This window comes from Bacterioplanoides pacificum, from assembly GCF_042648445.1.
Lineage (GTDB): Bacteria > Pseudomonadota > Gammaproteobacteria > Pseudomonadales > Oceanobacteraceae > Bacterioplanoides > Bacterioplanoides pacificum.
In genome coordinates this window covers 114,289-171,959 of record NZ_JBHRYB010000003.1, presented here as the reverse complement: position 1 = coordinate 171,959, position 57,671 = coordinate 114,289, and the positions used below count along the sequence as shown (strand labels likewise).

At 53.5% G+C, this 57,671-nt stretch carries 55 protein-coding genes and 1 riboswitch (2 of these 56 only partly in view); of the genes, 35 read left to right on the top strand and 20 right to left on the bottom strand.

What is annotated here, in order from left to right:
• Both ACFOMG_RS04145 and ACFOMG_RS04140 read left to right on the top strand, forming a co-directional pair.
• A protein-coding gene (locus tag ACFOMG_RS04145; RefSeq protein WP_376864958.1) for a Fic family protein crosses the window boundary here: on the top strand, positions 1-106 show its 3' portion. 1,274 nt of this gene lie to the left of the window's left edge; 106 of the gene's 1,380 nt are visible here — the last part of the coding sequence; its start codon lies beyond the left edge, outside the window; its stop codon occupies positions 104-106.
• Positions 107-526: 420 nt separating this feature from the next.
• A complete protein-coding gene (locus ACFOMG_RS04140; protein ID WP_376864957.1) occupies positions 527-2,038 on the top strand; it encodes an SPFH domain-containing protein in 1,512 nt (503 codons plus the stop codon).
• Between the two features lie 207 nt (positions 2,039-2,245).
• On the opposite strand, the gene ACFOMG_RS04135 is transcribed toward ACFOMG_RS04140, so the two are convergent.
• Positions 2,246-3,181 (bottom strand): exopolyphosphatase, encoded by a 936-nt coding sequence (locus tag ACFOMG_RS04135; RefSeq protein ID WP_376864956.1) that lies wholly within the window; start codon positions 3,179-3,181, stop codon positions 2,246-2,248.
• A 249-nt stretch (positions 3,182-3,430) separates the two neighbouring features.
• Here ACFOMG_RS04135 and ACFOMG_RS04130 point away from each other — a divergent pair, with 249 nt between their 5' ends.
• On the top strand, positions 3,431-4,036 hold the full coding sequence (locus ACFOMG_RS04130; protein WP_376864955.1) for an outer membrane beta-barrel protein: 606 nt from the start codon (positions 3,431-3,433) through the stop codon (positions 4,034-4,036).
• Between the two features lie 43 nt (positions 4,037-4,079).
• On the opposite strand, the gene ACFOMG_RS04125 is transcribed toward ACFOMG_RS04130, so the two are convergent.
• Positions 4,080-4,934 (bottom strand): crotonase/enoyl-CoA hydratase family protein, encoded by an 855-nt coding sequence (locus ACFOMG_RS04125; protein WP_376864954.1) that lies wholly within the window; start codon positions 4,932-4,934, stop codon positions 4,080-4,082.
• Positions 4,935-5,038: 104 nt separating this feature from the next.
• On the opposite strand from ACFOMG_RS04125, the gene ACFOMG_RS04120 reads away from it, so the two are divergent.
• Positions 5,039-5,974, top strand: coding sequence for a LysR family transcriptional regulator (locus tag ACFOMG_RS04120; protein WP_376864953.1), 936 nt, complete (start codon positions 5,039-5,041; stop codon positions 5,972-5,974).
• 1 nt (position 5,975) lies between these two features.
• On the opposite strand, the gene ACFOMG_RS04115 is transcribed toward ACFOMG_RS04120, so the two are convergent.
• Both ACFOMG_RS04115 and ACFOMG_RS04110 read right to left on the bottom strand, forming a co-directional pair.
• A complete protein-coding gene (locus tag ACFOMG_RS04115; RefSeq protein ID WP_376864952.1) occupies positions 5,976-7,196 on the bottom strand; it encodes a hypothetical protein in 1,221 nt (406 codons plus the stop codon).
• Between the two features lie 117 nt (positions 7,197-7,313).
• Complete coding sequence (locus ACFOMG_RS04110) at positions 7,314-7,463, bottom strand: hypothetical protein (RefSeq protein ID WP_376864951.1); 150 nt, start codon at positions 7,461-7,463, stop codon at positions 7,314-7,316.
• A 179-nt stretch (positions 7,464-7,642) separates the two neighbouring features.
• Between ACFOMG_RS04110 and ACFOMG_RS04105 the strand changes: the two genes are divergently transcribed.
• On the top strand, positions 7,643-7,939 hold the full coding sequence (locus tag ACFOMG_RS04105) for a hypothetical protein (RefSeq protein WP_376864950.1): 297 nt from the start codon (positions 7,643-7,645) through the stop codon (positions 7,937-7,939).
• 72 nt (positions 7,940-8,011) lie between these two features.
• Here ACFOMG_RS04105 and argH read toward each other — a convergent pair whose 3' ends face one another.
• Positions 8,012-9,418: an argininosuccinate lyase gene (gene argH, locus ACFOMG_RS04100; RefSeq protein WP_376864949.1), complete on the bottom strand. Its 1,407-nt coding sequence runs from the start codon at positions 9,416-9,418 to the stop codon at positions 8,012-8,014.
• Positions 9,419-9,614: 196 nt separating this feature from the next.
• Between argH and ACFOMG_RS04095 the strand changes: the two genes are divergently transcribed.
• Together ACFOMG_RS04095 and ACFOMG_RS04090 are read left to right on the top strand one after the other, a co-directional pair.
• The gene (locus tag ACFOMG_RS04095) at positions 9,615-10,697 is read left to right on the top strand and encodes a sensor histidine kinase (RefSeq protein WP_376864948.1); all 1,083 of its coding nucleotides are present in this window, start codon (positions 9,615-9,617) and stop codon (positions 10,695-10,697) included.
• Entirely contained in the window at positions 10,694-11,425 is a 732-nt protein-coding gene (locus tag ACFOMG_RS04090) for a LytR/AlgR family response regulator transcription factor (protein ID WP_376864947.1), read from the top strand. The genes ACFOMG_RS04095 and ACFOMG_RS04090 overlap by 4 nt, the downstream gene beginning before the upstream one ends.
• 116 nt (positions 11,426-11,541) lie before the next feature.
• Here the strand turns inward: ACFOMG_RS04090 and ACFOMG_RS04085 are convergent, their stop codons facing one another.
• Positions 11,542-13,143 (bottom strand): choice-of-anchor I family protein, encoded by a 1,602-nt coding sequence (locus ACFOMG_RS04085; RefSeq protein WP_376864946.1) that lies wholly within the window; start codon positions 13,141-13,143, stop codon positions 11,542-11,544.
• 168 nt (positions 13,144-13,311) lie between these two features.
• The gene (locus ACFOMG_RS04080) at positions 13,312-14,034 is read right to left on the bottom strand and encodes a YebC/PmpR family DNA-binding transcriptional regulator (protein WP_376864945.1); all 723 of its coding nucleotides are present in this window, start codon (positions 14,032-14,034) and stop codon (positions 13,312-13,314) included.
• 214 nt (positions 14,035-14,248) lie between these two features.
• Between ACFOMG_RS04080 and ACFOMG_RS04075 the strand changes: the two genes are divergently transcribed.
• Positions 14,249-15,001 (top strand): hypothetical protein, encoded by a 753-nt coding sequence (locus ACFOMG_RS04075; RefSeq protein WP_376864944.1) that lies wholly within the window; start codon positions 14,249-14,251, stop codon positions 14,999-15,001.
• Between the two features lie 56 nt (positions 15,002-15,057).
• On the opposite strand, the gene ACFOMG_RS04070 is transcribed toward ACFOMG_RS04075, so the two are convergent.
• A complete protein-coding gene (locus tag ACFOMG_RS04070; RefSeq protein WP_376864943.1) occupies positions 15,058-15,618 on the bottom strand; it encodes a gamma carbonic anhydrase family protein in 561 nt (186 codons plus the stop codon).
• 36 nt (positions 15,619-15,654) lie between these two features.
• On the opposite strand from ACFOMG_RS04070, the gene ACFOMG_RS04065 reads away from it, so the two are divergent.
• The 6 genes from ACFOMG_RS04065 (at position 15,655) to ACFOMG_RS04040 (ending at position 22,463) form a co-directional block, all read left to right on the top strand.
• Positions 15,655-16,203, top strand: coding sequence for a hypothetical protein (locus ACFOMG_RS04065; protein ID WP_376864942.1), 549 nt, complete (start codon positions 15,655-15,657; stop codon positions 16,201-16,203).
• Positions 16,204-16,282: 79 nt separating this feature from the next.
• The gene (prlC, locus tag ACFOMG_RS04060) at positions 16,283-18,352 is read left to right on the top strand and encodes an oligopeptidase A (RefSeq protein WP_376864941.1); all 2,070 of its coding nucleotides are present in this window, start codon (positions 16,283-16,285) and stop codon (positions 18,350-18,352) included.
• Positions 18,352-18,642 (top strand): YheV family putative zinc ribbon protein, encoded by a 291-nt coding sequence (locus ACFOMG_RS04055; RefSeq protein ID WP_376864940.1) that lies wholly within the window; start codon positions 18,352-18,354, stop codon positions 18,640-18,642. The genes prlC and ACFOMG_RS04055 overlap by 1 nt, the downstream gene beginning before the upstream one ends.
• Before the next feature lie 375 nt (positions 18,643-19,017).
• Entirely contained in the window at positions 19,018-20,736 is a 1,719-nt protein-coding gene (locus ACFOMG_RS04050; RefSeq protein ID WP_376864939.1) for a hypothetical protein, read from the top strand.
• Positions 20,737-20,772: 36 nt separating this feature from the next.
• A complete protein-coding gene (locus ACFOMG_RS04045) occupies positions 20,773-21,378 on the top strand; it encodes a penicillin-binding protein activator LpoB (protein ID WP_376864938.1) in 606 nt (201 codons plus the stop codon).
• 29 nt (positions 21,379-21,407) lie between these two features.
• Positions 21,408-22,463, top strand: coding sequence for a hypothetical protein (locus ACFOMG_RS04040; RefSeq protein ID WP_376864937.1), 1,056 nt, complete (start codon positions 21,408-21,410; stop codon positions 22,461-22,463).
• Positions 22,464-22,473: 10 nt separating this feature from the next.
• On the opposite strand, the gene ACFOMG_RS04035 is transcribed toward ACFOMG_RS04040, so the two are convergent.
• From ACFOMG_RS04035 to ACFOMG_RS04025, 3 genes are read right to left on the bottom strand one after another with little or no spacing between them, the layout of a single operon-like run.
• The gene (locus ACFOMG_RS04035) at positions 22,474-23,454 is read right to left on the bottom strand and encodes a dipeptidase (RefSeq protein ID WP_376864936.1); all 981 of its coding nucleotides are present in this window, start codon (positions 23,452-23,454) and stop codon (positions 22,474-22,476) included.
• A complete protein-coding gene (locus ACFOMG_RS04030; RefSeq protein WP_376864935.1) occupies positions 23,414-23,989 on the bottom strand; it encodes a YceI family protein in 576 nt (191 codons plus the stop codon). The genes ACFOMG_RS04035 and ACFOMG_RS04030 overlap by 41 nt, the downstream gene beginning before the upstream one ends.
• A gap of 26 nt (positions 23,990-24,015) precedes the next feature.
• Positions 24,016-24,561, bottom strand: a complete 546-nt coding sequence (locus ACFOMG_RS04025) for a cytochrome b (protein ID WP_376864934.1) — start codon at positions 24,559-24,561, stop codon at positions 24,016-24,018.
• A 130-nt stretch (positions 24,562-24,691) separates the two neighbouring features.
• Here ACFOMG_RS04025 and ACFOMG_RS04020 point away from each other — a divergent pair, with 130 nt between their 5' ends.
• Positions 24,692-25,588, top strand: coding sequence for a LysR family transcriptional regulator (locus tag ACFOMG_RS04020; RefSeq protein WP_376864933.1), 897 nt, complete (start codon positions 24,692-24,694; stop codon positions 25,586-25,588).
• Positions 25,589-26,201: 613 nt separating this feature from the next.
• Positions 26,202-26,669 carry an REP-associated tyrosine transposase gene (locus tag ACFOMG_RS04015; protein WP_376864932.1) on the top strand — a complete coding sequence of 156 codons (468 nt, stop codon included), beginning with the start codon at positions 26,202-26,204 and terminating at the stop codon, positions 26,667-26,669.
• Between the two features lie 581 nt (positions 26,670-27,250).
• Here the strand turns inward: ACFOMG_RS04015 and ACFOMG_RS04010 are convergent.
• Positions 27,251-27,880 carry a hypothetical protein gene (locus ACFOMG_RS04010; protein WP_376864931.1) on the bottom strand — a complete coding sequence of 210 codons (630 nt, stop codon included), beginning with the start codon at positions 27,878-27,880 and terminating at the stop codon, positions 27,251-27,253.
• A 253-nt stretch (positions 27,881-28,133) separates the two neighbouring features.
• Positions 28,134-29,498: an MATE family efflux transporter gene (locus ACFOMG_RS04005; protein ID WP_376864930.1), complete on the bottom strand. Its 1,365-nt coding sequence runs from the start codon at positions 29,496-29,498 to the stop codon at positions 28,134-28,136.
• Between the two features lie 43 nt (positions 29,499-29,541).
• Between ACFOMG_RS04005 and ACFOMG_RS04000 the strand changes: the two genes are divergently transcribed.
• Entirely contained in the window at positions 29,542-30,159 is a 618-nt protein-coding gene (locus ACFOMG_RS04000; protein ID WP_376864929.1) for an SCO family protein, read from the top strand.
• 117 nt (positions 30,160-30,276) lie between these two features.
• Here the strand turns inward: ACFOMG_RS04000 and ACFOMG_RS03995 are convergent, their stop codons facing one another.
• Genes ACFOMG_RS03995 through ACFOMG_RS03985 form a run of 3 tightly spaced genes read right to left on the bottom strand, consistent with a single transcriptional unit; the run spans position 30,277 to position 32,405 of the window.
• Complete coding sequence (locus tag ACFOMG_RS03995) at positions 30,277-31,095, bottom strand: metal ABC transporter permease (RefSeq protein WP_376864928.1); 819 nt, start codon at positions 31,093-31,095, stop codon at positions 30,277-30,279.
• Entirely contained in the window at positions 31,088-31,846 is a 759-nt protein-coding gene (znuC, locus tag ACFOMG_RS03990) for a zinc ABC transporter ATP-binding protein ZnuC (RefSeq protein ID WP_376864927.1), read from the bottom strand. The genes ACFOMG_RS03995 and znuC overlap by 8 nt, the downstream gene beginning before the upstream one ends.
• A complete protein-coding gene (locus ACFOMG_RS03985) occupies positions 31,839-32,405 on the bottom strand; it encodes a Fur family transcriptional regulator (RefSeq protein WP_376864926.1) in 567 nt (188 codons plus the stop codon). The genes znuC and ACFOMG_RS03985 overlap by 8 nt, the downstream gene beginning before the upstream one ends.
• A gap of 59 nt (positions 32,406-32,464) precedes the next feature.
• Here ACFOMG_RS03985 and ACFOMG_RS03980 point away from each other — a divergent pair, with 59 nt between their 5' ends.
• From ACFOMG_RS03980 to glmU, 4 genes are all read left to right on the top strand, one after another.
• Positions 32,465-33,319 carry a metal ABC transporter solute-binding protein, Zn/Mn family gene (locus tag ACFOMG_RS03980; protein WP_376864925.1) on the top strand — a complete coding sequence of 285 codons (855 nt, stop codon included), beginning with the start codon at positions 32,465-32,467 and terminating at the stop codon, positions 33,317-33,319.
• A 137-nt stretch (positions 33,320-33,456) separates the two neighbouring features.
• Positions 33,457-34,734, top strand: a complete 1,278-nt coding sequence (gene egtB / locus ACFOMG_RS03975; protein WP_376864924.1) for an ergothioneine biosynthesis protein EgtB — start codon at positions 33,457-33,459, stop codon at positions 34,732-34,734.
• Between the two features lie 27 nt (positions 34,735-34,761).
• Positions 34,762-35,739, top strand: coding sequence for an L-histidine N(alpha)-methyltransferase (egtD, locus tag ACFOMG_RS03970; RefSeq protein WP_376864923.1), 978 nt, complete (start codon positions 34,762-34,764; stop codon positions 35,737-35,739).
• A 321-nt stretch (positions 35,740-36,060) separates the two neighbouring features.
• Positions 36,061-37,425, top strand: coding sequence for a bifunctional UDP-N-acetylglucosamine diphosphorylase/glucosamine-1-phosphate N-acetyltransferase GlmU (glmU, locus tag ACFOMG_RS03965; protein WP_376864922.1), 1,365 nt, complete (start codon positions 36,061-36,063; stop codon positions 37,423-37,425).
• A 92-nt stretch (positions 37,426-37,517) separates the two neighbouring features.
• Here glmU and ACFOMG_RS03960 read toward each other — a convergent pair whose 3' ends face one another.
• The 4 genes from ACFOMG_RS03960 to htpX all read right to left on the bottom strand — a co-directional run bounded on the left by ACFOMG_RS03960 (position 37,518) and on the right by htpX (position 40,154).
• Positions 37,518-37,874, bottom strand: a complete 357-nt coding sequence (locus ACFOMG_RS03960) for an AzlD domain-containing protein (RefSeq protein ID WP_376864921.1) — start codon at positions 37,872-37,874, stop codon at positions 37,518-37,520.
• On the bottom strand, positions 37,867-38,610 hold the full coding sequence (locus tag ACFOMG_RS03955; protein WP_376864920.1) for an AzlC family ABC transporter permease: 744 nt from the start codon (positions 38,608-38,610) through the stop codon (positions 37,867-37,869). Before ACFOMG_RS03955 ends, ACFOMG_RS03960 begins: the two co-directional genes overlap by 8 nt.
• Entirely contained in the window at positions 38,607-39,134 is a 528-nt protein-coding gene (locus ACFOMG_RS03950) for a helix-turn-helix domain-containing protein (protein WP_376864919.1), read from the bottom strand. Before ACFOMG_RS03950 ends, ACFOMG_RS03955 begins: the two co-directional genes overlap by 4 nt.
• Before the next feature lie 123 nt (positions 39,135-39,257).
• Positions 39,258-40,154 (bottom strand): protease HtpX, encoded by an 897-nt coding sequence (gene htpX, locus ACFOMG_RS03945; RefSeq protein WP_376864918.1) that lies wholly within the window; start codon positions 40,152-40,154, stop codon positions 39,258-39,260.
• A 201-nt stretch (positions 40,155-40,355) separates the two neighbouring features.
• Between htpX and ACFOMG_RS03940 the strand changes: the two genes are divergently transcribed.
• The 14 genes from ACFOMG_RS03940 to pnuC form a co-directional block, all read left to right on the top strand.
• Complete coding sequence (locus ACFOMG_RS03940; RefSeq protein WP_376864917.1) at positions 40,356-40,874, top strand: RNA polymerase sigma factor; 519 nt, start codon at positions 40,356-40,358, stop codon at positions 40,872-40,874.
• A gap of 116 nt (positions 40,875-40,990) precedes the next feature.
• On the top strand, positions 40,991-42,001 hold the full coding sequence (locus tag ACFOMG_RS03935) for a FecR family protein (RefSeq protein WP_376864916.1): 1,011 nt from the start codon (positions 40,991-40,993) through the stop codon (positions 41,999-42,001).
• A gap of 103 nt (positions 42,002-42,104) precedes the next feature.
• Positions 42,105-43,895 (top strand): Lcl domain-containing protein, encoded by a 1,791-nt coding sequence (locus ACFOMG_RS03930; protein ID WP_376864915.1) that lies wholly within the window; start codon positions 42,105-42,107, stop codon positions 43,893-43,895.
• Entirely contained in the window at positions 43,888-46,413 is a 2,526-nt protein-coding gene (locus ACFOMG_RS03925) for a TonB-dependent receptor (RefSeq protein WP_376864914.1), read from the top strand. Before ACFOMG_RS03930 ends, ACFOMG_RS03925 begins: the two co-directional genes overlap by 8 nt.
• 1 nt (position 46,414) lies before the next feature.
• On the top strand, positions 46,415-47,782 hold the full coding sequence (locus tag ACFOMG_RS03920) for a hypothetical protein (protein WP_376864913.1): 1,368 nt from the start codon (positions 46,415-46,417) through the stop codon (positions 47,780-47,782).
• Positions 47,775-48,488 (top strand): Lcl domain-containing protein, encoded by a 714-nt coding sequence (locus ACFOMG_RS03915; RefSeq protein WP_376864912.1) that lies wholly within the window; start codon positions 47,775-47,777, stop codon positions 48,486-48,488. Before ACFOMG_RS03920 ends, ACFOMG_RS03915 begins: the two co-directional genes overlap by 8 nt.
• Positions 48,475-49,668: an Lcl C-terminal domain-containing protein gene (locus ACFOMG_RS03910; protein WP_376864911.1), complete on the top strand. Its 1,194-nt coding sequence runs from the start codon at positions 48,475-48,477 to the stop codon at positions 49,666-49,668. Before ACFOMG_RS03915 ends, ACFOMG_RS03910 begins: the two co-directional genes overlap by 14 nt.
• 1 nt (position 49,669) lies before the next feature.
• Positions 49,670-50,197 (top strand): Lcl C-terminal domain-containing protein, encoded by a 528-nt coding sequence (locus ACFOMG_RS03905; RefSeq protein WP_376864910.1) that lies wholly within the window; start codon positions 49,670-49,672, stop codon positions 50,195-50,197.
• 146 nt (positions 50,198-50,343) lie between these two features.
• Entirely contained in the window at positions 50,344-51,108 is a 765-nt protein-coding gene (locus ACFOMG_RS03900) for a heme acquisition protein HasA (RefSeq protein ID WP_376864909.1), read from the top strand.
• Between the two features lie 99 nt (positions 51,109-51,207).
• Complete coding sequence (locus ACFOMG_RS03895) at positions 51,208-53,040, top strand: type I secretion system permease/ATPase (RefSeq protein WP_376864908.1); 1,833 nt, start codon at positions 51,208-51,210, stop codon at positions 53,038-53,040.
• Entirely contained in the window at positions 53,040-54,512 is a 1,473-nt protein-coding gene (locus ACFOMG_RS03890; protein ID WP_376864907.1) for an HlyD family type I secretion periplasmic adaptor subunit, read from the top strand. Before ACFOMG_RS03895 ends, ACFOMG_RS03890 begins: the two co-directional genes overlap by 1 nt.
• Before the next feature lie 50 nt (positions 54,513-54,562).
• Positions 54,563-54,702, top strand: a riboswitch (TPP riboswitch).
• A gap of 93 nt (positions 54,703-54,795) precedes the next feature.
• Entirely contained in the window at positions 54,796-56,985 is a 2,190-nt protein-coding gene (locus ACFOMG_RS03885) for a TonB-dependent receptor (RefSeq protein WP_376864906.1), read from the top strand.
• A 143-nt stretch (positions 56,986-57,128) separates the two neighbouring features.
• The gene (locus tag ACFOMG_RS03880) at positions 57,129-57,395 is read left to right on the top strand and encodes a YkoF family thiamine/hydroxymethylpyrimidine-binding protein (protein ID WP_376864905.1); all 267 of its coding nucleotides are present in this window, start codon (positions 57,129-57,131) and stop codon (positions 57,393-57,395) included.
• Positions 57,388-57,671: the 5' end (the start) of a nicotinamide riboside transporter PnuC gene (pnuC, locus tag ACFOMG_RS03875; RefSeq protein ID WP_376864904.1), read on the top strand. The gene runs 352 nt beyond the window's last position; only the first 284 of its 636 coding nucleotides appear in the window; the start codon lies at positions 57,388-57,390; its stop codon lies off the right edge, out of view. The genes ACFOMG_RS03880 and pnuC overlap by 8 nt, the downstream gene beginning before the upstream one ends.

Below are 57,671 nucleotides of genomic sequence, written 5' to 3'. Positions count from 1 at the left end.
TGATGGGCTGCACCTGCTGCGTAAGGTGAAGGTGGGTAAAAAAGATGCCTTTATTGCGCCGTTGGACTTGGAAGAAAGAGTAAAAAAGGGTTCATCTATCAATTAACTACTAATCCAGATAAATCATAAAACCTCAGAAACTACGGGCGTTACAGCCCGATTTTTACAGAAAATTCTGCCCAACTACTAATTTTTTGAAAATTAGTAGTTGGCCTTTCCGCCAACTATTCTCTCGCAATTTCTCCTCCTTGGTTATACGCCCCGCCTGTTTTTACCGCTCCATTCGTCAGAGAAGATTATGAGTCACGACACCATTGATTCCCGCACTGCCATCCGTCCACAGTCAGGTAGCGGCAGCGCCTAAGCTGGACTAAGATGCATTTGCCGGTTTAATACCGGCAAAATCAGAACCGCATCACCAAAAACCGCATCCCGTTACCGGGCTGCGGTTTTTTTATTGCCTGAATCTTTACACAACTATAGAGTGAGCGCCTCAAAAAACAGCTAAGGAATACAAGGAACGACTATGGCATTTTGGGGCATTCTGATTGGCGTATTGTGTATCGCCAGTATCATTGCACTGGGCTTTGTACGCTCATCACAGAAAATGAAAATTGAGCGCATGCGCAGCGAACTGGAAGGGCAGGGTAAGAAGCCGGAAGAAATTCGTGAACGGCTGGATGAAATTACTTACGATATTCCCAACCAGGTGGTTCCGACACTGATTGGTGCGGCCATTCTGTCGTTTGCCGTTGGCGCCTTTAATCAGATTTTTTTCTATGCCGAACCGGGCTATGTGTATCACGTGCGCACCATTACCGGTGAAGAAAAAGTGGTGTCGGATGTTGGTTACAACACCTATTTATTTGGCCGTTATAACGCCTGGAAGCGCGCCATGACAGTGCAGGCTGTTGCCGGCCGGCGTGAACAGCTGGAAGCTGAAAGTGATGGTTCTGCCGGTGCCAGTGCGACCTTGCCACCGATGAACATTATGTTCCTCGATCAGGTGGACGCGGACGCAGAAGCGACGGTACGTTTTTCTATTCCGGAAGACCCGGAATCTTTCCTCAATCTGGCGCACGAATACCGCTCGCCGGAAAACTTATTACGTACTGCACTGATGCCGGCGTTTAAAGAAACCATTCAGGCAACCGCGTCGTTAATGAGTGCGGAAGAATATTATTCCGGTGGCCGTTCTGAATTTAATTCCGAATTTGAAAATCAGATGTCCGGTGGTATTTATCTGGTACGTCGTGAAGAACAAATGAAGCGCAGTGCCCGTAAAACCAAATCAACAGCTAACGCAGCATTGGGTGAAAATCAGCAGGAATATGGTGACGAAACCAAAATCGAATTTGTGGTGAATAAAGTCATCGGCGAAGACGGCATACCAAAACGTAAATCACAGAAGTTCACTAACTTTGGTATCACGGTACTTGATGCCCGGGTTACCGATATGCGCCCCAACAAAAAGTTTGTTGAACGGATGCAGCTGAAACAAAAAGCGTCAGCCGACCGTGCAATTGCCCGTGAACAACGGATTCAGGAAGAAGAACAACGTTTGTTAGCGATTGCCAAAGGTGAACGTGAAGTGGCCCAACGTCAGGCCAAGGCCAAAGTGGAACAAATCCAGCGCACCACCGAAGCGGAAACCGAAAAACAACTGGCGTTAACCAATGCCCAGAAGTTAAAAGAGCAGGCTGAGATCGCCAAAGACACCGCCCAGATCGAGCTGGAAAAAGCCCGCATCGAAGCCGAAACCCAACGTACTCTGGCGGATGCAGAAGCCTATCAGAAGGAAGTAATCCTGAAAGCGGATAACGCGCTGGCGCAGAAGCTGGACGCAGAAATCGAAATTCAGAAACTGTGGGCAGAAGCCTTTGCCAAACGTCAGGTACCAACTAATGTCTTCGGCGGCACCGGTGCCGGTGGCGCACCGGTTGGTTCCGATGGTGAAACCAAAGCCTTTATGCAAATGTTAACCCTGGATGCAGCAAAGCGCCTGAATTACGATCGCGAAGTGTCTGGTAAGAACTAGCTTTCATCGTCATAACCATATAGGTCTTTACTAAGTGGCCTTCTATCGCAGGGATGCGATAGCAGAGCATACAGGGATGTACTTGCTGCGTGCCGCGTGTGAAGACGTATGTGGTTGTGACCTGAGCTTTATTCGAAACACAATTTCTCCGTTATACTCCCGCTTTTGCCGGTTTTTTTTATGTCTGACGTTTAACCAAGAGTGGCATTAGCCATCGGCATTAATCCGCTGAATCAGCTCGCTTAAAACACTCTCAGCTTTATCGTTATCCACCTGACAGGTGCCGGCATTACGGTGGCCACCGCCGCCATATTCCAGGCACAGTTCGCCAATATGGGTTTGGTGAGTGCGGTTGATAATGGAGCCACCAATAGCAAATACGGTGTTCTGTTGTTTCAGGCCCCACAGCCCATGGATGGAAATATTGGTTTGTGGATACAGGGCATAAATCATAAAGCGGTTGCCGGCGTAAATGGTGTCTTCTTTACGCAGATCGAGGACCACCAAGTTGTTGTGCACCGTGGAGCAACGACGTAACTGATCTTCAAATTTATCCTGGTGATCAAAAAACAGCTCGACCCGTTCTTTGACATCGGGAAGTTCAAGAATCTGCCGGATGCTGTGATCGCGGCAGTAGTCGATCAGTTGCATCATCAGTTGATAGTTGCTGATACGGAATTCACGGAAACGCCCCAGCCCGGTGCGCGAATCCATCAAAAAATTCAGCAGTACCCAGCCTTCCGGATTAAGTATCTCTTCTCTTGAGAACTGTGCCGCATCCGATTTATCCACAGCATCCATCATATCGTCAGAGATGGTCGGGAAGCGTTCTTTACCGCCGTAATAGTCATACACCACGCGGGCGGCTGAGGGCGCTTTTTCATCAATAATGTGGTTGTCGTAGTTCTGATCGCCACGGCGCTTCAACTCTGAAGCATGATGATCGAAACTCAGGTGACAGCCTTCAACATAGGGGAGGTTGGTGGTGATATCGCGCTCGCTGATATCGATCTTGCCGTCCTGCATGTCCTTGGGGTGCACGAACAGTATGTCATCAATCAACTGCAGTTCTTTTAACAGTACGGCACACACCAGACCATCGAAGTCGCTGCGGGTCACCAGTCGGTATTGTTGCTCAGCCACGTGTTTCTCCAGATACCCAGCTCAAATAAGATGCGGCTCAGAAATGCTCCAAGCCGCCAGGATAGTCTCAGCTTAGACGAGAATAGGGGGCTTGCTCATCGAGGTTTTGGTTACATGGGTGTTGGTTGTAAGCGTTCGTTACTGAGGATTGATCAGCCACGGGCCATGACATGCTGGTGAGAATATGCATAATTGCGCCGCCAGTCTGAGGGGCTGGCGATTCGAGAGAAGGAAAAGGATCTAATGGAAATGACTATTAAAAACACTGTATTGGCAGCCACGTTGACCGCGCTTTCGGTATCTGCCGTTGCTGAAGCTCCGGCTGACGTTGCGGTAAAGCCAGCACGTTTTTATGTGGAATATGGCCTGAACAGTGGCAGTGGTGAAACCGAGTTCTCTGGCGACCGCACCGTTAGTTATGATATGGACACCCGTATGTCGGCGCTGACTTTTGGTTATATTGCCCGAACCGGTGTGCGTTTTGAGCTGGCGCTGACATCCATTGATGCCACTCTTGAGGGCGCAGATAACGACGATGAGTTCTCCGGCTTCGATCTGAACGGTAAATTCCCGTTGGGCAAAGACACAGTACGTCCGTATCTGGGAGCGGGTATGGGCTTCTACGATTGGGAGAATACAGCCGCCCTGTTCGCTGATGGTGAAGACCTCAGTGGTGTATCACTGAATCTGATGGCGGGTGTGTTGTTCGAAGTGCATCCTCATATCGAGCTGGAACTGGGGGCTCAGTATAAAGCCATCTCCTGGGAAACGATTCAGGCTTCTGACAGCCGCACAGAGGTTGAAATCAGTTCATCCTTCCTCGGTCTGCAGGCGGCGGCAAAAGTGAAGTTCTGAAGCCGCTTCACAGGGAGAAATGCTCCCTGTGAATCAGGTTCGGTTAGTCTTCAAACAGGTTTTTCAGGGCAAACAGATCATCATATTCAGCGGTTTGTTTTGTGGCCTTGGCCTGGAAGCTTTTCATCAGATCGGTTGGCCGGAACATGCCCGCCTGCCAGGTAGCCATATATTTCAGGCTGTCTTCGACACTGTGATCACGGCTGTAGTTGAGCATTTCTTTACAGCCGGTTACCGCCAGTGGCGAGTTCTGTGCAATCTGCGCGGCGATACTCATTACACCGTCCAGCATCTGTTGCTGATCATCAAACACCTGATTAACAAACCCCAGTTGCAATGCTTCGGCAGCCAGGAACTTACGTCCGGTGTAAGCCAGTTCGCGTACCACACCGGCCGGGATCAGTTTCGGCATACGCTGCAGCGTGCCGACATCCGCGGTCATACCGATTTCGGTCTCTTTGATGGTGAAATAACTGTCAGCGGTGCAATAACGCATATCGGATGCACAGACCAGATCTAATGCACCACCAATACAGCCGCCCTGAATGGCGGTTAATACGGGTAGCCGGACTTTTTCCAGAGAGCTCAGGCTGTCCTGCAGTTGTAATACCACACGCCGCAGGTTTTCGCCCATACGGCCCGGGTCACCGGACATCGGCACGGCTTTACTATCAGAGAATACGCCCAGGTCCATACCGGCAGAAAAGTGCTTGCCAGTGGAGGAAACCACAATCACCCGGGCGTCCGAGTGCATTTCAATATCCCGTATCGCTTGTGGCAGTTCCAGCCAGAAGGCTTTGTTCATGCTGTTCAGTGCTTGTGGGCGGCTGAATTGCAGATGGGCGATATGCTCGGCCACTGAAATGGTGAAGCAGGAGTAATCGGACAGCTCGGCCATGGTTTATCCTCTTATTGTTATATCTGAATTTAATGTTGACGCTGTCAATATACGGTGAATTACTCGATCGGGCAAAGCTGATATGCTATCGATCATGTGAATTTTTGTTTTCGCCACTCATGCAGCAAATTAATTTATCCCGGGTCGACCTCAATCTGTTTGTTGTGTTCGACGCTATTTATCGTGAAGGCAATCTGACCCGTGCAGCAGAACGGCTGCACTTATCACAGCCGGCTGTCAGTCACGCTCTGGCACGGCTGCGCGAGCGCTTTCACGATCCGTTGTTTGAGCGGGCGGGAAAAGGTATGGCCCCGACTCCGTTGGCTAAGGCCATTATTGGACGGGTGCGGCTGGCGTTACAGGAGCTGGAGTCCACCCTCGGAGAAGGCCTGGCATTTGACCCGGCCGAAGCGCAACGTATCTTTACCCTGGCAGCCCGGGATGTGATGGAGTTTACGGCCCTGCCGCCACTGATGGCGCGTTTGCAACAGCTGGCCCCTCAGGTTCAGTTACGCAGCTTGCGAATTCCCCGGCGCGATATGATGCAGCAACTGAGCAGCGGCCAGATCGATTTTGCAGCGGATGTGTTGTTGCCGCTACAGGAAGATATCGAACATCAGCTGCTCGGGCGTGAATCTCTGGCGGTTGCTCTGCGGGCCGATCATCCGCTGGTTGCGGATGAGCTGACGCTAAGCGGTTACGCCAGCGCCAGCCATGTGTTGGTGTCGAGTCGTAATGAAGGTCAGGGAGTGGAAGATTTTGCCTTATCGCGTCAGGGCTACAGCCGTCATATCGCACTGCGTTGCCAGAACTATTACGCCGCTTTGCAGGTGGTGAAAAACAGTGATTTGTTGTTAACCCTGCCGCAAACCTATGCCAGCCAGATGCAGCAAAGCGGTGGCATTTGTATCCGCCCGCTGCCACTGGATCAGGTGCCGGTGGAAATTCATCTGTATTGGCATCAGAAAGCCAACCGTGATCCGGCGCTGTTGTGGTTAAAACAACAAATGTTGCAGTGTTTGCCCGCGGCTATGAGTTAATTTACGGCATACTCAGAGGGATGCTGATATCCAGGCTGCCACTGGCGTTGCTGCTGTTTTCATTGCTGGTATTCTGACCGTTGATGGCAAACGTACTGTTAATGGTGGTTTTGCTGATGGTACCGCTCAGGGCGTTATCCGCTGGTGTGGCGCTGGTGTCGAGAATCAGGTTAGCGCCATAGCTGAACAGCTGGGCCTCATTGACGATGTCGTCATCACTCAGGAAACCGGTTTCAATCCGGGTTTTATCCGTTGCCCTGACAGCCAGTCCGGTGCTGCGGCTGAAGTCGATACTATCGCCCTTGCAGCTGGTACGGGAATCACGTTCTTGTTTAATGGCTACGCAATAGACGGCCTTATTGCTTGCGCTTTCGGACGGGTTACTGGCGTCGTATGACAAGCTACCCAGGCTGTTGGTTGCCGCAGATATTTTAACCGCCAGCGTGTGTTGTTCGCTGTAACTGACCTCACTGCTGTTGCTGCTTTCTGAGCTGCCATCCAGATCAAGCTGGGTAAAACGGGTATTGCTGGTGATCGTCAGAGGCGCCAACTCGGTCATGTTGGACAGTGGCATGTTCAGCTCAGTGCCAATGGCACTATTTTGCCAGGGAACAAAGGTAGGTAATAATTCACCTTCTTCGCGGGCAGCGGTACATTGGGAATATTCCAGGCTGCCATTGTTATCACGAATCACAAACACCATGCGCTGCTGGCTGGTGATGACACGTTTTTCCAGATTACCGGCTGCGGTTTTTGTTTGATTGTGCACCAGTAACCAGGTGCCGGTCAGATCGCTGTTGGCCGCGCTGTTTTCCTGGCCGGCTGTAATGCGGTAAGTATCCTCATTGAGGGAAATCGACAGATATTCCGCCAGGTTTTCCGGTCCTGGCATCACATGATCATCGGCGGCGTATACACAACCATCGGTAATATGGCCGCCGCTGTTATCGCCACCGTCGCCGTTACCACCGCCGTCGCCGTTATCACCGCCGTCGCCGTTATCACCACCGTCGCCGTTATCACCGCCGTCGCCGTTATCACCGCCGTCGCCGTTATCACCGCCGTCGCCGTTATCACCACCGTCGCCGTTATCACCGCCATCACCATCATTGTTGACTGGAATGGAGTTGTCGCCGGACTCGCTGCCGTAACAGCCGGTCAATAATGAGGTGCTGGTAACCGCCAGCGATAAAACAATGGCACACAGACGCAGGGAGAACACGATGCAAAACCTTAGGTTGTTATTATTGGGCTTACGCTAAAACGGCACCAGTGTACTGTAAAGGGGCGATAACTGTCTTTGCTGAACCCTTGCAGTTGCGCTGAGCTGCGGAGACGCTCAGTCGAGATACTGGCCAAACAGATTGCTGCTGCCGATCAGTCCTTGCTGCTGGCAGTAATCGTGCAGCCGGGCAAACTTCGACATCACAAAACGGTGGTCGGTCGGAAACGGGCAGGAGTAATTGGGGTGGTATACCAGTGGCAGCACAGCTAACTCGTTGTGGGGAAATTCAGCCTTACTATTGTGCGGTTAAGCGCCGCATTTGTCTTGTGAGCGGCGATTTAGACTAATGGCCAGTGGTGACTGACAGCTGCGCCATGGTTTGCTAAACACTGAACAAAAATAATACAGCTGCTGCCGGATAGCAGCGCAACGGGAGCAGGTTAATGGCAAAAAAATCCAACAAAGTGAAAAAGGTGAAGACACAGGCGCATTCTTCTGGCTCTGATATGGCTGAGGATAATAAAAACCCGGCTATTTCGCGCTTTGAATCTGTGTTCTATCGCTTTTTTGCCTGGTTCCCGATTCTGGTTTTACCCGCCATGGTGTGGGATATGATGGCGGCTGGTGATTATGTCATGGGTGGTATCATCGGCTTTGTCCACGCCATTCTGGTGTTCCGGTTTGTCACTGTGGTCAACCTGCCCGGCTTGTTTAAACGTAAACAAACCGCCGAAAACTGAGCCTGATTGACATAAAAAGCCCGCTGTGGACAACATGAATCCACAGCGGGCTTTGTGTTTGTGTTGTAAGCGTTAGCGCTGTGCCAGCGCTTCTTTAGCACGAGCCGCTGCTGCGCGTACCTGATCCGGTGCGGTACCACCAATATGGTCACGAGCGGCCACTGAGCCTTCCAGCGTTAATACATCGAATACGTCAGCGCTGATCTGATCGGAGAACTGTTGCAGCTCTTCCAGCGTCATATCGCTCAGGTCTTTACCACTCTCGATGCCGTAAGCCACCGCTTTGCCAACAATCTCGTGGGCGTCGCGGAATGGGATGCCTTTGCGCACCACGTAGTCGGCCAGGTCGGTGGCGGTAGAGAAGCCACGCTTGGCGGCTTCGTACATAAATTCTTTTTTCGGCTGCAGGTGTGGCGCCATATCAGCGAAGGCACGCAGCGAGTCACGCAGGGTATCGACGGTGTCGAACAGCGGCTCTTTGTCTTCCTGATTGTCTTTGTTGTACGCCAGCGGTTGCGACTTCATCAGTGTCAGCAGTGAAATCATATGGCCGTACACCCGGCCGGTTTTACCGCGCACCAGCTCAGGTACGTCGGGATTTTTCTTCTGCGGCATAATGGAGGAGCCGGTGCAGAAGCGGTCTGGCAGGTCGATAAACTGGAACTGAGCGGAAGCCCACAGCACCAGCTCTTCGGAGAAGCGCGACATATGCATCATGATCAGTGATGCAACGCTGGTGAATTCGATGGCGAAGTCACGGTCGGATACTGAATCCAGGCTGTTTTCGGTCGGGCGATCAAAACCCAGCAGCTCTGCGGTGTAGAAACGATCAATCGGGTAAGTGGTACCGGCCAGCGCCGCGGCGCCCAGTGGCAGAATGTTGATGCGCTTACGGCAGTCCATCAGACGGGCGTAATCGCGCTCCAGCATTTCGTTCCAGGCCAGCAGGTGATGACCAAAAGTGACCGGCTGTGCGGTTTGCAGGTGGGTGAAGCCCGGCATAATGGTATCGGCCTGTGCTTCCGCCAGCTCAACCAGGCCTTGTTGCAGGCGGGTCAGTTCCGTGGCGATGACATCGATTTCGTCACGCATATATAAACGAATATCGGTCGCTACCTGGTCATTACGGGAACGGCCGGTGTGTAATTTTTTGCCGGTGATGCCAATCTTAGCGGTGAGCGCGGCTTCGATGTTCATATGAACGTCTTCCAGCTCGACCGACCAGTTGAACTGGCCTGTTTCGATTTCCTGGCGAACTTCTTCCAGTCCGCGCAGGATATCGTCACGTTCCTGCTCGTTCAGTACGCCGACTTTGCACAACATTTTGGCGTGTGCCACTGAACCCTGAATATCCTGAGCGTACATACGCTGATCAAAGTTTACCGAAGCAGTGTAACGCGCTACAAAAGCATCGGTTGGTTCGGAAAAACGACCACCCCAGGAAGCATTGGTTGCGTCGGTTTGGTTTTGATCAGTCATAACACACCTCGTTGGTTTGCGGATAGCGGCTAAAGTTCAGACACGGTGACTCTGTACCGGCAAGGCGGCGGATTATAACCATTCACAGGGCGATCTGTCCCTGTTTCGCCGGCATTTGTAGCAGGATCACTTGCGATAGCCCGGTTTGCACGGGAGACTAGCGCGCTTAACTGCGGCGTAAAGGAACGCCCCCATTATGATGAATACCTTTAACAGGCAACAGCCGGGTCAGCGCCAGCGTGAGCAGCTGCTGGAAGCGTTTTTTCTGCCGGATTTATGCAACTCCCGGGCGGTGATGTTTTTGCTGATCCTCAGTGAAGCGCTGGTACTGGCGCTGACCCTGATCGAAACCGGTTTGCCCGGATTTTCCTGGCAACGTTTTGCGGTTGTGTCTTTGTTTGTACAGTGGGTCGCCTTGTTATCGGTGGCACTGTTGTGTCAGCTGCGGGCACTGATGTCGCGTTTGCATGTGGCGGGTGCTTCGGCGCTGGCATTGTTGATTACCCAGTTAGTGACCCTGCTGGTCAGCCTGTTGGGTGAAAAGTTATGGCCGCTGGATAAGCTGGGTATCGATTGGGCCTGGGTGCTGCGTAATCAGGTGATTGCCGCTATTTTTGCCATGATGGCGCTGCGTTATTTTTACGTCCAGAGTCAGTGGCGGTTAAAGACTCAGGCGGAGCTGAAAGCGCGGCTGGCCGCATTGCAGGCCAATATCCGGCCACACTTTTTCTTTAACACTCTCAATACGGTTGCGTCACTGATTGTGATTGACCCGGACAAAGCCGAACACATGCTGGTGGACCTGGCGCAATTGTTCCGGGTGGTGCTGAAAGCGGACGATAAACTGGTGCCGCTTACACAGGAAATTGAACTGGGTCGCCGTTATCTGGCGATTGAACAGGTACGCTTGGGCGAAAGAATGCAGCTGCAGTGGCAGTTGCCTGATCCTTTACCAGCGCTTCAGGTGCCCCAGCTGATTCTGCAACCGTTACTGGAAAACGCCGTATATCACGGTATTCAGCCCCGGGTCGCGGCCGGTTACATCCGGGTTGAGCTGACCAGAGACGCAAACGACTGGTTGCTGACGGTGGTGAACTCCAAAGACCCGCAGGTCGACAGTGGTCATGGTAATCAGATGGCTCAGGCAAATATCCGTGCGCGGCTGGCAACGTTAACACAACAAGGGTCACAGCAGGCCGGGCTGGAAATAACCGCTGAAGCCGATGAATATCGGGCCTGCCTGCGTTTGCCAAGCAATATCCTGGAGGAGAAAGAATGAGTTATCGCGTGTTACTGGTGGATGATGAACCTCTGGCACGGGAACGACTGAAACGTTTACTGGATGAACACAGCAATTTTGACTGGGTGGCCGAAGCCGGTGATGGTCAGGCTGCGTTGTCCTGGTTGCAGCAGCACCACTGTGACCTGGTGTTGCTGGATATTCAGATGCCGGGCAAAACCGGGCTGGAAGTCGCGCGTGACATACAGGCGCTGGAACAGCCTCCGCTGGTGGTGTTCTGTACGGCTTATGATGAACATGCGTTACAGGCTTTCCGGGTTAATGCCATCGACTATCTGATGAAGCCTATCGCTAAAGATGATCTGAGCCGGGCGTTACAGCGGGCTTCCGAATGGCTGGATCAGAATCCGCAGCCGCTGGCCGCAACCGCCGGTGCCCGCACGCATATCAGCGCCCGCACACATAATGGCATGCAGCTGATTCCGCTGGCGGAAGTGCTGTATTTTCTGGCCGATCAGAAATACGTCAACGTCTGCCATATCAGTGGTGAAACCCTGATTGATGATTCACTGAAACAACTGGAAGACGAGTTCGGCGATAAATTCCTGCGGGTACACCGCAGCGCACTGGTTTCCCGTGCCCGTATCGACCGGCTGGAAGCTCAGGAGAAAGGTGGTCACCTGTTGTATCTGAAAGGTCTGACAGACGGCATCGCCGTCAGCCGCCGACACTTACCGGCGGTGCGCAAAGCCATGAAAGCGCTTTGATGTAGTACTGAGTGTGTACGAAGCCAAGCATTTGCGTAATGCACTGACGGCAGGTTCCGATGTGCACGTAAAATTTGGCAACACGGCTGGCCGTTGGCAGCCGTGTTGCTGAGCGATCAGCGGATTTGGTAGATCGTGGTGGTACCACTGACCTCATTGCCAACCACCAGTAGTGGTTCGCCGTTCGGACTGTCGCTGGCGCTGATGACTAACAAGCCTTCCGGCGCCAGATCACCGGCTGCAGCCGGATTGTTTTCATCGGCGCTGATGCTGAAATCGCGGTTGTTCAGGTATTGCACAAACTGAGGCAAACGCGGGTTGCTGATGTTGTACACCATGATGCCGCCCTGTCGTTCCAGACCGATATAGGCAAACACCTGATTGCCAAACTTAGCCAGCGTCACGCCCTCCGGTTCCGGTCCTTTGTTATCGCTGCGATTATCAATTTTGTTGTTATCGTTACTGACATTAAAGTATTGCCCGGCAACCTGTTTAAGATGTTGTTCAAACTGATCACCCGAGTCGAACACCAGCTGGCCATGGCTATCCCAGATTGAGAACGAGCGGCCGCCGTAAGCGTAAATTTGTTCAAATTTACCGTCGTTATCGGTGTCACCCATAGTATTGGTAACGGCTAAATCGCCCAGCCCGTCAGCATCGGTCAGGCGTTCGATCTGGCTGCTGCTGAAACTGGCTTCATCCAATGGCAGATCCTGCAGTTTGATTTCGTCGCTGTAGCCGTCGTAGTCGCGTCCGTCCCCTTCGTTAGCACTGACGATGTAGGTATTACCGTCGGCTGCCATATAGCTGGCGATAGCATCCGGCTGATACATGCCATAGACCGGCAACAGTTCAATCGCGGCGGTTTTATCGTTTTTGTTAGCATCCAGACCATTGCCGGGCTGGCTGTGGTCCTTGTAGCCCAGTGGCAGTATGGTCTGCACTTCGGCACGCTGAATATCGATAACGGCCAGCGCGTTATTTTCCTGCAGCGCCACATAAGCGGTGTTGTTATCGCGGCTGATGGTGATGTATTCCGGCTCCAGATCCTGAGCCACTGATGTACCTGCCGGGCCTCCGATCCGAACACCCTTTTCAATCAGGTTTTGTTTGTCCTGGTTGAACTCAGAGAAACCGGCGGTACGAACCGACATGTCGGAGACTTTAATGATGGAAACAGAACCTTCCGGATCATTGTCGTATGCATCGTTGGGTTCACCTTCATTGGCGCTTAACACATAGTCGCCATTCGGGGTAAAAGTCACCATATCCGGTAACGCACCAACGGCGGCCGCTCCGGCAAAGGCCAGCGTATCTGTATGGTAGAAATACACCTGCCCCTTTGCTTGTTTGTTGTCGTTTTCAACCGCAACCGCCAGCTTGCCGTTGTGGACGGCAACGCTGTTGGCACCGCCGGCAGCAAAACCGTTAACCTGGGTCTGGCGCACATCCAGAGTGGTCAGTTTCTGCGGGTTAAGCGGGTCGCTGAGATCAAGCACATCGATACTGGCAGCACCGGAGTTGACCACAAACAGTTTGTTGCTGCTGGCGCAAAACGCAGTGATCTCCGCACCACCGGCGTCAAACAGGCCTGAGCTGTAACGGCCAATTTGTTGTAACTCACCCGTGTAGTTCTGATTCGGGTTGCCGTCGTCACTGCCACAAGCCGTTAATAAGGCACCGCCAATGGCCAGTGCCAGGAGTTTTTTGCTGATCATGGAACCTCAGTTTTTTGCCAATCAAAGGAATGGTCACCGAGGGTGTCAGGCAAAAATGACAGTCTGGTTACTGATTTATTGCGCTGTGTAACAAAAACGGTAATTCGTTTTCGGGCACAAAAAAAGCCGCAGCGACCGGGTCGTTGCGGCTTGATTGTCAGCAGCGGCTTAGCTGTCGTAGCTGCCGTTGTGGTAGATTTCCTGCACGTCTTCCAGATCGTTCATCAGGCCAACAAAGCGTTCGAACGCTTCAACGTCGTCTGCGGCAATCTCATGTTCAGCGTGTGGGATGTAGGTGATTTCCTGCATCTCGAAGTCGATGTTTTCATCCATCTCCGCCAGCGCGGTTTTGGTTTTGAAGAACTCGGTGGGTGGCACCTGAACGGTGATCATGCCGTCTTCACATTCCAGTTCACCGACGTCAACGTCGGCCATCATCAGCGCTTCCAGCACACCTTCTTCGTCTTCACCGGGGAAAACAAACAAAGCGCAGTGTTCAAAGCTGTGGCTGACCGAACCCTGAGTGCCCAGTTTGGCTTTGCACTTCGAGAAAATACCGCGGATCTCACCAAAGGTACGGTTCGGGTTATCGGTTAACGCGCTGATCAGCACCATAGCGCCACCGGGGGCCAGGCCCTCGTAAAGAGCTGGCTGGAAGTCTTCACCGGTGCCGCCTTCGGCTTTGGCGATGGCTTTTTCAATCACATGGCTTGGTACCTGATCTTTCTTGGCGCGGTCAATCAGGGAGCGCAGCCCCAGGTTACCGGAAGGGTCGGTGCCGCCGGCTTTTGCCGTCATATAGATTTCGCGGCCGTATTTGGAATAGACCTTGGTTTTTGCCGCGGCCGTTTTGGCCATGGATTCTTTACGGTTCTGATACGCTCTGCCCATGGGAATTCGCTTATCCGTTCTGTTCTGTAATGAAAGAGGGGTTCAAAAATCAGCGCCGATTGTAGCGCGAGTCTGCGCCGGGGGCGAGTTTGAGGCGATAACAGGCCGTCTGGGTCGTTATTGAGAATGCTCTCACAAAAATATCGATGCGTTCTTTGCAGCCGTATTGAGTCCAGTAAAATCATATGATTCTCAATTGCAAAAGGACTGCGACGTGCGTCTTCTTTCTGTTTTACCTCTGACTCTTATATTAGCCGCCTGTGGCGGTGGTTCCGGCTCTGGCGGCGATGATTCGCTAGGCGGTGGCGGCAACCCGGGCGGTATTGGCTCTGGCAGCAAACGCGATTGCAGTGTCGATCAATGGCGCGGTTATAGCTTCCCGATGCCGGAATACCCGGGTTATTCATTAAAAGAACCGGTGGTGACCGCGCCTGACCCGGAATACCGCTTTGACACTGTAAGGGAAGCACTGATTGAGGTCGTTGATGCGATGGATGATGGCCGGGATCACCAAGGGCCGAGCTGGAGCACAACCAGCAACGGGCTGACCAGCACCATCAACTACAGCAATGACAATGGCGTCGAAAGCTGGACGCTGACACTGGATGGCGGCCCGAATTATAACTACGGCCACGGTCGGAATTACACCATCCGACAGCTGGCCGATTGCACCCTTGAATTTGAGGGATATGACCCGGCCAACAATGAGCTGGAGGTGGATTATTCTGCAGGCCGCGAGGAATCGGAAGGCACTCAATACTCACAGGGACAACCATGGACGGAATACAAAACTCTGATCAGAAGTGATTCGAGTGGCAAGGCCGTCACAGCAGAAATTGACAGTGACGTATACCACCCGGTTACGGAAATTACCTGGGATTCTCAGGGTAGCATACTGGAAACACGTTATTGCACCGGTTACCAGGGTGGTACCCCATCCGGCTGTACGGTTTCATCCGGTGGCTGAATATTAGCCGGTACAACGCTACCAAAAAGCCGCGCGATCGCGCGGCTTTTTTATGGTTACAAATCAAACCCTTCGGCCAGATGTTTATCCTTCAGGCGCACATAGTTGCCGGCGCTGTAGGTAAAAAATTGACGTTCTTTCTCTGAAATCGGCCGCGCCTGTTTGGCCGGGTTGCCTTTGTAGACGTAGCCACTTTCAAGCACCTTGCCCGGTGTAACCACCGCCCCGGCAGCGATGATGACTTCGTCTTCCACCACAGCACCGTCCATAATCATTGACTTCATACCGACTAAAACCCGATTACCGATGGTGCAGCCATGCAGCATGGCCTGGTGGCCGATGGTGACGTCTTCGCCGATGATCAGCGGATAACCGCCGGGATTAAAGTCGCTGGCGTGGGTGATGTGCAGCACCGAACCATCCTGCACACTGGTGCGGGCGCCAATACGGATATGATGCATATCGCCGCGAATTACGGTTAATGGCCAGACGGATACGTCGTCAGCCAGCTCGACATCACCAATCACCACGGCGCTGCGGTCAACAAATACCCGTTCGCCCAGCTTAGGTGTTGTGTTCTGGTATTTTCTTACGGAGTATTTATTAATATTGGCCATGATTAACAGTGCCTGTTCGAATCTGAGAAAAAAAGAATGTTAGGCTCAGATACTATCATTATTCAAACAAGGATGTTGTATGGGGAGCCGTTTATGAGGGCTGAAAAATTAAAGATTAATTATTATGTGTTAATGCTTTTTTTTCTGCTTGGGTGCTCTGAAGGTCATGCGGATATCGAAGAGTATCAATCTGCATACGAGTCAAAAATTAACGATTGCGATAAACTTGAATCATTACCAGACCTGCAGTTTCTTAAAAACTTGGAGTTAGGTGAAAAAAACCTTGGTATTATCATTGACTACCAATATTTCAGGCAATGGCATGATTGCGTTCAACCGGAGCGTGGAAATTATAAGAAGGTTTTAGAGGATAATATTCATCATTTTCCAGCGGAAAGTGAATATCGAAGCCACCTGCGGATTGTGTTGTCAGATTATAAGGCATTAGCCGAAGTTCAGGCAGAGTATGACCAGTTACCCGCTGAACTACGAAATTCCATCGAATCTAACAAAGTGTTTAGTACGCCGTTCAATATCATTGAGGTTAGTGAGGTTTTGCTCCCTCAACCTACAGCCGAAGAATAGCAGTGAATACTTGAACTATAAGTGATCTGCCCCAATCTGGAGAATTAATAACCTATTCAGATTGATAGAGTACTTCGCAATGACCAACCCGCTGTTACAAGAACACCTGCTGCCGCCGTTTTCAGCCATTAAGCCCGAGCAGGTGTTGCCCGCGATTGAACAACGTCTGAACACTAATCGTGAGCGCATTGCACAGTTGTTGGCCGATCTGCAAGGCACAACTCCCAGTTGGGAAACGCTGGTGGCGCCGCTGGAGCAGTGGGACGACGAATTGGCCAAAGCCTGGTCGCCGGTGGGGCATCTGAATGGCGTACTGAACTCTGATGAGCTGCGTGATGCTTACAATGCCTGTCTGCCGTTATTAAGCCAGTACAGCACCGAGATGGGTCAGAATCGTGAGCTGTTTGAGGCCTATCAGGCACTGCGCAACAGCGATGAGTTCGATACGTTATCCACCGCGCAACAAACGGCCATAGAACATGCGCTGCGCGATTTTCGCCTCAGTGGCGTGGATCTTGAAGGCGACAGTAAAGTCCGTTACGGCGAGATCAAACAACGTCTGTCAGAGCTGACCAGTAAGTTTGGTGAAAACGTTTTGGATGCTACTCAGGCGTGGAGCAAAATCATCGACGACGAAGCCGAACTGGCGGGTCTGCCGGACAGTGCCAAAGGTTTGCTGGCGCAGCTGGCTGGTGAAGCCGGTCAGTTTAAAGTCACACTCGACTTCCCTTCCTACATGCCAATCATGAGTTATGCCGACAACCGAGAATTGCGCCAGGAGGTATACAGCGCGTTTGTGACCCGTGCCTCTGATCAGGGCCCGACAGCGGGTGAGTTCGATAACTCGGAAATCATGCAGGAAATTCTGGCGCTGCGTTATGAGCTGGCGCAGCTGCTGGGTTTTGAAAACTACGCCGAATATTCACTGGCGACCAAAATGGCAGGCAGCGCTCAGGAGGTGGTCGATTTCCTCAACGATCTGGCGCTGAAAGCCAAACCACAGGCTGAGCGCGAGTTTGCGGAACTGAGTGCATTTGCCAAAAATGAATATGGTGTTGAGCACCTGCAGCCCTGGGATGTGACTTATTACGCCGAAAAGCTGCGCCAGAGTCGTTACGCCATCTCTCAGGAAGATATCCGCCCTTACCTGCCGATTGATACCGTGGTTAACGGCATGTTTGAAACCGTTTCCCGTTTGTATGGCATTGAATTTGAAGAGCAAACCGGCTTCGATAGTTACCACCCGGATGTCCGTTTTTTCCACGTGTTAAAAGACGGTCAGCAAATTGCTGCGTTCTACCTCGATTTGTACGCGCGTGAGAAAAAACGTGGTGGTGCCTGGATGGATGACTGCCGTATCCGGCGCCAGACTGAGCAGGGTTTGCAGCTGCCGGTCGCGTATCTGGTGTGTAATTTCAGTCCGGCGGTGGGGGATACTCCGGCGTTGTTAACACACGATGAGCTGACTACCTTGTTCCATGAGTTTGGCCATGGCCTGCATCATATGCTGACGCAGATCGATGTGGCGGCGGTCAGCGGTATTAATGGTGTGGCCTGGGATGCGGTCGAATTACCCAGCCAGTTCCTGGAGAACTGGTGCTACGAGCCGGAAGCACTGGCGTTTATCTCGGGTCGCTTTGAAGACGGCGATGATGGCCATCAGCAAGGTGAGCCGCTGCCACAACCGCTGCTGGATAAACTGTTAGCGGCGAAGAATTTCCAGAGTGCCATGATGATGATGCGCCAGCTGGAGTTTGCATTGTTCGACCTCCGCCTGCATCGTGAATACAGCGACAGCAATCCGGTAACAGCGGAGCAGATTCTGGCGCAGGTGCGTAACCAGGTGGCAGTGGTGCCGGTGGTGCCGTTTAACCGTTTCCAGCACAGTTTCAGCCATATTTTCGCCGGTGGTTATGCGGCGGGTTATTATTCTTACAAATGGGCCGAAGTGCTGAGTGCCGATGCGTTCTCTCAGTTTGAAGAAGACGGCATCTTTAATCGCGATACCGGCGGGCGTTTCCTGCGTGAAATCCTCAGCCAGGGCGGTAGCCGGGAAGCTGCGCAGTTGTTTGAGAATTTCCGTGGCCGGGCACCTTCGGTAGAACCTTTGCTGCGCCACAGTGGCATTAACAGTGAGAAAGTAGCCTGATGGAATACCAGCCAAAGAAAAAACCGAAACGCTTTGTTGCCGGTGCCGTGTGTCCGAAATGTTCGGAGATGGACCGTACCGTGTTGTACACCAGCGATGACGGTGACGAAGTTCGTGAATGTATCAGTTGTGGCTTTAAACAAACGGCCAGCGAGCAGGCTGCTGAAGATCAGGCACGCCAGCTGGAAAGCGAAGCGCTGGCAACCCGGGTAACACCGCTGGGCAAAGCCGTGCTGGACGAAGACGAAGCGCCGTTAAAAATCCTTGGCATTGCAGATAAAGCTGACTGATTGGTAAATTTTTTATCGATAAAATTCATGACAGGGGTTGCCGTTAGAGCTTTTACTCAGTAATATTGCGATATAGCTAATGAACAAACTCTGGTGTGTGCGTTGCATCAGTCTGTTTACAGCACCCTGATCTGGCCTCTGGCCATAAAAAACCCTGCTACCAGGACGGCGGCGGGGTTTTTTTATGCCTGTTATACACACTGGTTTAACTGTCGTTCAGTATTTTGTCGTAGTCTGCCCGCCCGGGAGCATCGGTGTCTGGTTTTGGGCCTTGTGTGGATAGTCAAATCCGGCCGGGCTGGCTACACTAGCCCGGCATTCTAATCCGGCTGGTTGCCATCGGGGTTGGCCAGCACAGCAAGGAGCTATTTCAGCATGAAACGACCACAGCGCACGGCGCTGGTGCGCATGGCACTCGTGTTATTGAGCGCCACTCTTATATCCGCCTGTGCCAGTTATGGTTCTGGTGTTCAGCAGGCACTGGACCAGGTTAAACAAGGTGATCTGAAGGCGTCGGAAGCGTCTTTTAAAAAAGCACTGAAGCCGGTCGGCAACGATGCTCTGCTCTACCATCTGGAACTGGGTATTGTTAAACATCTGCAGGGCGATTACAGCGGCAGTAATGAGTTGTTGTCTCAGGCTGACCGCATCGCCGAGCAGCTGGAAACCACCAGTGTCACCGATACCCTGGCCGTTATGATGTCGAACCCGCGTCAGGGGCCGTATGGCGGTGCAGAATTTGAGAAGATGTTTATCAACTATTACAAGGCGATGAACTACTTTGGTATTGCACAGAACGCCAGTAGCCGGAATCAGCGGCTGGACGCGCTGGATGGTGCCCGGGTGGAATCCCGGCGGCTGATCATTCGTCTCAACGATCTGAACTCGCGCAAAGGAACCTACGCCGAACAAAAGGACAAAGACGAACAAACCTTCACTCAGCTGCTGAAAATCTTTGAAAAACTTCAGGGTAACCTGATCGATATGGATCAGCTGCAGTACCGCGACGATGCCATGGCCCATTACCTCACCGGCATCAGCTTTGAAATGAACGGTGAATACGATAACGCCCGCATCAGTTACCAGAAGGCTGCGACGTCTTACGAGCAGGGGTTCGTCAAACAGTTCCGGCTGGATAAAGCGATGATTTCCCAGGCCTGGTTCGATGTGGTGCGTATGATGCGCAAACTCGGCGACCGTAACGACGCCAAGCGGCTGGCCAAACGTAAGCTGAGTCAGCAACAGCGGGCTGAATTACAGAAGTGGGATAACAGCGCGCAACTGATTGTGCTGGAAGACAAAGGTATGGCGCCACAACGGCGTGAAATGAATCTCGAACTGTCGGCCAACAACACGCTGCAGGCGCTGGAGATCCGGCCGTATTCGGTTTACAACAATCCGGCCCAGCTGGCCTGGTTCTATGTGTTATACGCCGATAAGGGTATTTTGGATGCGGTAACCAATTACCTGGATGCCAATGAGGTAGGCTTTGTCTTCAGCAGCTTTACCAAAACCGTGACGCTGGGGCCGTTGTGGGACAGCGCGGTGGGCCTGGGGCTGATTCAGGCGATTGGCAGTTCGATGCGGATTACCATTCCGTATTACGAACCGATTGCCAAAATGGGGCCATCGGATCTGCTGATCGGCGACGACAGCTACCGTCTGATCAAGTCGTCCAACCCGGCGCAGATGGGTCTGCAGGAACAGATTGTGAATTCCGGTTTCGATATTCAGATGGCGCTGGCCCGCGCTTCGCTGAAAGCCCTGACCGCTGCCAAAGTGGGCCAGGTGGGTGGCGAGTTTGGCGGCCTGTTAGCGACGGTAGGTAAACTGACGGCACAACTCACGGATGCTGCAGAAACCCGCAACTGGTTATTATTGCCCAGCGATGTGCGCATTCGCCGGGTGGCACTGGAGCCCGGTGTTCACCAGCTGACACTGGACTCAACTCTGGAATACGGCCAACATCAGCGTCAGCAAACAACCGTCACCCTGGAGTCAGGTGATATTCATCTGTGGCAGGTACGCTCATTTGCTGACGTAGTACCGACCAAAGACAGCCAGGTCAGTGCTCTTATTCAAACCGGTAACTGAAATTAACGAACATCAATGCATAAAAGGAACGAAATTATGCTGAAACAAGCGACAAAACTGACTGCGGCCACGCTGCTGGGCGCCTCTGTTCTGCTGTCTGCGGGTTGTGCGACCAAGGTGTCGCGGATTTCTGCCAGCGAAGAAGTGGCGCTGTCGGATCGCTGGAATGCCAAAGACTCTGAGCTGGTGGCGAATGAAATGATCAACGATATGTTGTCTTTCCCCTGGGCCCGCGACTTCGAAATGGATAACAGCCGTCGTCCGACTGTGATCATTTCCCGCATCCGCAATAAGTCACATGAACACATCGCTATCGATACCTTCACCAACGATATCAAACGCGCCATTATCCGCTCCGGCCGTGCCGATTTTGTGGCTGGTGGTGAAGAACGTGATGCCATTCGTGAAGAGCGTCGCGATCAGGAACTGAACGCCCGTAACGCTAAAGCCCAGGGCCAGGAAAACGCCGCTGATTTTGCACTGTCTGGTTCGGTGAACTCGATTGTCGATCAGGTCGGCAGCGACCGTGTGACCTTCTATCAGGTGGATATGAAACTGATCGATATGGAATCCAATCGTGAGGTCTGGAATGGTCAGAAGAAGATTCAGAAACTGCAGGAAAAATCTTCTTTCGGTTTTTAAGCCCGTTGCTGCATAAGGAATAACAGACGATGACGTCTTCTCTGTTAACAACACTGCCCAAACACCTGCTGCTGGCGCTGGCAGTCAGCGCCGGCGTGGGTTGTATGCCACACAGCAGTAAGCCTCAGGATGACAGTCCGGCGGCACTCAGCCAGGCGGGTGCCCCGTCCTGGCTGACCAATACTCCGGCGATGCCGGGTATGGCTTATGGCGTGGGCTCGATTGAAGTGTACGGCAATAAAACCGATGCGCTGAAACGTGCCGGCGAGCTGGCGCGGGTGGATCTGGTCAGTCAGCTGAAGGTGACGGTGTCCGGTGATTTCAGTTCGGATGTCACGGAAATCAGTGGCAGCAACCGTGACAGCGAAGTGCGTCGGGTGATGCGCAATCATGTGCGCAGTCAGGTGGCTCCGGTGGAGCTGGACGAAGCACAGATTATCAAAACTCACCTCGACGGCCGTTATGCTTATGCGCTGGCGGAACTGGATCGGGCGAAAGCGGCGGCCCGCTTACGGCGTGATATCAGTGATGTTGAACAGCAACTGGCGGATATTGCGCTGTTGCAGCCACAAGGTACCCGGTTGCAGCAACTGCAGCCGTTATTACCGGCGCTGACCTTGTTTGCCAAACGTGAGCGTATCGCTGAGCGCCTGGCACTGGTCAGTATGGATCGTCGTAAGCCGGGTCTGAATGGCGAACTTCAGGGCTTACAACAACGCATCGACCAGCTGATTGATCAGCTGCAGGTGACCGTCAGTTTTGAAGATGACGGCGCTGAAGAAATCAGTGGCGGCATTATTGAAGCGCTGACCGATCAGGGGTTACGGCTGGCAGATGCCGGTGCTGATCTGGTGTTTGAGGTCAATGCAGTGCTCAGCAGTAAGCAACAGCGTGGCAGTTTTTACGTGTTTGCCGACAGCCGGGTAACCATTCGCGACGGTGCCGGGCGGGCGTTAAGCTCGTTCAGCAAACAAGCGAAAGGTGTGTCTGGTCTGCAGGATGTTGCACGCCAGAAAGCAGCCCGTAACGTCGCCAAACTGTTAGGTGAAGAACTGGCCGTGGCTCTGGTGGATAAAATCAACTGAGCCTGTGCGGTTATTGCAGCGGCAGGTGTTGCTGTAAAAACCGCACCATATTGCCACCCATTACTGCGCGGATGTCGTCCGCGCTGTAACCCGCTTTCAGCATCTCATGGGTCAACACCGCCAGTTCGGCGGCATCAAATGCGGTCGTCACCGCACCATCGAAGTCTGAACCCAGTGAGATATGCTCTACGCCCAATAAATCGATACCGTAACTGATGGCTTTAACAATGCTTTTCGGGCTGATATCACACACTGCGGCGTGCCAGTAACCAATCCCAATAATGCCGCCACCTGCGGCAATGCGGGTCATTAACTCATCACTGATATTACGCTGATTCGGGCAATGACCCTGCAGCCCTGTGTGGCTGACGATCAGTGGTGTCGCCGTCAGCGTCAGGACATCGCTCACCACCTGTTCTGACGAATGGGACACATCAATCATGATACCCAAACGATCCATTTCCCGGATGGCCTGACGGCCAAACTCGCTCAGACCCGCGCCAGAATTGCCATGCAGTGAGCCGCCCAGTTTATTATCAAAGAAGTGCTGCAAACTCATCATACGGAAGCCGGCGTCGTACAGCCGCTGAATATTAGCCAGATCCCCTTCCAGAGCGTGGGATCCTTCACTGCCGATTAAGCCACCGAGAATTTTCTGGCCGTTTGCCTTCTTACCTAGCAGGCTGGCTAATTCCTGTTGATTACGCACCAGCATAAACTGATCGGGATGGTCGCTGGCCAGATCGTGCAGCAAAACCATCGCGAACAGGGTTCGCTCCCACAGCGTCGGTGTTATTGGTGTGGTTGAGGTGTTGGTGATGTGGAGGTGTTGGTGATGTGGAGGTGTTGGTGATGTGGAGGTGTTGTAGGAGGTGTTGTAGGAGGTGTTGTAGGAGGTGTTGTAGGAGGGGACCCTGTCCCCGATACATCCGGGAACAGGGGGAGTGGTATTACTGACGAATACCTTCGATATGCAATTCGATCTCAACATGAGTGGAAGCCGGGCCCAGGTTGTAGTCGATACCATAGTCCGACAGCTTCAGTGTGGTCGTGCCGGAGAAACCTGCGCGGTAACCGCCCCACGGGTCTTTGCCTTCACCAATCAGCTGTACCGGGAAGCTGATGTTTTTGGTCACACCGTGCAGAGTAAAGTCACCGCTGATCACACCTTCACCGTCGCCGGTTGATTTAAAGCCGGTGCTTTTAAAGCTGGATTGCGGGAATTTGGATACGTTCAGGAAATCAGAACCTTTCAGATGTTTGTCGCGCTCGGCATGGTTGGAGTCGATACTGGCGGTGTCGATAGTGACTTCAATTTCGGATTTTTCAGGTGCCGCTGCGTCGTATTCAAATTCACCCTCAAAGGTATTGAAGCGGCCTAACAGCCAGCTGTAGCCCAGATGCTGAATTTTAAACTGTACAAAGGCGTGTGCACCTTTGGTGTCGATGGTGTAGGTCGCCGCCTGCGTCAGCGGAGACAGAGTAGCCGCGGCGCTAACGCCCAGAGCCAGCAATAATTTTTTCATAGTCGTTCTCTTCCTTTCAGAAAAAGTTAATGAGTTTTGAGCATGCGCACCAGAGTGCGGTCTTTATCTACTACATGGTGTTTAACGGCTGCGGCCGCATGTAACCCCACCAGAATCATCAGGCTCCAGGCCAGACCCCAATGAATAACTCCGGCAATGTCTTCCTGATTATCCATCATTAAACTTGCCGGAATTTCGAACCAGCCGAATACCGAAATCGAGCGGCCATCGGCGGTGGAAATCAGATATCCGCTGACAAATAACGCCAGCATTAACAGATACAGCAGGCCATGGACTAAGTGAGCTGCCTTATTTTCCCAGGCTTTGTCACTCAGCTCTTCAGGTGACGGATTAGCAAAACGCCAGCTCAGCCGTGCGACCCAGGTCAGTGCTAATAAAATACCAACCGCTTTGTGCAGGTCGAGCGAGCCTTTGTACCAGGCGTCGTAATAAGTCAGTTCCACCATATACAGTCCCAGGCCAAACAAGCCCATAACGGCCAGTGCCATCAGCCAGTGGAAGACAATGCTGATCCAGCCATAACGCTGTGTTGTGTTGGTTAACTGAGCCATAGCAACCTCGGTATGTAGACGGCTGTGAATAACTTGAGGTTATGCTACTGCGGCTTTCCTGTTTAAAAAACAGCTGAATACTGACAACTATTGTGCAAATATAAACAGAACTTTTCTGCGGGAACGGCCGATGAATCAGCTTAACTGGGATGACATTCGTATCGCTTATGCGGTGGCCGATGCCGGTAGCCTGAGTGCCGCCGGTAAACGTCTGGGGCTGACCCACTCAACGGTGCTGAGGCGGGTGAACCAGCTGGAGCAGCAGCTGCAGCAACGCCTGTTTATCCGCCATCAGCGCGGTTATCGCCTGACCGAAGCCGGTCATGTGTTGCTGGAGCAGGGCAAGCCGCTGGTGGCCGATATGCAGCGGCTGCAGAACAACCTGATGATGCTGGGAAACACCCCATCGGGGCGCATTCGTATTTCAACGGTAGCCGACTTTTCTCAGTTTCTGGCGCCTCTGATTGCCGGGTTCCGCCAGGAATATCCACAGATCCGGGTCGAGACCCTGGCTACCGATGAAACCCTGTCGCTCAGTGGCGGCGATATTCATGCCGCTATCCGTATTGGCCCGGAGCCGACCGAACCCGATCTGGTGGCACGCCGGCTGGTTAACGTTGGCCTCAATTTTTACGCCGCCGGCAGTTATCTCGATCGCCATGGCGAATTACCACGCAGCATCAACGAGGTTGGCCGTCATTTATGGGTGTTACCAACCGGAGAAAAACGCCTGATCCCGGCCATCGAATTATTATACGAGCGGCTCGATCCGGAGCAGATCGTATTCCAGAGCAACAGTTTTAACGATATTTATTATGCTGTGAAAGAAGGAGTCGGGATTGGCCCGTTTGAATCCCTGCATCGCCCGGCCCTGAGTCGTGAGGGGCTGAATCCGGTGGAAATCGGACTGAACTTTGCCGGAGAACAGATGTGGCTGGTGTACCACAAAGATATGCGCAACAGTGCGCGCATCCGGGTGTTGCAGGAATATTTATTAAGAGCGTTGCCTGAGTTAGCCGGGCAGTAAATCGCGGACAGGGTCCGCTCCCACAGAGCGGGTGTGATTTTGTCGGAGGTGGCCTTATCCCCGAATAGTGCTTTAGCTGGTGCAGATATCGCGGACAGGGTCCGCTCCCACAGAGCGGGTATGATTTTGTAGGAGGGGACCTTGTCCCCGAATGGTGCTTTAGCGGGTACTGATTATCGCGGACAGGGTCCGCTCCCACGGAGCTGATGTGATTTTGTAGGAGGGGAGCTTGTCCCCGAATGGTGCTTTAGCGGGTACTGATTATCGCGGACAGGGTCCGCTCCCACAGAGCGGGTATGATTTTGTAGGAGGGGACCTTGTCCCCGAATGATGTTTTAGCCGGTCAGTAAATCGCGGACAGGGTCCGCTCCCACAGAGCGGGTATGATTTTGTAGGAGGGGACCTTGTCCCCGAATGGTGCTTTAGCGGGTACTGATTATCGCGGACAGGGTCCGCTCCCACAGAGCTGGTGTGATTTTGTAGGAGGGGACCTTGTCCCCGATCTTACCTGTAGCATCAGTCAGCCATCGTAATCCAGCCATAACATGCTTGTAGGAGCGGACCCTGTCCGCGAACATCGGGAGAACACATTCCATCAGTATGGATACTGGTTATGTCGAAACCGCTTCAGGGCTATCAGCATCTGCGTAAGGGTCGTGTGTCGATCGACCATCAAATTTATCTGATCACAACGGTGACACACCAACGTTCTCCGGTGTTTGCCGAATATTCGAGAGCCTGTGCTGCCTGCCGGATGTTTTCTTCGGTACTGACCCAGGATCACCATACTCTGCTTTGCTGGGTTCTGATGCCTGACCACGTTCATTGGTTGCTGCAGCTGGGCGAGGACGGGGACATATCAAAGGTAGTTGGTAAGCTAAAAGCGACTTCTGCCAAAGCGGTCAGGCGGCTGGGGTTTACCGGGCAGGTGTGGGCTGTAGGGTTCCATGATCATGCATTGCGGAATGATGAAGATTTATTGGCCGTCGCCCGTTATGTGGTGGCCAATCCGTTGAGAGCAGGGCTGGTTCGCCGGATCAGTGAATATCCTTATTGGGATGCGGTGTGGATTAATAATTAGAGTTTGTGTGCTGATTATCGCGGACAGGGTCCGCTCCCACAGAGCGGGTGTGATTTTGTAGGAGGGGACCTTGTCCCTGAATAGTGCTTTAGCGGGTGCTGATTATCGCGGACAGGGTCCGCTCCCACGGAGCTGATGTGATTTTGTCAGAGGGGAGCTTGTCCCTGAATAGTGCTTTAGCGGGTGCTGATTATCACGGACAGGGTCCGCTCCCACGGAGCTGATGTGATTTTGTAGGAGGGGAGCTTGTCCCTGAATAATGCTTTAGCTGGTGCTGATTATCACGGGCAGGGTCCGCTCCCACAGAGCTGATGTGATTTTGTAGGAGGGGACCTTGTCCCCGAATGGTGCTTTAGCGGGTGCTGATTATCACGAACAGGGTCCGCTCCCACGGAGCTGATGTGATTTTGTAGGAGGGGACCTTGTCCCTGAATGGTGTTTTAGCCGGGCAGTAAATCGCGGACAGGGTCCGCTCCCACGGAGCTGATGTGATTTTGTAGGAGGGGACCTTGTCCCCGAATGGTGTTTTAGCCGGGCAGTAAAGCGCGGACAGGGTCCGCTTCTAAAATAATAGTTTTCGCTCAGCCAAACTGGCTGGCCAGCCCCATCTCTGCCGACATGCAGGGGACCTGCCGCCAGATATGTACCAGGTTGTCGGCTTCTTTACGGCTCATAAAGGCTTTGAAGTTGTCGCTCTGGTAAGCCGGAGTAAACAGCTGTCCAACCGCCTGTTCGACGAGGGCATCGAGGTCGTTGGCGAACGGCTCGCCAATTAAGGTGTGAACAATAATGTTCGACATCGCCATATCCAGCGGAATCAGTGGCTGGCCGACTTTAAATATATAGGTTTCATTCACTTCCTCAAACAGCCGCATCGCCAGGTAAGCCTGGCTCATCAAGGCTGCCAGGCCACCCTGCCGGGCCATCTCCTGTGGCGGGCTGGTGAAAAATTCCTGCGCCACTCGTATCACCGGCTGCACATAGTCCAGCAAGCCGACTTCCAGCGCTGCCGATTGCAGGTTATCCAGCATAGTCGGTACGTCTTCGATGTAACGGACAACAAAGTCATACAGCCGGTCATTGGCGTTATGTTCGGGTAATTGCACCAGCCGGGAAACCTGTTCCAGGCGGCTGTACAGCGCCTGATGTAGCTGCTGGCTGTGTTGTTCTTCGGCGATCGCGTTGTTAATAAGGTGTTTCACTGCTTCCATGGTCCTGCCTTGTGCTGGCTACCGGGAGTCAAATGGCTGACGAATTTTTGATGAAAAATTTCGTCAGAAAAGGACGCATCTGGTTCCCTGTCGCAGTACCGGTTGGCGGGTCAGGGCTCCATCTCTGACCTTTCCGGCAACACTGCGGGTAGACTTGATTAACGACTCAAAAATAAAAACTATAATAAAATCAGTAATTTAAGTTATTAAATATCGCTGATAGAAGGAATTATAGTAAACATTGACGCACTCGCTAGGAAATCTGCATGAATTTTTCTGGTTTTTTGTAAAGCGTCAAAAAACCGTTGAGCAAAAATGCCGCACGGCCAAGGGTGAAAGCATAAAAGGCCCACCATAAGCCCAGATTTAAATCGCTGGCTGGTAGCAGGGAAGCAAACAACCACCACAGTGGGTAAAACACCAGCACCACCGCCAGCAACATGCCGTTGCGCATGGCCCGGCTTTGCGCTGCACCAATAAAGATGCCGTCGAGCCAATACCCAGGCATTCCGGCTAACGGTAACAAGATCAGAAACCACTGATACTGATGCAGCAGTGGCAGCAGCTCGGGGTTATCGGTTAACAGCCGGAATAAGCTACTGCCGCTGAGCCAGAACAACAGACATAACAGCAGCGCCATCAGCAGTGAATTAATCCCGGTCAGGCGAATGGCCTGGCGCACCTCCTGTTGGCGGCGTGCCCCTAATGCTTCGCCGACCATCACTTCGGCCGCGTGAGCAAAGCCATCCAGAGCGTTGGCAATCAGCAATAACAGAGAAATCAGCATGGCGTTGGTGGCCAGGATCAGCTCGCCCTGTTGTGCCCCCTGAGCGGTAAAAAAGGCAAAGGTGGATAACAAGATCAGGGTCCGGGCAAACAGATGACGGTTGATGTTGAGCAAAGGTTTCAGCTCGCTCCAGCGCGGCCGGGCAGAAAGTGAGGTCAGTCCCAGGCGACAGGCGATAAACAGTCCCAATAATAAGGTGCTGTATTCAGCGATGACGGTGCCAAGCGCGACACCGTCACTGGTCATTCCGAGCTGGTAGACAAACAGATAATTCAGCAAGGCGTTGAGCAGGTTGGTGATGGTTAATAACAGCAGCGGAATACGGGTTTTCCCCAGCCCGATAAACCAGCCCAATAATACATATTGGCCTAACACCGCCGGGGTGCCCCAGACACGGATATTCAGATATTGCATCGCCCCCTGGCTGATTTGTGCATTGTCGCTCATCAGCGGCAGCGCCAGCGGCCACAATATAAACGCCAGTAACATAACCAGCGGAATCAGCGGCAGTAACAACCACAGGCTGTGCTGCAGCGGCTGCAAACGCTGGTCATGGCCGTCGTGCTGCCAGCGCCCGCCGGCCCGGGCAGTCATGGCAGTGGTACCCATACGTAAAAAGCTGAAGCTCCAGAACAGCAGGATAAACAGCTGACTGCCAACCGCTACCGCGCCAAGGTGAACGGCATCTTCCAGGTGGCCGAGGATGGCGGTATCAACCAGCCCCAGTAACGGCACTGTGATATTACTGAGCATGATGGGCCAGGCCAGAGACCAGATGCGGCGTTGTGTCGCAGAGGCAGAAGGGTCGGATGCCGGGGCGCTGAAGGCCATCGCTGTTATACTCCGCAGCAGATAAAGAGACAGGTGGAAAACAATGAAAGGTGTGATTTTACTGTTCCTGGCATTGATTGCAGCGGTTTTTGCCGGCAGCGGTATCGCCTGGCAACAACAGGCGGCTGAACAGGCGTTATGGCAGCAGGAAGGGGTGATGTTATTTCCGCGGCCGTTTCCGGTCAGCGATTTTGAATTTATTACCCAGCATGGCGACCGCGTCAGTAAGGATGATCTCCGTGATCGCTGGAAGCTGATCTTCTTTGGTTACACCTTTTGTCCGGACATTTGTCCGACCACCCTGGCGGAACTGAATCGCAGCTGGAAACGGCTGGCGCCGCAGGTGCAGGAAAAGTTGCAGGTGGTGCTGGTGTCGGTAGATCCGCAACGGGATACGGCGCAGGTGCTGAAGCCTTATATGGATTATTTTAATCCGTCGTTTCTGGCCTTTACCGGCAGTGCAGCATCACTGGCCAGTCTGACCCCGGAATTACATGCGTTTTATGCCAGAGTCGAGCGCGAAGATGGCATGGCGTATCTGATGGATCATACCGCTAATATCGCGCTGGTCAGCCCGGACTGGCAATATCATGGTTATATTGCCCCACCTCACTGGCCTAAGCGGATGGTGCCGCTGCTTGAGAGTCTGGTAAAGAAGTAACGTCTACTGCGGTATCGGGGACAGGGTCCCCTCCTGCACCGTTGAGCCCGCTGGACGGGAGATCCGCTGAGATGTGGGAGCTGACCTTGTCGGCGATAATTGATGCGCTATCAACGGTTACTGTTGTACCCGTTTCGGATTGACCAGACTCAGCACAAATAAAGCGGCCGCCGCGACGACCACGCTTGGGCCTGCCGGTGTGTCCCAGCGGAACGAAGCCCACATGCCCAGCATAACGGCTGCCATGCCCAGCAGCGCAGACCACAACACCATCTGGTGTGGTGTCCGCGCCAGGCTACGGGCGCTGGCGGCGGGAATCACCAGTAACGCGCTGACCAGCAGAATGCCCACCACTTTCATCGCCAGTGCAACCACCAGTGCCAGCATAATCACCAACAGAATATTCAGCCGTTTTACCGGATAACCGTCGATGCCGGCCAGCTCCGGGCTGACGGTACTGGCTAACAGGCCCCGCCACTGCCAGCCCAGCAGGCTGGCCATAACGATGACCGCCGCCAGCACCATTAATAAGTCGGCCGGTTCCACGGCTAATAAATCACCGAATAAATAGCCCATCAGGTCGACCCGGATGCCATCCGCCAGGCTGAGTGCCACCAGGCCAATGGCCAGTGTGCTGTGTGACACGATGCCGAGCAGCGTATCGGAAGATAACCGTGAACTCTGCTGCAGCGGCAGCAACAGCAGCGCCAGAATCACACAACTGACCAGCAGTGCCAGGGTCAGATTGATCTCCGCCAGCACGCCCAGAGTGATACCCAATAATGCGCCGTGCGCCAGGGTGTCGCCAAAAAAGGCCATACGTCGCCACACCACAAAACTGCCCAGCGGACCTGTGATCGCAGCCAGCAGTACGCCGGTTAATAACGGCGTCAGCCACCAGTGTTGCAACAGCAGCGCGCTCAGTCCGTCAGTCATGTGTATGGCCTCCGCGGTGCTCAGATTCGATATGACCATCGAGGCAATGCTGGTGGTCGTGATGATGGGTGTAATGGGCGATGGCCGGGCGCTGGCCGAATAAATCGAGGTAAGCCGGGTCCAGGCTTACCTGATCCGGATGGCCGGAGCAGCACACATGGCCGTTCAAACACACCACCTCATCGGTGGCGGCCATCACCAGATGTAAGTCGTGAGACACCATCAGTACGGCACAACCCAGCTCGTCACGCAGTTGCGGAATCAGCTGATACAGTTCCATCTGGCCCTGCACATCCACGCCCTGCACCGGTTCGTCCAGTATCAGTAGCTGAGGTTCGGATAATAACGCTCGCGCCAGTAACACCCGTTGCCATTCACCACCCGACAAGCCATGTACCGACTGATGACGCAGGGGCTCGATTGATAACCGCTTGAGCCACTGATCGATTCTTTGCCGGCTGGCGCCCCGGGCGAGGCGCAGAAAGCCGTCCACGGTCAGCGGCAGGCGCTGGTCGAGGCTGAGTTTCTGCGGCATATAGCCTACCCGCAAGCCACGCTGGCGCTGAATGGAACCACTGTCGGCCTGTTCCAGTCCGAGCAATACCCGTATCAGAGTTGATTTACCGCAGCCGTTGGGGCCAATCAGCGTCATAATCCGGCCGGCTGTCAGGGTCAGACTGATGTTATCCAGTACGGTTTTATGACTGCGCTGCAGCCGCAGCTGACTGGCGCTGAGCAGGGTGTCAGTCATGCTGGCGGTGTTCCTGGCAGCGTGGGCACAGGCCCATTAATTCGGTGGTTTGTTGCTGTACCACCACGCCCAGCATCTGCTCGACCTGAGCGGCCACCTTCTGAACCTGAGAGGCCTGTAACTCCTGAGCTTCACCACACTGATTACAGACAAAAAAGCAGCTCGGATGTTGCTCGCCGGGGTGGGAGCAACCAACGAAAGCATTCAGTGAGTTAATCCTGTGTACCAGACCGAGGTCGAGCAAAAAATCCAGCGCGCGGTATACGGTGGGCGGTGCTGAGTTAAACCCTTCGGCAGCCAGGATCGGTAACAAATCGTAGGCACCGACGGGTTTATGGCTCTGCCAGACCAGTTCTAGTACCCGCTGACGGATCGGGGTCAGCCGGGCGCCTTCTGTGGCACATAAGGCGCGGGCCTGCTGCAGTGCAGCATCAACACAGGCGTGATGGTCGTGCTGGGCGTAAACATTGCTGGCGGGCTGCTGTTGCTCCAGAGGCTGTTGTTGCTCCAGAGGCTGTTGTTGCGAATATTGTGGCTCGGGCGGTTGTTTTCGGGTCATAACGGCACAAGTAATAGGTTATAATGTTGCAATTCTACTTCAGGAACGCCACCGAACAAATGAACAATTTGCTGTTCGCACTGATTATGGTACTGAGCCTTGCACCGCTGGCCAGGCTGCACGCTGACGAACCCCGGGTGCTGGCCACGGTACATCCACTGACGCTGATGGCTGCGTCGCTGGTGGATAACCCCCAAACACTGATACCAGGCAATGTCACGCCCCACGATTTTGCCTTCCGGCCATCGGATATGCGCCGTTTACAGCAGGCCGAAATCGTTATCTGGAGTGGCGCTGCCAACGAACCTTATATGCCACGGCTGATCAAACGCTGGCCGCAGAAACACTGGATTGATGTGTCGGTGTTTGCTGACCCCCATGCTGGTCACACTCATGCGCCCGGGCAACAGGATGATACACATCATCAGGATGGCCACTGGTGGTTTGACCCACAGGTGATGTTAAAAGCCCAGCAACAGCTGGCCGCTATTCTTGGTTTGTCGCCGGAACCATTCCGGCAACAGGTCATGGAACAGTTACAGCGCAGCGAGCAACAGCTGCGACCTTTGCGGCAGCAGGGCTTTTTTGTATTCCACCAGGCGTATGATCGCTGGGTCGATTATTTTGACCTGAACCAGCTGGGGGCGTTTACCATTTCGCCACAACAAAAACCGGGGCTGCGCACCCTGAACGCCATGCGTCAGCAACTGGAGCAACATCAGTTGTCGTGTGTGTTTACCGAACCGCAGTTCAGCTCCGCTCTGGTGTCGTCGGTGATTGGTGAGCTGCCGGTGCAAACGGTTGAGCTGGATCCGCTGGGACGTCATATTTCTGTGACAAAACGGGGCTACGCTGAGTTTCTTAATGATCTGACTCAGCGTTTTGTCCGTTGTCTGACGCCGCCACAACACTGATCTGCCGCGCTGCGCGCCTGAGGACAATTCAGGCCGGTTGCTGCCGGCTGGTTAAATTATGATCGCCGGCGCTTGAGTTTCCGGGCAACCATGGCATTGTGAGTCAGGATGAAATCTCATCAGTGACAGGAGTTGCTATGGATCAGCCGCAGGCCGTTTGCCCCCCTCCTTCAGCCGGCCTGAGTGCCGGTAAGCGCACGTTATTAGCGAACCAATATCACCAGATCCGGCAACAGACGCTGTTGTTATGTCAGCCGTTGCAGGCGGCCGATTACGAGTTGCAGGCGGCCGAGTTCACCAGTCCGGCCAAGTGGCACCTGGCGCATACCAGCTGGTTCTTCGAAACCTTCCTGCTTAAACCACACCTCAGTGGTTATCAGCCGTTTCATCCACAATTTGCTCAGCTGTTTAACAGCTATTACAACGGTATCGGCCAGCCTTATCCGCGTGCCCAGCGGGGCTTGTTATCGCGTCCGGCACTGGATCAGGTGCTGGCGTATCGCGAATTTGTCGATAATGCCATGCAGCCGCTGTTATCCGAACCGGCGCTGGTGCCTCTGATTGAGCTGGGGCTGAATCACGAGCAACAGCACCAGGAGTTATTACTGACCGATCTGCTGTATTGCTGGTCGCTGAATCCGCTGTGTCCGGTGTACCAGCCTGACCAGCCGTTGCCGGCAGCGATCAGCGACAACAGCTGGCAGGAGTTTGATGGTGGTATGCATTGTATTGGTCACAAGCCGGGTAAAGGGTTTGCGTTTGATAACGAAAGCCCGCGTCACCAGGTGTATGTCGGCGATTTTGCTCTGGCGCGACGCTTAACCAGCAATCGCGAATATCTGGAGTTTATTCAGGACGGTGGCTATCAGCAGCCGCAGCTCTGGCTGGCGGATGGCTGGAGCTGGGTGCAACAACATCAGATTCAGGCACCCCTCTATTGGCGTGACAGCAGCGCGGGGTTACAGCAATACAGCCTGAACGGTTTGCGGCCATTAGCGCTTGATGCTCCGGTGTGTCACGTATCCTTTTATGAAGCCGATGCCTTTGCGCGCTGGTCGGGAGCGCGGCTGGCGACCGAAGCGGAATGGGAAGTCAGTGCCAGCGGCCTGGATTCACAGCAGGGTCACTTTGCCGATAGCGGTCGCTTCTCACCGTCGCCTGCCGGTACGGCCAGTGGTGTTCAACAACAGTTCGGTGATTGCTGGGAGTGGACCAGCAGTCCTTATCAGCCGTATCCGGGTTACCAGCCTGCGGCGGGTGCTGTGGGCGAATACAACGGCAAGTTTATGTGTAATCAGATGGTATTGCGTGGTGGTTCCTGCGCCACCCCGGCTGGCCATATACGGGCCAGTTACCGTAACTTTTTTTATCCACATGAGCGCTGGCAGTTCAGCGGCATCCGGCTGGCGCGTTAAGCATCGAATCGGTTTAAGGAAGAGACCATGAAACTGAACCAGAATTTACCCCAGGGGCTGCAGTTATTCGATGATCGCCCGGCAGCGGCGGATATTAAAAGTGAAGTACTGGAAGGACTGGCAAAACCACAGAAAACCCTGCCGGCTAAATACTTTTATGACGAACGTGGCTCGCGCCTGTTTGAAGCCATTACTCAGCTGCCGGAATATTATCTGACCCGTACTGAAATTGGCCTGCTGCGCCAGTATGGTCAGGATATTGCCCGCCGTGTGGGTCAGGGCGCGGTGTTGATGGAATACGGCAGTGGTGCCAGCGTTAAAATCCGCCTGTTGCTGGAAGCGTTACGGCCGGATTGTTATGTGCCGATGGATATCAGCCGTGACTTTCTGATCGCTTCTGCCAATAAATTACTCGACGATTACCCCTGGCTCAGTATTTATGCCGGTTGTGTCGATTATTCTCAGCCGCTGGAATTACCACAAACGCTGGAACAGGCGAGTAATAAACTGGGCTTTTTCCCCGGCTCCAGCATGGGCAACTTTACCCCGGCAGAAGCCCAGGCGTTTTTGCGCCGTGTGCGCCAGACGCTGGGGGATGGCAGTCACTTTTTATTGGGAGTCGATCTGGATAAAGACAGTGACATTCTGCAGGCGGCGTACCAGGACAGTCAGGGAGTGACGGCGGCATTTAATAAAAATATCCTGCGCCACCTGAACCGTACCCTGCGTGCCAGCTTTGATGAGTCGCTGTTTGACCATCAGGCACGGGTTAATAAAAGCTGCTCGCGGGTGGAAATGCATCTGGTCAGCCGGATTGACCAGATGATTCATATCGCCGGTACCACGCTGGTGTTACGCCGTGGCGAAAGTCTGCACACTGAAAACTCCTATAAATACCACACCGAGTCTCTCAACTGGATGGCACGCCAGGCCGACTTTAATATCGAGCAGGTGTGGCAGGACCCACGGGGTTATTACGCTCTGGTATTGATGAAAGCGGTTTAATAATGTGGCTTTTCCGCCAAAAGTCGTAAAAATGTGAGTTGTGTCAACAGAGGCATAATTGTTACATAAAATGGCTGAGCAAACTGTCGTCTCAGGACTAGGCTTTTACTACTAAGCTTTTTCAGCCGTTACCATTATGATTCAGATTTCTCAGCAGGTTATCGATAACGTTTCTCAGGGCTTTAAAGTGCCCTCTAAACCGCAGGTGCTGGCGGACATCGAAGAGCGCTGGAATGTAATGGCGTAATCGGGTTCTGGACAGCACTATAAGGCGGGCTACAATACCCGCCTTATTTTTTATCGGCATCAGGATACCTGGTTATGACACTGGCGGTTGTTACTCTCGCAGCGGGCAAAGGCTCGCGTATGAAATCGGACCTTCCCAAAGTATTACACCCGCTGGCCGGCCGGCCGATGTTATCCCACGTATTAGCCAGCGCTGCGCAGCTGGACGGTGCCCGGCAACACGTCGTGATTGGCCACGGTGCCGACAAAGTGCGCCAGCAGATTACTCAGCATGAGGTTAGCTGGGCGCTTCAGAGTGAACAGAAAGGCACCGGCCATGCGGTGGCCCAGGCGATGGCTGACGTCGATGAAAATGCTACTGTGCTGGTGTTGTACGGTGATGTGCCACTGATCAAAACCGATACGCTGCAGAAACTGCTGGATGAAACCCATCAGGGTCAGAACCTGGCACTGCTGACGGTTGAGCTGGATGACCCGAGCGGTTATGGCCGTATTGTGCGTGACGACAGCGGTAATATTCAGGCGATTGTCGAACACAAAGACGCCAGTGCAGAACAACATCTGATTAACGAAGTGAATACCGGCATCCTGGCGGTATCCGCGCGTCAGCTGAACAGCTGGTTGCCGGAATTATCCGCCAATAATGCCCAGGGGGAATATTACCTGACCGATATCATCGCCATGGCGGTGGATCATGGTGTTGCGGTACGTGCCATTCACCCGCAGGATGAGTATGAAGTTCAGGGGGTTAACGATCGCCTGCAACTGGCCGAGCTGGAGCGGGTTTATCAGCGTCAGCAGGCTGATGAACTGATGCGGCAGGGCGTGTCTCTGGCCGATCCGGCACGGATTGATATTCGTGGCCGGTTAACCGTTGGTGCGGATGTCCGTATCGATGTGGGCTGTGTCTTCGAAGGTGATGTTGAGCTGGCTGACGGTGTCCGGATTGGCCCTTATTGTGTGATTAAAAACTCAGTGCTGGGGGCCGCCACTGAGGTGGAATCCCACTCGTTAGTTGAACAGGCACAGGTTGCCGCAGGCTGCAGCGTCGGGCCCTTTGCCCGCCTGCGTCCGGGAGCCGCGTTAGCGGATGGCGCTAAAGTGGGTAACTTTTGTGAAGTGAAAAAATCACACATAGGTAAAGGCTCCAAGGTGAATCACCTGAGTTATATCGGTGATGCCGAAATCGGAGAAAATGCCAATATTGGTGCCGGTACCATTACCTGTAACTACGATGGTGTGAATAAGTTCAGAACCGAAATCGGCGATGACGCTTTTATTGGTTCAAATTCATCGCTGGTGGCACCGGCGACGGTTGGTGCCGGAGCGACTGTGGCAGCGGGTTCCGTGATCACCAAAGAAGTGCCAGACAACGAACTGGCGGTGGCGCGCGGTAAACAACGTAACGTCAGTGGCTGGCAGCGGCCGGTAAAAAAATAATCCACGGTTGTCATCTGACCCACCGGGAAAAATCACAGCGGTGTTAATGGCCGCTGTGATAAATCAGTGTCAGCTTGTCGGGTACCCCGGCGTCAGAGTGCTGGCAGACCATAGTCACCCAGCCAGCGAATCAGCCCGAACACCGCGACGCCGACAACAATCGGCCAGCCCAGCGAACGGGTTTTATACCAGCATAACAGTGTCACTATGGCGCCGATCAGGGTCGCCAGCCAGCCGGTGAAATCGGCTGTCACCGGAATCAGCGAAGTACCGGTCATGGCAGCAATCATGCAGGGCCCCGAGATGCTCAGCCACAGCGGCAGATCGTCGAGCATATTGGCACTGTTGCGTCTTGCCAGGTGACGCTGCATCCACAGCAGCGGCAGTGCCCGCATCGCGAAGGTACCGCTGGCCGTGACCGCAATGACTATCCAGAAACTGTTATCCATCCGTGCTCCTCCGCGCCGCTGGCCGATGTTTGCTGCCGGCATCCACGGCGTAATACAACAACATGCCACAGCCTGCGGCCAGTGGGATGGCGGCATTCACCAGGCCGTTCAGTTTCAGCAATAACGCGATAGCCAGGGTTGCACTGAGCGAGATGATCCATGGCCGGGAAACAAATTTCGGGATGATCAGCAGCAGAAATAGCGCCGGTAACGCAAACGGCATCACTTCTGCCAGTAACGGCCAGCGCCGGGTCAGCTCTTCACCGGCAACCGCTCCCAGGGCTGTGCCGCCGATCCAGCTGAACCAGGCAATCAGCATAGCGCCGGTAAACCAGCCCTGACGCTGATGTTGTTCCAGTTGGGGTAAACGGACCAGCGCCAGGGCAAATACCTGGTCGGTCAGACCATGCATCAGCAGCGGCCAGCTGCGGCCCCGGGGGACCCAGGGTGCGATATTCGGGCCATACACCACATGACGGGCGTTAATCAGCAGCGTCATGATTATGATCAGCCATAAGGGGGCACCGGAGGCAAACATGGCCACGAATAAAAATTGTGACGCCCCGGCATACATGACGGTGGAAATCACCACTGCTTCCCAGGTGCTGAACCCGGCCTGGATAGCAATCAGGCCAAATGAGATGGCCACCGGAATATAGCCACCCAGCAGCGGCAAGGCATCCCGGACGCCGTGGCGCCAGGGCTGGCCGGTAAAAGCGTTAACGGCGCTGTTCATAATTGTGCTTCGCCATCGTAAATCACACTCAGCAGACAGGCGGCGGGTTGTTCGCCGGTGCGGTAAGCGTGGGGCTGGCTGGCGTCAAAGGTAAAACTGTCGCCACTGCTGAGGGAATGGCTCTGGCCGGCGACCAGCACAACCAGCTGGCCGCTGATCATGCTGATGGTTTCACGGGTACCGGCAGAATGTGGCTGTGACTGGTGCAGAATATGGGCCGCACAATACATCCAGTAGGCGTCAACTCTGGGTTGCTGATTGCCCTGATCAATCAGTCGCACGTAGACATCGTCATCGCCGACGGCGGAGTTAATCGGTGCCACCAGATTGCCAAACGGCACTTGCAGCTGCAGTGCCAGGCGCCACATGGTATCGATGGTCGGATTGCTTTTACCCTGCTCAATGCGGGATAAATTGGATTTGGCGATGCCGGCATCGGCGGCCAGCTGGGATAATGAGATACCACGCGCCAGACGCAACTGCTGTAAATGAGCACCCAGAGTCTGTAAGGAGGCTGAGTCCATAAGGTGTTCCTTATATCGAACGTTCAATATAAGGAACGTTTTATCCACAGCGCGCCTGTTTGTCAAGCGAACATAAAAAACGCCGCCCAATTGGGCGGCGCTGGTTAACCGGCGGCTGCGCGATTATCTGCCGTAACGCTGCTTCAGGGCGTTGATACGGTCATCCAGTGGCGGGTGGCTGGCCATCAGTGCAGCCAGGCCGCCGCCTTCACCACGAATACCAAAGGCCACCAGTTCACCACTCAGGTCACTGGGCTGGTCGTAGGTCTGTTTCAGTGCCATCAGTGCGCTGGCCATGGCCGCCGGGCTGACCAGTTCAGCACCGGCCTGATCGGCACGGTATTCGCGACGACGGCTGAACCAGGCCACCATCATCGACGCCAGAATACCCAGCAACATATCCATTACCATAGTGATCGCAATACGGGCGATAAAGCCCAGTCCACCTTCGCCGTTTTCATCGCGGGTGAAAGAATCAATTACGGAGACAATGATACGGGCGAAGAACATCACAAAGGTATTTAACACACCCTGCATCAGCGCCAGTGTCACCATGTCGCCGTTGGCAACGTGGCCGATTTCGTGGCCCAGTACGGCTTTCACCTGTTCTTTGTCCATGCGCTGTAACAGGCCGGTGGAGACGGCAACCAGCGCGTCATTTTTGTTGGCGCCGGTAGCAAAGGCGTTCGGTGCATCCGACTGGAAAATTCCCACTTCCGGCATGCCGATACCGGCTTTATCGGCCAGTTCTTTTACCGTGGCGACGATCCACTGTTCACTGGCATTGTGGGGCTGATCAATGATTTGTACGCCCATGGATTTTTTCGCCATCCATTTCGACATCATCAGAGAGATCAGTGAGCCACCCATGCCGAACACGCCACAGAAGATCAGCAATGACATCAGGTTAATACCACCGCCCTGCTGCATGTAGTTGCCTACGCCGGTGATACTCAGTACCACACCCAGCACCAGCATTATCGCCAGGTTAGTACCCAGAAATAACAAGATACGCATCATCTGCGAAGTCCTCTTATCAAGTTGTTTATTGTTCACGGAATCTGGGGGTTAATATGGCGTTTTTCCGCCCGGCTTCAAGCGCTTTATGGTGGTCAATCTGTCAGGAAGCGTCATCCCTGAGCCTCATTAAATATCTTATCAATTGATAATGATTCTCATAAGTGTTAGTTTGCCCGTGGTTTTATCGGCAGGTAAGCAGTGGTGGCAGAGCTGGATCTCAGACAACTTTTTCAGCAGCAGGCAAATAATCTGCTGCAGCGGCTGAAGGCCAAAAGCCGGGATCCGGCGCTGGCGGAAGACCTGCTGCAGGATGCATTTGTCCGTTTGCTGGAACGTCAGTCAGATGATCACAGCGGCAGCGCGGCCATTCAGAACAGTACGGCTTATCTTAACCGCGTCGCCAATAATCTGCTGTTGGATCATTACCGCAGCCAGCAGGCGCGGCAAACCGAACCTTATGCCAATGACGAGCTGAGCGAGATGGCGGAAACAGCCAGCCAGACTGACAATCAGGTAGAGCAACAACAGCAGCTCGAACACATGCGCCAGCTGCTGGCGCAGATGCCACTCCGTACCCGCCAGGTTTTTCAGTTGTGCCGCATACAGGGAAAAAGTTATGCCGAGGCGGCCGATCATCTGGATATCTCCGTCAGTTCGGTGCAGAAACACCTGACCCGTGCGCTGGATTACCTCACTCAGGCGTTAGAGCGAAGCAATTAGGCGTCAGAGCGAAGCGATTAATGTCCGCCATTTTTACCCGATTGGTATCACTGGCTCGTCAGATTAAAATGACAGCCGGAATGAACAACCAGAATAACCACACCTGAGCCAGGCGGATGAGTCACATAACTGCACAGCAACAGCACACAGCAAACGACTGGTGGGTGCGCCAGCAACAGGGGCTGAGCGCCGATCAGCAGCGTTTGCTGGAGGCCTGGCTGGTGGCGGAGCCTGCTCATCAGCAGGCCTTTGAACGGGCTGAACAGGCCTGGCAGCTGAGTGCCCTGCTGGCTGACGAACCGTTGCTGAATGACGATATTCCCCGCCGTCAGCCGCACTCTGCACTGACGGCACAATTGAATACCCGGCCACGTCGCTGGTCGCAGGCGTTGTTGCTGCTGGTATTCTGCTGGCTTGGAGTCTGGAGCTGGAACTCCCCCTGGATGCAGCGCTGGCAGGCTGATTATTACACCCAAACCGGCGAACGGCGCCTGATCCGGCTCAGCGATGGCAGTCGTGTTGAGCTGGGCGCCGATACCGCACTGACGCAGCAGTTTGACCGGCAGCGGCGTCAGCTGACGTTATTACGCGGCGAAGCCGTATTTTATCCGGCGCCGGTCCGTGACGGCGAAACGCGGCCGTTTGTGGTCAGTGCCGCCGGCCAGCAGATTACCGCGCTGGGTACGGTGTTTTATGTCGCTGATGACAACGACAGTCTGGCGCTTGGGGTCGTGCAGCACAGTGTCAGACTGAGCGCTGCGGATACGCCGCAGGCGGGCAGAATTGTGCGTGAAAATGAATTTGGCATGTTAAAAGATCAGCACTGGTATCCGCGCCCGGCCGCAGCACTGACGGAAGCACTGAGCTGGCAGCAGGATCAGCTGGTGTTCCGCCGTCAGCCTGTGGCGGCGGTGATTGAGCGGCTGAACCGTTATTTGCCGGATACGATTGTGCTGCTGGCGGATATTGCGGCGGACAAACATTTATCCGCCGTGTTTCAGCTGTCATCAGCGACGGCTGCCGAAAGCGATACGGATACGACGGAAGCTGCACCCGCGGCCGCCATTCTGGCGCGCGAGCTGAACCTGAAGCAACTGAGCGTAGCGGGAACACATTTCCTGTTTTAGTTTTGCTCTAATAAGAATAATTTTTACTCGTTTATAATTCTCATTCGTTATATCTCCCGAATGCGCTGCGATAACAGCGCACATCTGATCATCAGGAGGGGATATGACTTCAGCAACCGCGGGACATCCGCCGTTATTTCAACAAACTGCACTGGCTCTGGTGCTGGCCGCCACACTCAGTGGTTGTGGCAGTGACGATGACAGCAACAACAGCCGTGCACCACAATTGTCCATCGCCGATATTGAGGTGCCGGAAGGCAGTGGCGGCAACAGCGAAGCCATATTTACCCTGACGCTGGATAAACCCGCCAGCAGTGATATCCGTATAGATCTGGCACTGAATGCAGGCACCGCGGTGGCCGGTGAAGACTACCAGCCACTGGCCAATAATCAGCTGCTGTTTGCCGCCGGTGAGCAGCAGCAACAGCTGCGGGTTGGCCTGGTAGCTGACTACCGTTATGAGTTGGATGAGCAGTTCAGCCTGGTGTTATCCAACCTGCGCGGCGATGCCAGCTTACTGCGCAGTCGTGCGACCGCCACCATCATCAATGATGATCAGGGGCTGAACGATAGTGGTGTGACCTTTGCGGCCAATAAAACCGACACTAAAGACGATCACTGTAGCGACACCAGTGATAACGTGGTGGCGCAGCAGGATTGCCGCCATGGTCTGGACAGTCAGCAGGCATTTAACGATAACGCCAACGGCGCGGCAGGATTTAACTTCACCAAACTGGATGCTGAAGGCAAAGACCTGGCGGCCGATGCAGGCAGCTGGCATTGCGTACGCGATAACGTTACCGGCCTGGTGTGGGAAGTAAAAAGTGGTACCGGGTTGCGTGCCAAAGAGCATACTTACCTGTCTTATCAGCAGCGTTTTGCCGAAACCGAAACCCCGAATGATATTGCCGCCGGCATAGCAGACAACGGCGCTGATCAGGGTTCTGATAACTGTGGTAACGCCGACAAAATCTGTACCACCGAGCAGTTTGCCGCCGACGTTAATCAGCAAGCCTTATGTGGCTTTAACGACTGGCGTGTGCCGCGCGTGAATGAGCTGGAGTCGCTGCTGAATTATGCCAGTGGGGTACCGGCGGTGAATGGTGATTATTTCCCCCATAATATTTCGGCCTGGACGGACACACCCAGCCGTGGTGGTGCCAGCACAGCTGCCACCTTGTATCTGAATGCGCAAACCGGGCTGTTTGCTTTGCAGGCAAAAGATTACGATCCAGCGGCTGACAATGCGCCACAAATTGGCACACGACTGGTGCGTGGTGGCAAAGCAACGCTGGCAAGTGGCGCTGAATTAACCCGCAACGTCAGCCAGAGTGCAACCACGCCGGCGATCAGCTGCGAGCCTAATCTGGGCGCCACTACGCCGGCTGCGGATTTTGAATTTAATATCGACGGCAACCCGGCGCTGGTGCGTCATAAAGCCACCGGACTGACCTGGCAGCGTTGTCCGGAAGGTTCGGTATTTAACGATGCCGGAACCACCACAGATTACAGTGATGACCTGTGTGATGGCACGGTTAACTTTGGTCAGATGATTGTTGATGGCTCTGCCAGCTGGGATGAAGCGCTGACGGTCGCAGAAAACAAAGGTGATGGCTGGCGCCTGCCGAATATCCGCGAGTTGCAGAGCATTACCGAACACGCCTGCACGCCGGCTCAGAATGCCCTGGTGTTCCCGCCTTATGTTGCTTATGCAACACATACCTGGAGCTCTACCCCGGCGCTGGATGGCAACGCTAATCTGACGGAATGGTACTTCACCGAAACTCAGTTCCAGCGCGGTCTGGCAAGCCGTAAGGCAAAAACCGGCCCGGCTGGTGCCGGTGCGCCGGCAGCGGTTCAGGGCCTGGTGCGCTTAGTGCGTGATCATGACTAAAGCTCTGTGGCTGAGCCTGCTGCTGTGGTGGCCGTTAACGGCCGTTGCCGCGCAGGCACCAAGCGTATCGCAGCAGCAGGAGTTCTTTTCGTTTGCTATCGAACGCCAGCCCCTGGCCGATGCCTTGCTTGAGTTTGCCGTGCAAAGCAACAGCAGTCTGGTGTTCGACAGCGAAGCATTCGCGGGGCTGTACAGTCGCGCGATACAGGGCGATTACCGGCTGGCCGAAGGGCTGCGGCGGTTATTGGCGGCGGCACCGGTCAGTTATGACATCCGTGACCACTCCCGGCCGCGGACCATAGTGCTGACGCGCAACACCGACACCGACACCGACACCGACACCCAAGCCCAGCAGCTGCAGCTGCAGCTGTCAAAGGTGGTGGTGCGCGGTTACGCGCCCGGTGACTGGGTTTATAACAGCCCGAACAGTGATGCCGTGATCAGCAAACAGCAGCTGGAGAAAATGCCACCGTTGCATACCGCTGATTTATTTTCTGAAGTCAGCGGTGTGTTTGTGGCTGAAGACCGCAGCAATCCGGGGCTGTCGGTCAATATCCGTGGCATGCAGGATTTTGGCCGGGTCAATATGACGCTGGATGGCGCACGTCAGAATTATCAGCAAAGTGGTCATGGCGCGAACGGTCAGGCCTACGTTGATGCGGCGCTGATTCGTCAGGTGGATATTAAAAAAGGCCCGAGTTCGCGTGCCAGTGGCGCGGGTGTGGTGGGCGGTGTGGTGAATTTTTCCACCATTAATGCCGACGATCTGTTAGACGTGGATGAAACACTGGGGGCGCGGCTGAGTTTAACCCGGGGCGTGCCGCCTGCGGCTAACGGTTATCGTTTATCCGGCAGCGCGGCGCTGGCTTATCGTCGCGGTCAGTTTGATATGTTGGCGGCTTACAGCGAAAAAAATCTGGATGATTATGACGGTGGTCATAACGGCAGTTTTACCGGTGACGCCGACAGTGATCAGGCGGTACGTGATGTTGCCACCCAATATACTCAGCAGGATCAGGATGCGCGCTTATTAAAAAGCCGTTTTCATCTGGATGCCGCCCGTTATCTGGCGCTGAACGTCAGTGAATTTAATGCCTATTCCGCTTCGCCGACGGCGCGTCAGCAACAAAACAGCAGCACGGTTCACAGTCAGAACCTGATTGCTGAATACGCCTCGCCACAACTGAACAGCAGCTTAAGCCGTACCCTGACGCGCAGCGATCAGGTGACATATCCCGGCAGTGTTGATGCCCGTTTTGATCTGAGTTATCAGATCGAAACCTATGGTGGGATGCTGGAAACAAATAACGATTTTTCCTTCGGGCACTATTTAATGAGCTGGTTTTACGGCGCTGAATATTTTATTGATCGCAGTGACCCTCAGGCGCAACAGCTGAATTTTACCGATGCTGCGGATTACAGCAGCAGTTTTTCCGGGCCTACACCGCAGGGCGAACGTGCTATTGCCAGTCTGTTCAGCGAATGGCAGCTGGAATCTCAGCAGGGTTTGCAGCTGCGTGCCGGTGTGCGTTACGACCACTATCGGCTGCAGGGCAAAACACATTTTGATTTAGGTATTGATCCTGACGATAACAGTCAGCGGCTGTGGCGGGCGTATATCATCGACCGTGATCAGGGGAAATTATTACCAACTCTGTCGCTGGGTTACGAGTTGTTTCCCGGCGGGCAGTTATTTGCCGGATATGCACGCGGCTGGCGGCCGCCTGCCATTACCGAAACGCTGATGTACGGCCAGCATGTGGGGAACTCCGGACCACCGGTATCGCCGAATCCGGAATTAAAAGCGGAATTAAACAGCAATACTGAAGTTGGTTTTAATCTGTTACAGGAAAATATCTGGCTCAGTGGTGATGTATTTAAAAGCAAACTGGCGTTTTATAACAACCGGGTAAAAAATTATATGATCAATGCCGGGGTGTATTTCCCGGCGTTTGGTGGTTTTTCGATTCCCGGCGAAACCATCAGTTATCGTGGCTCGACCGGGTTTGTAAACCTTCAGCAACCACTGACGTTTCAGGGAGTCGAGCTGAACAGTGAATACGATACCGGGCGTTTTTACAGCAAACTGAATTACACCTATACCGAGCTGGATTATCAGCCACAATACGATCCGTTACCGAACGGCGGCAGTGATCATTTCCGTGAATTTCTGCTCACCCAGCTGAATACCGAAGACAGCGTTATTCTGGTTCAGCCACCGGCCCATAAAACCACGCTGGATGTGGGCATGCGTTGGTTGCAGCAGCGCTGGGTTGCCGGTGTGCGGCTACGTTATTTTTCGGCTAATAAACTGGCCGGCGGACCACAGAGCGAACTGCAATTTAACGCTTCTCAGGTTGTTGATCTGTACAGCAGTTATCGTATTAACAACGATTTTCTGTTTCGTCTCAGCCTGGAAAATGCCGGCGACCGGTTATACGCCACACCGCTGACTCTCAGCTCCTCTCATATTGGTCCGGGCCGGACTTTGTTATTCACAGTGACGGCAAATTTCTGACATGTTTATTTTTGTGCAATTAATCCTGAAAAAATTATCCGGCTATTGCTTCTTGTTTGCCGCCGCCGCGTTATTAACCGGTTGTTTTGCCGAGGTTGACCTGACTGAAGAAGAGCAACAGCTTAATGACCGGCTCAGTCAGCCAGGCAGTTCGCCGCCGGATCATGAGCAGCCACTGGCAATAACACTGGCAGCAGCCCGGGCGGCAGAAGGCGACCCTGAGCGGCCACAACAGTTATTATTTGCCGTCACACTGAATCGTCCGGCAACGCAGGATTTAACCATTTATTATCAGCTGGAAAACGGCCTGGCACTGGCCGGGCGGGATTTTGTTATGCCACAACGGCCTGAGCTGTTGATTGAGCAGGGCCGCAATCAGGGCTGGATAGCGGTTGATCTGATTGCCGACGAGCGCCCGGATATCAGTAAAAATCTGACCTTACGGCTGACACATACGGAGCCGGATATCGTGATGATTATTAACGGCGCAGCCGACGGAATTATCGCTGACGATGATGATCGGCGCCGGCCGCTGACCCACAGCGGCAGCCAGGGCTCGATTAATCAACAGGGTGAATACAGCGCTGAGTGTGAAGGGCCTTACTCACATTTATTGGATTGTCATACTGCGTCCGATAATGCCGCGGATAGCAGCCGTTTTCAGAAGCTGGATAATGATGGCAAGGTATTGGCAGCGGATGTCGATCACTGGGCCTGTGTGCGCGATAATCACAGTGGCCTGATCTGGGAAGCCAAGCAGGATATTCCGTTTGATCAGTATCACAGCATTCATTCAGAATTTACTGTGCTGAATTCCCGTTATTTTGATTGGGATGAAAGTTATCACCCGCTGATATTATCGGGTAACGATTTTATTTTATCCGGTATTCCGGATACTCCGACCAGCGAACATGACTGGCAACCGGGTGACTCTGATGAAATTTATACCGTTTATATCGGCTCGCAGAATTGTGCCAATCATCATTTTGTCTGCACCAGTGAACAATATGCCCTGGATGTTAATCAGCGCGGGTTATGTGGTTTTAACGACTGGCAGGTGCCGCAGATTGAGCAGTTAACCAGTTTACAATCGGTCGCTTATCTGGACGCACCGCCACCACAGTTTTTCCCGTTTAACGGCACCTTTATCAGTCATTCTGTGGTGTTTGACTGGCCACAACAGGTGCCTGAAGAACACGCTGTTGCGGTTGTCAGTCAGGCGGTGGCAGCGCTCAATATCCGTCATCATCCACAGCAACGTGGACGGGTTTTAACGGCTGCGCTGTATGGCGATCAGCCTCCCAGCGATCGCAGCCCGGTGTCGGCTGCTGGTTATCAACTGATGCTGGTCAGGACTATCAATGAATAAATTTTTATTATTGTTTTTTTTATTGCTGTGGCCGCTTTACGCCCGGGCAGATCAGAATCTATTAACGCTGCTGTGCACAGCGGAAGCTGAAGCAGAGGTCAGCCGGCGTTATCAGTTTTTTGCCGATGGCACTGTGCTGGATCGCGACAGCGGTTTGCGCTGGCAGCGTTGTTATCACGGCCAGAGTTTAAATAACCAGGGTAACGACAATTACCTCGACGACCGCTGTGACGGTGAGGTGACGGCGGTATCTGGCTGGCAACAGCTGATGCAATTAGCACAGCAGCAATATCAGCAGGCGGATGGCTGGCGCCTGCCCAGTCGCCGGGAGCTGCAGTCTATCAGTGACCGTCGTTGTGGCGGCTATTACAGCCTGAACGATACATTACAGTATGTCGCCGGAGCCGATCGCCCGGCGGGCGTTTTTCCTCTGCAGACGGTTACTGAAACTTCATCTGCCGCAACCGGGTTGCCCGTGGTATGGACAGAGTTGAGTAATACCCTGGTGGCACAGCGGCGGGTTTTTATTACTCAGGCCACAGAAAGCCGCTCTTATCTGACACCGGCTTTTGTCGGCTATCCGGACACCTCGCCGCTGGCGGTTTTTTCTGCCGCCACGCTGACACAAATCCGGCAATGGTATCCGGATTATGACAACCGCTTTTACGGCTATAGCGTTCGCTGGGTAAAAAATGATGAAAATTAAATCAGCGGCTTTATTTTTATCGGTACTGATATTACAGGGCTGTCCGCTGCAATCGGACAATCAGACGGATAATTTTGACCCGTCCGGACTGGTGGCGCAGCCGCGCCAGCTGAGTTTATCGGCCCGGGCAAACACTTCTTCCGTGACGCTGAACTGGACAGCGCCGGTGGCTGCGCAACAATTTACTTTGTATCGCGCGCGTGAATCGATAACAGCATTAAATGATCTGAATAATATTGCAGCATTGGCCGATGGCCAGGCGATGGCGGTAACGGGAAATCAGCATCAGCTGGATGGGCTGGAGAATGGCCGGTATTATTATTTTTTATTAACCGCCAGGACGGCGGATCAACAAATATTACGATCACCTCAGGTTGAAGTGCTGATACGCAATCAGAGTATTGCGTTTCAGTCTGCGGTTAATGATAGCGGCCGGTTAACTCCGGACAGTGCCGTATCCTATTGTCATCCGCAGCATCAGGATTGTGGTGCCGGCAGAGACGCCACTCATAATGATAACAGCGATGGTTATGCCGGTTTCAGCTTTACCCGATTAAACCATTTGGGTGAGGAAGTCGCAGACGCAGCACAACCCTGGTCTTGTGTGCGCGATAATGTGACCGGCCTGGTATGGGAAGTAAAAACCGACCACGTCCAGCCACAGCAGCGGCAGTTAACCGATAAACGCTGGATTTACAGTTATTATGACCAGCAGTTTGTTGATGCTGATGGCAGTGATGGGCCATTAAACGGGCCACTGGGTGGCAGTGACGGAATTTTTGCCGGTTATGCCGACCGTGGTATTAACAGTGGCGGTGATCATTGTGGTAATTCTCAGAAAATCTGTACCAGCCAGCAATATGTGCAGGATATTAATGCGCTGAAATTATGTGGCTTCAGTGACTGGCGGTTACCGCGTTTTGTCGAGCTTTATTCATTAAAAATTCTGCAACAGCAAGCGGCAGAAATCGACACCGATTATTTTCCCCATACTCAGCAGCGTTATCTGACATCCGATTTCAGTCTGGCACCAAAAGGCAATGGCCAGAGTGATTCTCACGGTCAGGATGTCATTGTTGCTGGCAGTCATGGCCTGTTAACTGTGTCTTTTAATGGTGCGGAACAATCCTGGAAAAGTCGTCATTATGGCAGTTTGCGGCTGGTCCGCGGAGGGCAATAATATGAGCAATAAACAGCTGATAATCATTTTTTTATCCTTGTTGCCATTACCGCTGCTGGGTGCGGAAGAACGACAGCAGTTATGTACGGAGGCCTTGCCCGAATCGACCCCGGCTGAACACTTTATTGTGCAGGCTGACCCGGCTACGGTATTACACATCAGCACTAACCTGGTATGGCAACGTTGTTTGCTTGGCCAACAGTTTAATGCCGGGCGTTGTGAGGGGGAGCCGCTGAACTTTGTGCCACGTCAGCAAGGAAGATTAACGCCGGCAACTCATGATGCATCGATTATTCTGGAACAGTTGTTATCGGATTTTCCGGGCTGGCGGCTGGCGAACGAAAAAGAATTACTCAGTATTGTCGAATACCGCTGCATTCAGCCGAGAATCAACACGGCTGTTTTTCCTGGTTTTGGCCGTATTTTTCGTCCGTCCGATCAGCAAGTGTCAGTGGCGCATTTTATTGGCCACGCTGATGCGGGTGCCACGGCGATGACTATGTATCGCCTGGTAAAAAATAACGAATAATTTTTTACTCGATTCCGCGCTCCGGTCGTTAGATATAAAGATGAGAAATATTCTTATCTGTGTATCTGGAGCAGCGTCTCCGTCCGCCATGGATGGCTCATCAGGACAGCGCTTAATTCAATATCTGACGACAACAGGAATCGAACATGACAATTGCGATCAAGGTAAACTCCGGCGAAGGTTTATCAGCCTATCTGGCCGATTATCAGGCTAATTTCAGTGCATCCGGCTGGGGTGGTTTTAACAGCTGGAATCCGATGGCGACCAGTGGCAGCCAATATGCTCAGGGTGAAGGTTCGGTATTTAATGCCGGTGATACCAGTAAACGTGGTTTTGTTGCTGAAGGGGCGCTGGAATATACGCTGTTTTCTGCTCCGGCACATACCCTGTATGGCCAGCTCGACAGCCTCAGCCTGGGTCATGGCCTGAGCGGTGTATCCGACCGGACGCTGAACAGCGAAGAGTTTACCATTTCGGGGCTGAATTTATCCGCCGATCAGGCTGCCGGCCGTGACGGTGTGGTGCACAAAGTGTTGTACGGCTTAATGAAACCCAACAACGCCGTGGACGGTAATCAGGGCGTACAACATCTGATCGACGTCCTCGACGCTCAGCAGCTGGATGTCAGCGGCGGCGCGGGTGATGACCTGCTGCATGGTTACTCACAAAATGACACCTTAAGCGGTGGTGCCGGTAACGACACCTTTGAATTCGGACTGTTAAACGGTGCCGGCAGCTTTGGCAATGATACCATCACGGATTATCACAGCGGTGATGTGATTCGTCTGGCCGGCGTGGATCAGACCGGATCGTCAGTCAGCAACGGTAACCTGACTATCAGTACTACCGGCGGCACTATTACTGTTAATGGTGTGACAGATGTTAATGATGTGAGCATTATTAGCGCTTAAAATAGCCCGCTGTTAAGCAGTGCCTGAACCGCCCGGCCTCACTCCGGGCGGTTTTGTTTTTATGATTTTATTCTTGTGTCTGAGTGTGCTCATCGCGTTATGAAAGTTTTTACTTCCGGACAGAACAACGAATCCCGACTAAAAAGCCTGATCTGGCCGGTGTTCCGCCAGCGCCTTGGCCATCTGGCACTGTTCAGTGCTGTTATCAACCTGCTGATGCTGGCTCCGGCTGTGTATATGTTGCAGGTCTACGACCGGGTGCTGGCGTCCGGCAATGAAATGACGCTGCTGATGCTGACCCTGATGGTGTTGGTGCTGTTTGCTTTTATGGGCGTGCTGGAATGGCTGCGCAGCGTGGTGGTAATACGCCTGGGTACCCGTCTTGATCTGACACTGAACCGCACTCTGTTTAACGCTGTATATCAGGCCCGCCTCAGCCGCCGGCAGCAGAATGCCGAGCAGGCATTAAACGATTTAACCCAGTTACGTCAGTTTGCCACCGGTAATGCCTTGTTCGCCTTTTTTGATGCCCCCTGGTTTCCGCTGTATCTGCTGGTGATGTTTTTGTTTCATCCGTTATTGGGTGGCCTGGCGCTATTGGGCGCTGTATGCCTGATCGCACTCGCCTGGCTGAATCATAAAATAGCCGAGCCGGCGCTGGATCAGGCCAGTCAGCTGTCGTTACAGGCCAACCAGCAGGCCGGTAGTCAGTTACGTAATGCCGACGTGGTCGCGGCCATGGGCATGTTACCGGATCTGACTAACCGCTGGCTGAGCCAGCATACTCAGTTTCTTGCCTGGCAGAATTTTGCCAGTGAACGCAGTGGCCAGATATCCGCCGCTTCCCGGGCGTTACGGCTGGCGTTGCAGTCTCTGGTGCTGGGCCTGGGGGCCTGGCTGGTGCTGCAGCAACAGATCAGCGCCGGCATGATGATCGCCGCTTCTATTCTGATGGGGCGGGTGCTGGCCCCCATCGATTTGTTAATTGCGGTATGGAAGCAATACAGCAGTGCCCGTCAGGCGTATGTGCGCCTGGAACGCCTGTTACAGCATTATCCGGCTGAAGAGCAGCGTCTGGCTTTGCCGGAACCCAGTGGCGAACTGCTGGCCCAGGGCGCCACTGTGTTGTTACCGGGCAGTCGTACAGCCTTGCTGAAACAGCTGAATTTTGCCCTGAACAGTGGCGAAAGCCTGGGCGTATTAGGGGCTTCCGGCAGCGGCAAATCCACCCTGGCGCGGTTATTGTCCGGGGCGTTAACCACCGATGATGGCGTGTTGCGTATCGACGGCGCGGATATCCGCCACTGGGATCAGCAGCAACTGGGGCGTTACATCGGTTATTTGCCTCAGGATGTACAGCTGTTCAGTGGTACGGTGGCCGACAATATTGCCCGTTTCAGTGCGCCTTACGATAGTCGCGATGAAGATATTGTCAGTGCCGCCAGAATGGCCGGTGTGCATGAGCTGATTCAGCAACTGCCGCAGGGCTACGATACCTGGCTGGGGGATCAGGGACAGGGACTATCCGGTGGTCAGAAGCAGCGTCTGGCGCTGGCCCGGGCGTTGTTCCGCCTGCCGCGTATTATTGTCCTCGACGAGCCGGATGCCAGCCTCGATCAGGCCGGAGAAATGGCGTTATTGCAGACCCTGCAGCGTATCCGTCAGGCCGGGCGCACGCTGATCATGGTGTCGCATAAAGCACGCTTGCTGGACGGTGTGGATAAGTTAATGGTACTGGAACAGGGCAGGGTGCAGGCGTTTGGTAGTCCACAGAAAGTGCTGGATGCCATCGCACCGCCATCTACATCCGGCGCCGCTGCACCACACACCGCCAGCACTGCTGCACCAATGGCTGGCCACAGCAGTACGTTAACGGATACCCTGATGCCGTCAATCAGCCTGAGTTATTCCTCGGGCCATGGAGAATCCTGATGACCCCGCAAACCCGTATTCGCAAGGCCGGTGAGCTGGCCGATGTGCGCCAGTTATGGAGCGCCCGCGAACAGCGTGATACTCCGGCGCTGCACAGTGACGAAGGCCCGGCCTACCGCCTGGGTGTATGGCTGATGTGGAGCTGCCTGATTGTCTTGTTGTTGTGGTCGGCGTTGGCGCCACTGGATAAAGGTGTGATGGCTGCCGGTCAGCTGGTGGTATCGGGCAACCGTAAAGCGGTGCAACACCCGACCGGTGGCCTGGTGAATAAAATTCTGGTCAGCAACGGCGATCAGGTGCAGCAGGGTCAGTTGTTAGTGCAGCTCAACCCGCTGGAACCGCGCTCGCGGTTTCAGTCGTTACGCAGTCGCTATCTTGGCTTGCGGGCGGAGGAAGCACGACTGATGGCGGAGCTGGCCGGAGACCCGCAACTGACGCCTAAAACCGATGAGTTTACCGATCCGCAGCTGATGGCGGACGCGCTGGCATTGCAGCAGCAGCTGATGCAGCGCCGTGAGCAAACGCTGACAACCGAGCTATCGGCGCTGGAACAAAGTGCCCAGGGGTTAAATGCTTCGCTGGCCGGTTTAAAGAGTTCGTTACAGAGCAAGGAAGCGCAGCGCCAGAATCTGCAGCAACAGCTGAACGGATTACGCCAGCTGGCTGAACAGGGCAGCGTGGCGCGTTATCAGCTGCTTGAAGCGGAACGCTTTTATGCCCAGCTGGATGGCGCCATTTCAGAAGATATCGGCAACATTGGTCAGCTACAGAGCCAGGTACTGGAGCTGGGTTTACGCCGGGCCCAGCGGCAGATGGAATACCGTCGTGATCTGAACGAGCAGCTGGCAAATACCCGCCAGCTGCTTGATGACGTGTTCGGACGTTTACAGACTGCGCAGTTTGAACTGCAGAACACCGATATCCGTGCCCCGGTGGCCGGCGTGGTGGTGGATGTGCAGGTGTTTACCGAAGGGGGTGTGATTGCGCCCGGCAGCCCGCTGATGGAGTTGGTGCCATCGCAGGGCGAGCTGGAAGTGCAGGCACAGCTGCGTCCGGACCGGGTGGATAACGTTCGCCCGGGACTGCAGGTGGAGCTGGTATTCAGCGCCTTCGAACAAAGCACCACGCCGCGGTTATTTGGTGAAGTGGCACTGGTGGCGGCCGACAGTATGACCGACCAGCGTACCGGGCTGGACTATTATCCGCTGACGATCCGTATCCTGCCGGAGAGCCTGGAGCGCATCGAACAACACCGTCTGGAGCAGCACCAGGCGGAACAATACCAGGCAGATCCGCGCCAGACAGAACACGGGGTGGATAAACCACAGTTACAGCTGGCTGATAATCCGTCGTTTGCATTCCGTCCCGGCATGCCGGTACAGGTGATGATCCGCACCGGAGAACGTTCGTTACTGAACTACCTGTTTCAGCCTTTGTATCAGCGCATGCTGACCGCCTTTACCGAAGGCTGATAACGCGGCCAAAGTCGGCTGTTGTCGGCGCCGGTTTCACAGTATGATGCCTGTGTCCCAGGGGGTGGCTGGCGCAATCTTCACGATTGCATAACAGCCTGAGATGTCTGATGTTTTGTTAATGCAAAACGGCAAACCCCTTGAACCTGATCCGGTTAATACCGGCGTAGGAATGGGGAGGTGCAGGTGGCTGTGTATCATGCGGCTGCCAAGGAAGCCGAATCAGCTTTTCTCCACGCTCGCACATTACCGGGTCTCTCGTTTTTATAAACAGGAAGACCTGATGCTCAATAAATTTTCTTCTCTTTTTGTGGTATCGCCGCTGGCGATGGCGATTTCTTTGTCGGCGGTTGCCAATAGCCAGACATTAGCCGAGTCCGGGACGGAGAGCGTAACGCTGGATGTTGTCAGCGTCAGTGCTGATTTCCGCCAGAGCGATGTACAAACGATTCCTGAGTCCGTCACTGTGGTGGGCAATGATCAGATTGAACAACGCAGTGCCGAACACCTGGAACAGATTTTAAGTCTGGCACCGAATGTGAATTTCTCTTCCGGCAGCTCGCGCGGGCGCTATTTCCAGATTCGTGGTATTGGCGAACGCAGCCAGTTTATCGATCCGGTTAATCCGTCGGTGGGTTTAATGATTGATGGCATTGATATGACCGGCCTGGGTGGTGCCGCGACGCTGCTGGATATCGACCAGGTGGAAATTCTGCGCGGCCCTCAAGGTACTCGTTTTGGTGCCAATGCCCTGGCCGGCATGATTAATATTCAGAGCAAAGCACCGACCAGAGAAAGCGAGGGTTTTGTTGCTGCGAAAGCCGGTAATTATGGCACTCATGGTCAGAGTGCGGCCATATCTGGTGGGTTAACGGAGACCGTTCAGGGTCGTCTGGCGGTTTCCAGTTTTAAGTCCGATGGTTATATGGAAAATGATTTCCTCGACCGGGAAAATACCAACAATATTGATGAAGTGGTGGCACGCGGTAAATTAGCGGCACAGTTATCGGACGCTACTGATCTGACGTTTACTTATTTTTATACCGATATTGATAACGGCTACGATGCGTTCTCGCTGGATAATAACCGCACCACGTATTCGGATAACCCGGGTGTGGATGCCCAGGAAAGTCATTCGTTTGCGCTCGACTTAAATTCGAAGCTGAACGACAGTGTGTCGTTTGAGGCGTTACTGGCGACCAGTAAAGCGGATGTTGAATATAGTTATGATGATGATTGGGCCTACGGCAGTTACGACCCTAATACCGGAAATTGTATTACCGCAGCCGGACCTTGCCTGGCAACACAGGATGGTGCCTGGGGTTATAGCCAGAGTGATAATTATCTGCGCGATTATCAACGCAACAGTATCGATCTGCGATTATTGTCGGGTGTCAACGGCCGGATTTTTTCTGATACTACCGATTGGGTTGTGGGTATTTATGGTTTTACCCGTGAGGAAGATCTGGCTCGCAGTGTGATTAAAACCGATACCGGTGAAAATCGAGCCGATAAACGCATTATCAGTGAGTTAGAATCTCAATCCTTGTCTGTCTACGGTGAACTCTCCACAGCCTTATCTGATCATCTCCAACTTACGTATGGTCTGCGAGTCGAACGATGGAAATCCGACTATCAGGATAATCGTATTGGCAGCGAAGATAAGGAAGAGACACTGAAAGGTGGGAAGGTTACTCTTGAGTATATGGTGAGTCATGAACACCTGGCATACGGCTCTTTAGCTCGCGGCTATAAAGCGGGTGGTATTAATACCGACCCAGATCTCGAAACCGTCAACCGAACATTTGACACCGAATTTAACAACACCATTGAATTGGGTCTGAAGTCTTCACTATTGCGCGATACGCTGATTACGCGTATCGCCGCGTTTTATGTCGACCGCAAAAATCAGCAAACAAAAAACTCGTTTGTTCAGGACGACAACAATGCTCCGTCCTTTAGTGACTATGTTGGCAACACGGATAACAGTGAAAATTATGGCTTTGAGCTGGAGTCTGACTGGAATATCTCACAGCGTATCAACTGGCAGTTAAGCTATGGGTATTTAATTACCGAACTGGGTAAATACACCTACGAGTCTGAGTCTTATGGTACTTATGAGCAGCAAGGGCGTCAGCAAGCACATGCACCACAATACAGTGCTGCAACCGCACTAAACCTGGCTGTAACGGACAGTGTATCGTTCCGTATCGAAAGCGAAGCAAAGGACGAGTTCTATTTCTCAGATAGCCACAACCTTAAATCAGAAGCGTATGTGTTATGGCATGCGCGTATTGCGTATGAGCAGCCAGAATACAGCCTGGCGCTGTACGGTCGTAATCTGACGAATCGTGACTATGAAGTGCGCGGTTTTGGTTTTAGTAATGATCCGCGTGACGGTTATGTGTCGTTCGGTTACGTTCAGTATGGCGAACCGCGTTTGTTTGGCATCGAAGGTCAATATTCGTTCTGATTAAACGGGAATCTGGTTCCGTATATTGCACCGCAACACGCCGTAAATGCATCCATGCAGGCTCGACTGCCGCATCCCTGCGGCAGACGGTTGCGTCAGCAATACACGAAACCGCTTCCTTTCTGAATTGGTAGGAGAAGGTAATGGAACTTTCAGTAGAAATCAGCAAATACCCATTAGCCGATGATTATATTCCGGCGATCAAAGATTTTATTGAACGGCTGCAGGCAACGGATGGCTTGTCGGTGGTGTGCAACACCATGAGCACACAGGTGTTTGGTGATTACGATTTAGTCATGAATACTCTGAATGCAGAAATAAAACGCTCATTTGAACAATTTGGTAAAGCGATTTTTGTCTGTAAATTTATCGGCACCAATCTCGATCCGGCGTTAAAACCCCATGGCTGAACTGGTCGATATACTCTGGCGTGCCGCTGCGGCGATGAGTGGCTGGGAAGTTCTGGCTACCGCATTGGGGCTGGCCTATCTGATTCTGGCGATCCGGCAAAGCAACTGGTGCTGGTATGCCGGTTTTGCCAGCACCGCCATCCTCAGCTGGTTATTCTGGAACGTCAGCCTGGTGATGGAGTCAGCACTGAATATTTATTATTTGCTGATTGCCGTTTATGGCTGGTGGTCGTGGAAGCATGGTAACCAGCAGGCCAGCCAGGATTTACCGATTCA

Coding starts and splice junctions, on each gene's coding strand:
- ACFOMG_RS04005 (WP_376864930.1), bottom strand. CDS start 29,498: ATGGCCTTCAGCGCCCCGGCATCCGACCCTTCTGCCTCTGCGACACAA.
- ACFOMG_RS04040 (WP_376864937.1), top strand. CDS start 21,408: ATGACGTCTTCTCTGTTAACAACACTGCCCAAACACCTGCTGCTGGCG.
- ACFOMG_RS03895 (WP_376864908.1), top strand. CDS start 51,208: ATGAAAGTTTTTACTTCCGGACAGAACAACGAATCCCGACTAAAAAGC.
- prlC (WP_376864941.1), top strand. CDS start 16,283: ATGACCAACCCGCTGTTACAAGAACACCTGCTGCCGCCGTTTTCAGCC.
- ACFOMG_RS03950 (WP_376864919.1), bottom strand. CDS start 39,134: ATGGACTCAGCCTCCTTACAGACTCTGGGTGCTCATTTACAGCAGTTG.
- ACFOMG_RS04070 (WP_376864943.1), bottom strand. CDS start 15,618: ATGGCCAATATTAATAAATACTCCGTAAGAAAATACCAGAACACAACA.
- ACFOMG_RS03905 (WP_376864910.1), top strand. CDS start 49,670: ATGAGCAATAAACAGCTGATAATCATTTTTTTATCCTTGTTGCCATTA.
- ACFOMG_RS04010 (WP_376864931.1), bottom strand. CDS start 27,880: ATGGAAGCAGTGAAACACCTTATTAACAACGCGATCGCCGAAGAACAA.
- argH (WP_376864949.1), bottom strand. CDS start 9,418: ATGACTGATCAAAACCAAACCGACGCAACCAATGCTTCCTGGGGTGGT.
- htpX (WP_376864918.1), bottom strand. CDS start 40,154: ATGATGCGTATCTTGTTATTTCTGGGTACTAACCTGGCGATAATGCTG.
- ACFOMG_RS03910 (WP_376864911.1), top strand. CDS start 48,475: ATGATGAAAATTAAATCAGCGGCTTTATTTTTATCGGTACTGATATTA.
- ACFOMG_RS04025 (WP_376864934.1), bottom strand. CDS start 24,561: ATGGCTCAGTTAACCAACACAACACAGCGTTATGGCTGGATCAGCATT.
- ACFOMG_RS03985 (WP_376864926.1), bottom strand. CDS start 32,405: ATGACCCGAAAACAACCGCCCGAGCCACAATATTCGCAACAACAGCCT.
- ACFOMG_RS03920 (WP_376864913.1), top strand. CDS start 46,415: ATGTTTATTTTTGTGCAATTAATCCTGAAAAAATTATCCGGCTATTGC.
- ACFOMG_RS03995 (WP_376864928.1), bottom strand. CDS start 31,095: ATGACTGACGGACTGAGCGCGCTGCTGTTGCAACACTGGTGGCTGACG.
- ACFOMG_RS03935 (WP_376864916.1), top strand. CDS start 40,991: ATGAGTCACATAACTGCACAGCAACAGCACACAGCAAACGACTGGTGG.
- ACFOMG_RS04050 (WP_376864939.1), top strand. CDS start 19,018: ATGAAACGACCACAGCGCACGGCGCTGGTGCGCATGGCACTCGTGTTA.
- ACFOMG_RS03900 (WP_376864909.1), top strand. CDS start 50,344: ATGACAATTGCGATCAAGGTAAACTCCGGCGAAGGTTTATCAGCCTAT.
- ACFOMG_RS04020 (WP_376864933.1), top strand. CDS start 24,692: ATGAATCAGCTTAACTGGGATGACATTCGTATCGCTTATGCGGTGGCC.
- ACFOMG_RS04045 (WP_376864938.1), top strand. CDS start 20,773: ATGCTGAAACAAGCGACAAAACTGACTGCGGCCACGCTGCTGGGCGCC.
- znuC (WP_376864927.1), bottom strand. CDS start 31,846: ATGACTGACACCCTGCTCAGCGCCAGTCAGCTGCGGCTGCAGCGCAGT.
- ACFOMG_RS03955 (WP_376864920.1), bottom strand. CDS start 38,610: ATGAACAGCGCCGTTAACGCTTTTACCGGCCAGCCCTGGCGCCACGGC.
- ACFOMG_RS04035 (WP_376864936.1), bottom strand. CDS start 23,454: ATGTTGAGATCGAATTGCATATCGAAGGTATTCGTCAGTAATACCACT.
- ACFOMG_RS04125 (WP_376864954.1), bottom strand. CDS start 4,934: ATGGCCGAGCTGTCCGATTACTCCTGCTTCACCATTTCAGTGGCCGAG.
- ACFOMG_RS04080 (WP_376864945.1), bottom strand. CDS start 14,034: ATGGGCAGAGCGTATCAGAACCGTAAAGAATCCATGGCCAAAACGGCC.
- ACFOMG_RS04055 (WP_376864940.1), top strand. CDS start 18,352: ATGGAATACCAGCCAAAGAAAAAACCGAAACGCTTTGTTGCCGGTGCC.
- ACFOMG_RS03890 (WP_376864907.1), top strand. CDS start 53,040: ATGACCCCGCAAACCCGTATTCGCAAGGCCGGTGAGCTGGCCGATGTG.
- ACFOMG_RS03885 (WP_376864906.1), top strand. CDS start 54,796: ATGCTCAATAAATTTTCTTCTCTTTTTGTGGTATCGCCGCTGGCGATG.
- ACFOMG_RS04095 (WP_376864948.1), top strand. CDS start 9,615: ATGATGAATACCTTTAACAGGCAACAGCCGGGTCAGCGCCAGCGTGAG.
- ACFOMG_RS04090 (WP_376864947.1), top strand. CDS start 10,694: ATGAGTTATCGCGTGTTACTGGTGGATGATGAACCTCTGGCACGGGAA.
- ACFOMG_RS03925 (WP_376864914.1), top strand. CDS start 43,888: ATGACTAAAGCTCTGTGGCTGAGCCTGCTGCTGTGGTGGCCGTTAACG.
- ACFOMG_RS03960 (WP_376864921.1), bottom strand. CDS start 37,874: ATGGATAACAGTTTCTGGATAGTCATTGCGGTCACGGCCAGCGGTACC.
- ACFOMG_RS03980 (WP_376864925.1), top strand. CDS start 32,465: ATGAACAATTTGCTGTTCGCACTGATTATGGTACTGAGCCTTGCACCG.
- ACFOMG_RS04030 (WP_376864935.1), bottom strand. CDS start 23,989: ATGAAAAAATTATTGCTGGCTCTGGGCGTTAGCGCCGCGGCTACTCTG.
- ACFOMG_RS03880 (WP_376864905.1), top strand. CDS start 57,129: ATGGAACTTTCAGTAGAAATCAGCAAATACCCATTAGCCGATGATTAT.
- ACFOMG_RS03930 (WP_376864915.1), top strand. CDS start 42,105: ATGACTTCAGCAACCGCGGGACATCCGCCGTTATTTCAACAAACTGCA.
- ACFOMG_RS04015 (WP_376864932.1), top strand. CDS start 26,202: ATGTCGAAACCGCTTCAGGGCTATCAGCATCTGCGTAAGGGTCGTGTG.
- ACFOMG_RS04000 (WP_376864929.1), top strand. CDS start 29,542: ATGAAAGGTGTGATTTTACTGTTCCTGGCATTGATTGCAGCGGTTTTT.
- ACFOMG_RS04085 (WP_376864946.1), bottom strand. CDS start 13,143: ATGATCAGCAAAAAACTCCTGGCACTGGCCATTGGCGGTGCCTTATTA.
- ACFOMG_RS03915 (WP_376864912.1), top strand. CDS start 47,775: ATGAATAAATTTTTATTATTGTTTTTTTTATTGCTGTGGCCGCTTTAC.
- ACFOMG_RS04105 (WP_376864950.1), top strand. CDS start 7,643: ATGGCAAAAAAATCCAACAAAGTGAAAAAGGTGAAGACACAGGCGCAT.
- egtB (WP_376864924.1), top strand. CDS start 33,457: ATGGATCAGCCGCAGGCCGTTTGCCCCCCTCCTTCAGCCGGCCTGAGT.
- egtD (WP_376864923.1), top strand. CDS start 34,762: ATGAAACTGAACCAGAATTTACCCCAGGGGCTGCAGTTATTCGATGAT.
- ACFOMG_RS04130 (WP_376864955.1), top strand. CDS start 3,431: ATGACTATTAAAAACACTGTATTGGCAGCCACGTTGACCGCGCTTTCG.
- ACFOMG_RS04065 (WP_376864942.1), top strand. CDS start 15,655: ATGTTAGGCTCAGATACTATCATTATTCAAACAAGGATGTTGTATGGG.
- glmU (WP_376864922.1), top strand. CDS start 36,061: ATGACACTGGCGGTTGTTACTCTCGCAGCGGGCAAAGGCTCGCGTATG.
- ACFOMG_RS04140 (WP_376864957.1), top strand. CDS start 527: ATGGCATTTTGGGGCATTCTGATTGGCGTATTGTGTATCGCCAGTATC.